This window comes from Sphingobium cupriresistens LL01 (assembly GCF_001046645.1).
GTDB lineage: Bacteria > Pseudomonadota > Alphaproteobacteria > Sphingomonadales > Sphingomonadaceae > Sphingobium > Sphingobium cupriresistens.
Window position 1 is genome coordinate 1 of sequence record NZ_KQ130442.1, and the last position, 45,455, is coordinate 45,455.

The window sequence follows — 45,455 nt, forward strand, 5'->3', positions numbered from 1 at the left end:
TGTCAACGGCGGAGCAAAAGTCGGCCATTCGGCGGCGTAAAACCAGGCCATCGTGTTACATGCCGGGGGGAGTGGCGTGAGGGCGTAGCCCGAGGGCCACTCCCCCCGGCATTGGTGTAATTTTCAGGGTCTGGTTTTGGCCTTGCGGGCCCGGCTGTGCGCGAGGCGATAGCTTTCGCCGTTCATCTCGAGGATGCTGACGTGATGGGTCAGGCGATCGAGGAGCGCGCCTGTGAGACGCTCAGATCCGAAGGTTTCGGTCCATTCGTCGAAGGGCAGGTTGCTGGTGATGAAGGTGGAGCCGCGTTCGTAACGCTGGGAGATCAGCTCGAACAACAGTTCGGCGCCGGTCTTGGAGAGCGGCACAAAGCCCAGTTCGTCGATGATGAGCAGCTTGTATCCGGCCATCTGCTTCTGGAAGCGCAGAAGACGGCGCTCGTCGCGGGCCTCCATCATTTCGCTGACCAGCGCTGCCGCGGTGGTGAAGCCCACCGACAGTCCTTTCTGGCATGCTGCCAGTCCGAGCCCCAACGCTACGTGCGTCTTTCCGGTGCCTGATGGCCCCAGAGCGATGGCGTTCTCACGCCGCTCGATCCACTCGCAGCGCGCCATCTCGAGCACCTGCATCTTGTTGAGCCTGGGGATGGCGGCGAAGTCGAAGCTGTCGAGGCTTTTGACGGCGGGGAAGCGCGCGGCCTTGATGCGCCGCTCGACCATGCGACGCTCCCTGTCGATCATTTCCATCTCGACGAGGCGGGCGAGGAAGCGGATATGATCGACGCCTTCAGCGGCACATTGCCGCGCGAGCTTGTGATGCTCACGCAGGCACGTAGGCAGCTTGAGCGCCTTGAGATGGTGAGCGAGAAGGATCTCCGGGGCCTGATCGCTCATGCGGCCTCCTGCCGGTCGGAGAGCAGGCTCAGATAGGCTCTGGCAAAGGTCTTCTCGACCGTGGTGCGTGGCAGGAAGGGATAGACGTCCAGGTCCAGCCTGGGCGGTACGCGTTCGATCCGGCACAGGACGAGGTGCTTGACGGCATCGAAGCCGATGGCGCCAAGATCGATGGCCTGTTCGACCGCCGCCTGGAGATCGGCGAGGGTGAACGTTTCCAGCAGGCGCAGTACCTGCACATATTCGCGCCTGCCATGTTTGTGCATGCGCCCTTCCATCAACCGCTGCAGTGTCGTGAACGCTTCGGGCAGGTCCCAGCCCTGCAAAGGCGCAGCCTGGTCGAATGCGTTGATCTTCTGCTCGATCAGCGGGAGATAATGGAGCGGGTCGAAGACAACCTCCTCGCGGGCATAGCAACGAGGATGACGGGCGATGACTTCGCTGCGGCAGCCGATCACCACCTCATCGACATAGGCCCTGATCCAGACCTCCTGATGGCCCCAGGCCACCGGAACCGAATAATCGTTGGTCCTGTAGCGCACCAGGGATTGCGAGGAGACCCGCCCGCCTTTCTGATCGCAGGCCTCGAAGGGTGTAGCGGGCAGAGGCTGCATGGCCGCGAGATCGCGCTGCAGCCGCTCACCGATCGTCTCGCTCTGCCCGCGCACCTTGTCCTGCTGGCGCTTGCGGCATTGCTCCTCCAGCCACAGGTTGAACGCCTCCCAGGTCGGGAACTTCGGGATCGGCACCATGAAGTTGCGCCGGCAATAGCCTACCAGCCCCTCCACATTGCCTTTCTCGTTCCCCTTGCCCGGGCGAGCATAGCGGTCGCGGATCACGTAATGTGACAGGAAAGCGCTGAACAGCGTGGCACGCTGCCGCGTGCCGTCGGGCAGGATCAACCGCCTGCGCTTTATTCGTCGTGCGCGCGATCTCGGGTTTACGCTCGATCAGGTGCGGGCGTTGCTCGATCTGGCGAGCCAACCTTCACGCGATTGCGGCTCCGTCGACGAACTCACCAGCGGCCACCTAGCGATGATCGACCGCAAGCTCGCGGACCTCGCCGCGCTTCGGCGCGAATTGGCGGCATTGCTGACGTCATGTCGTGGCGGCACAGTTTCCGAATGCCGCATCCTGGAAGCGTTTGGGCCGGCCCCGACGGAGGCCAAACTGCCAACCGCGGAGCAGGCATAGTCTGCGGTTGATGATAAGCGCTCGGTCTGCGTACCGACCCGCGGGCAACCCTTTCAGCTCACCCGCGCGCTGCGACCGGCAACATCTGAAACCCAGTCCAGTTACCTTACGAGCGGTTGGTTTGCCGTGCCTGCGGTCGGCGGCTCCGACCGCAGGAGTGGCAATTCAGCCGGTACGTTCCGCCGAAGCTCCGCCAGCCACAGCGCCGCATCGGCGTCCGAAGGCGCCCTCCAGTCGCCGCGTGGCGACAGCGATCCGCCGGTGGTGAGCTTGGGACCGTTGGGAAGCGCCGACCGCTTGAACTGATTGGCGAAGAAGCGGCCGAGGAAGAGTTCAAGCCAGTGGCGGACGGTGCCGATATCGTAGGAGCGCTTTTGCGCTTCCGGGAAGCCGGGCGGCCACTGGCCCGCAGCCGCATCCCGCCAGGCGTGGAGCGCCAGAAACGCGATCTTCGACGGGCGCAGCCCGAAGCGCGTCAGATAATAAATCCAGAAATCGTGAAGCTCATAGGGACCGATCTTGTCCTCCGTGCTCTGCAACGCTTCCTTGTCGTCCTGAGGCACGAGTTCGGGCGAGATTTTCATCGCCAGCACGTCAAGCAGCACGTTCGCCACTTGCGGCTCGAACATGCCTCCTTGCGCGGCCCAGCGGATCAGATGCTGGATGAGCGTCTTCGGTACAGCGCCGTTGACATTATAATGGCTCATCTGGTCGCCCACGCCATAGGTGCACCAACCAAGCGCCAGCTCCGACATATTTCCCGTTCCGAGAACGAGCGCACCGCGCTGGTTGGCAGCCCTGAACAGCAAATCGGTGCGAAGGCCCGCCTGAACATTCTCGAACGTCGTGTCGTAGACAGGCTCGCCGGCGGCGAAGGGATGTCCGAGATCCTTCAGCATCTGGATCGCGAGCGGCTTGATGTCGATTTCCTCGGCCGTGATGCCGAGCCCGCTCATCAGCGCATGCGCGTTCGACCTGCTCCGCTCGCCGGTGGCAAACCCGGGCATGGTGAAGCCGAGGATGCCGGAACGGGGTCGCCCGAGCAGATCGAAAGCGCGCGCCGCCACGATGAGGGCATGGGTGGAATCGAGCCCGCCGGACACGCCGATGCAGAGGCGTTCGATGCCGGTCGCCTCCAACCGTTTGACGAGCCCCGTAACCTGTATGTTGAAGGCTTCGTAGCAATCCTCGTCGAGTTTGGCGGCCTCGTCGGGGACGAAAGGGAACCGATCGACGCAGCGCCGAAGACCGACATCCTCTGTCGGCGGATCAAACCGGAACATGACGCGCCGGAAGCGCCGATCGGGCATCTGGTTCGCGATCGCGGCCTCGTTGAACGTGCCCGTGCGCATGCGTTCGAGCTGCAAACGCTCGATATCGACATCGGCCACGGCCATGCCGGAGTCGAGGCGGAAGCGCTCGGTTTCGGCGAGACAGGCACCGAGCTCGTAGACGCAGGCCTGACCGTCCCAGGCGAGATCGGTCGTCGATTCGCCATAGCCCGCTGCGGAATAGACATAGGCGGCCCAGCAGCGACCGGACTGAATTTCGCAAAGCAGCCGCCGGGTCCGGGCCTTGCCGACAACAATATTGCTGGCGGACAGGTTGGTGAGGATGAGGGCCCCAGCCAAAGCCGCGAAGTCGCTTGCTGGCGCGGGCGCCCAGACGTCCTCGCAAATCTCGATATGGAAGATGAAACCGTCGACATCCTCGGCTTCGAAGATCAGGTCGGTCCCGAACGGGACGAGCGCGCCACCGACCTTGATCTCGCCCTTCATGTCGCGTCCGGACGAGAACCATCGCTTTTCATAGAATTCGCGGTAATTGGGCAGATGGCCCTTGGGCACCACCCCGAGGATGCGGCCGCCGTGGATCGCGACCGCACAATTGTAGAGCCGCCCCTCGCGCCGCAGCGGCGCTCCCACAAGCAGGACCGGTCTGAGCTCCCGGCTCTCCTTGACCAGATCGACGATCCTCGCCTCCACATCGTCGAGCAGGGCGCGCTGGAGCAGGAGGTCATCGATCGAGTAGCCGGATAGCCCCAATTCGGGAAAGACCATCAGCGCCACCGCTTGCGCGTCGCCTTCGCGAGCGAGCGCCAGCGTCTGCGCAAGGTTGAAGGTCGGATCGGCGGCGCGGCAGCGCGGCCGACAGGCGGCGACCCGCACGAAGCCCTGGCGGTAGATCGACAGAAAGGCCTCGGCCACCGTGTCCCCTGTCATATGTGCATGCCTTGCCCGAGCAGGACGAGCGCCGCCTCCTTCAGCGACTCCGGCAAGGTGGGATGGGCGTGCGTCGTCAGCGCGATATCTTCGGTCGTGCCGCCATATTCCATGGCCAGCACGGCCTCGTGGATCATCGTCCCGGCGTCGGGGCCGATGATGTGGGCACCAAGCAAGCGATCCGTCTTCGCGTCCGCCAACAGCTTGGTGAGCCCGCGCGTGTCGCCGTTGCAGCGCGCGCGACTGTTCGCCAGGAACGGGAATGTGCCGGACTTGTAGTCGATGCCCGCCGCTTTCAGCTCTTCCTCGGTCTTGCCGACGCTTGCGACTTCAGGGGAGGTGTAGATGACGGCGGGCACGGTGTTGTAGTCGACACCCGGATAGCGGCCGGCGATCCCCTCCACGCAGCGCACGCCATCCAGCGTCGTCTTGTGCGCGAGCATCGGTCCCGCGATGACATCCCCGATCGCATAAATGCCAGAAACGGCGGTCTTGAAACCGAGTTCGACCGGGATGCGCCCCTTGGGGTCGAGCGTGATCCCCATGCGATCCAGCCCGAGGCCTTCCGTATAGGGTTTGCGCCCTACCGCGACGAGCACGACATCGGCATCGAGCGTCTCGGTTGCGCCGCCTTTTGCCGGCTCAACCGAGATAAGCAGGTCGGCGTCGCGCTTCTCGACGCCGGTCACCTTGGTCTCGAAGCGGAAGTCGAGACCCTGCTGCTTCAGCAGCTTGAGCAAGTGTCGCGCTATTTCGCGGTCCATGCTGGGCACGATGTTTTCGAGGAACTCGATCACCGTGACCTTGGCCCCCAGGCGGCGCCAGACGCAGCCCAGTTCGAGGCCGATATAGCCGCCGCCGATGACGACAAGATGTTCGGGCACCTTGTTCAACGAAAGCGCCCCGGTATTGGAGACAATCCTTTCCTCGTCAATATCGATGCCGGGCAGCCGAGCGACGTCCGACCCCGTTGCGACGAGGATGCCCTTGCTCGCGGTCAGGGTGCGGGTGCCGCCCTCCACAAGATCGATGGCCAGGCGGTCTGAGGCTTCGAAGCGGGCGCTTCCCTTCACCCACTCGACCGTATTCTTCTTCAGCAGATGCTCGACACCTTTGGTGAGGCCGTCGACCACCTCGTCCTTGCGGCCGATCATCTGGCGAAGGTTAAGGGCGACTCCTCCGATGCCGATGCCATGCTCCTCAAGCCCCTCGCTCACCTCTGCAAAGATCTCCGTCGAATGGAGGAGAGCCTTAGACGGAATGCAGCCGACATTGAGGCAGGTGCCTCCCAGTGTCGGTCGCCGCTCGATGCAGGCGACGCTCATCCCGAGCTGCGACGCACGGATGGCGGCGGGATAGCCCGCCGTGCCGCCGCCGATCACGATGATGTCGAAGCTGTCGCTCATTCGCTCGTCCCTTGGTGTACGATCATCGGTATTGAACGCCGTTCAGGACGAACCGGTCCGCCGCGTCGTGCGCCGCTCACCCGGATTTGCCGGTGACGGCGGGCTGCGTGTCGCGCTGGCGCGCTAGCCGCCGATTGTACCAGAACCCGAAGAGGACCGCCGCGAGCATGACGATCTGGGCGAACACCGACTGGGCGGTGGGAAAGAGGCCGAGAAGATCGATCCGAGGCACAAGCGCCACAGGCCTCACGTCAATCATCCCGGCTTCCTGAAGGGCTGCGACCCCCTTGCCAGCGAGGATCACGGCGAGGACGGCGATAAGGACCGAACTGTAGTTGAAGAACGTCGAAATCGGGAGCTTCCGGCTGTAACGAAGCATAGCAACGGCGATCACGGCAAGGAGAACGATGGCTGCGAGCGCTCCCGCTGCAACGGCTCCGCCATTTCCTTGGCTCCAGAGGGTGGCGTAAAAAAGGATGGTCTCGAACACTTCCCGGTAAACGACCAGGAAGGTCAGTCCGAAGAGGAACCAGGCAGACCTCTTCGAAAGCGCTTTGGAGAGCCGCTCATTAATGTAGCGTTGCCAAGCCCCGGCCTGCGCTTTCCCGTGCATCCAGATGCCCACGGACAACAGAACCACTGCGGCGAAAATCGAGCCGAAGCCCTCCGTCAGCTCGCGGCTCGCGCCGCTTACGCCGATCAGATAGGTCGCCGCAGCCCAGGTCGCGGTGCCGGCCAAAAGGGCTGCAATCCACCCGCCATGAACATAGCCCAGCACGTCCTGACGATCGGCCTTCTTCAAAAAGGCAATCATCGCGATGACGAGGAGGAGCGCTTCCAACCCTTCGCGAAGGAGAATCGTGAACGCACCCAGGAAGCTCGACGCGGTGCTGGCGCTCTCCGGGCTAAGCTGAGCTTCGGCGTCCGTGAAGAGCGTCTGCACCACCGCGACTTGCGCTCGGACCTGATCGACGGGCGCGCCCCGGTCGATGCGGGCGCGCAGCTCGGCCATTCCCCCTTCGATCCGCCTCATCAGCGAAGCGTCGCGGGCCATCAAAAGCGGCTCCACGGGCTCGAAACCATCGAGGTAGGCCGAGAGCGCGAGGTCGGTCGCGTCGGACCGTTTGCCTGCTTCGTAAGCCACCAACGCTTCTTGCAGCCGCTCCTTGGCCAGGCCGAGTGAACCCGCCGCGCCGGAAAGCGCGTCAGGATGACCGCGCAAGTAAGCCGTGACGGCCCGCGCCTTGTCTGCTCCCAGCGTCTGCTCCAACTGCGCCGGGGTCATTGCCGCCAAGGTGGTCATGTTGGGGATCAGGCGGCGCGGCGTAGCTTCATTGGACCAAGCGTTTTTTCCTGATGACGCAAGCTGCTCCGGATACGCATAGCGACCGACATGGAATGCGAGCGCCCAACGGTCATCGGGGCTGAGATGAGCAAAAGAAGGCATCGCGGTGCCCTCAAGTCCCTGCTCGATGACTTGATACAGGCCGAAGAGGCTCCGTTCACGAGCGCGAGCTTGGTCGGTGAAATCGATCGGCGCCGGATCCATGCCTCTCGCCGCCGCGCCTCGACCGTCGCCCGTCGCTCCGTGGCAGCTCGCGCAGTTCTGAGCATAGAGTGCAGCGCCTCGGTTCAGATCAGGCACGCTGGAGGGCGCAAGGGGCACCGGATAAGCCGCCAAAAGAACGCGTCCCAATTGTCGGGCCGACGTCGCAATGCTCGCGGGAGCAGCCTTTGCCGTGATGGCGGCTTCAAGTCGCGCCGCTCCTTGCAGGAGGTTCGCGCGCGCTGCGGTTGGCGGAAGATCGGCGAGCCGCTGACGGGCGCTCGCGGAGAACTCCACCATTTCGACATATTCGGCCTCGTTCACCACGCGACCGTTGGATACCGCACCGGCGTAATCGACGGCGATATAGTCCAGGAGGCGCCATATGGTTTGCGCCGGCGCGGTCTGAGCGCGAGCCGGCACCGTCAAGGTGCAGCCGATTAGAAGCGCTAGAAGAAGCGCCCGGAGGCAGGCAAACGGCGTCATGCGCTCTCTCGCAACTCGCCGCAAGCCTCGCGAATGATCTCCCAGGCTGATTGAAGGAAGATTATAGCGATCACCACAGCCACGATGATGTCGGGCCACGCACTATCGAGCCAGAAGACGAGCGCAGCGGCGCAGATCACCGCCACATTGTTGATGGCGTCGTTGCGCGAGAACAGCCAGATCGCTCGCGCCTGAGCATCGCCGCCCTCGCGGAAACGAGCTAGGATCAAAGCCGCGGTCACGTTTACGATTAGCGCGGCAATGCCGATGCCGCCCATCAGCTCCGGCTCCGGCGGAATGGCGTTCAGCGCTCGCCAGACTGCCATACCGAGCACCCAGAGCCCGAGGGCACCAAGGAAAAGTCCCTGCGTCATCGCGACGCGTGCGCGCGTGGACGCCGCCCAGCCGAGAGCCAGGAGACCAACGAACGTAATCGAGCCGTCGCCAAGAAAATCGAGCGCGTCGGCCTTCAGTGCCTGGCTGTTCGCAAGAAATCCGCCGACGATCTCGACCAGGCCGAAGCCGCCGTTGAGGACGACCACCCACCACAGTGCACGCCGGTAAGCCGGGTCCACTTCTGCGCGTTTGGTGTCCCCGGTGCAGCCGCAACCGTCTGATTCGTTCTCGCTCATGCTTGGCCCCTACCACCTCCAGCTACTGGAGGATCAAGACCTTTCGCGAATGTCTCGCAAATCAGTCCTGTGGTCTCGCTGCCTGAAACAGACTGATTGCGCCGGTAGCTGTGGGCACAACGCGGCGAGGTTCGACGACCACTCCGGCGCGATCGGAGAGGATGCGTTCAAGCGCGCCGTCCGCGTTGGGCTGAGTATCCGCCAGCCCGTCCAACGACTGAACGGTCAGGCGGAACAGCAAGCGCATGACAACGCTCCTCTGACGGGCATAATCGGCGATGTGGACCTCGCCGCCCGGACGAACGCTGGCGAACATCGCCGCCACGCCCTCGCGTTTGCCGGGAAGCGGCACCTGATGAAAAACGAGGCTCGAGATCGCCTTCGCCAACTCACCCTTAAAATCGGCGACGTCGCGCGCGAAGCCTTGTCGCCACTCGATCTCCAAACCAGCCCGTTCCGCCTTCCGGGCTGCTATTTCGAGCACCGCCGGGTCAGGATCGAGCCCGATAATTCGTGCACCGGGCGCCGCTTGCTTCAACATCATGGCGAACGTCCCTGTGCCACAGCCCACGTCGACGATTGTCTCGCAATCGCGGGGAGCGACCTGTCGCAGGAGTTCGCCCCGCCAGACCGCCTCACGCGTCAGAAGCCGGATCGCTAAATCATAGCCTCTCGTGAAACCCGGAAGCCCGAGCGCGGGAGTGAAATCAGTCGTCCGCATAAACAGGCCTCCCCCCTGCCTTGGCGACAGGGTAGTGTCGTCGTACATCCTCCAGAGACTGGAGGATCAAGCTGAATGTCGAAGATGTTGATGATAGGTGATCTTGCAGCCGCGACAGGCACGAAGGTCAACACGATCCGCTTCTACGAAGAGATCGGACTCATGCGGCGGGCCGCTCGAACTGCATCAGGCCGGCGGACTTACGGTGCTGGTGACCTGGAGCGACTACGCTTCATCCGGCACGCGAGGAAGCTGGGGTTCGAGACCGACGAGATCCGATCGCTGCTCGCGTTGGGTGACGATCCCGAGAGACAGTGCGACGAGGTGACGGAAATCGCGCTACGCCACCTGGCCGATGTGAACCAAAAAATCACAAGGCTAATGCTTCTGCGCGATGAGCTCGGACAAATCGCTGGCTCCTGCGAGGGCGGAAGCGTTTCGGAATGCCGTATAATGGAAAGCCTAAGCGCGGAATACACGTCCGGCAGTAGCGTTAAACCGGCCAGCGCTCCGTAGAAGACCACTGCCTTCACCCCACGAGCAACCAATGGCAAAGTCGCAGACATAAACGCTAGGCTCAGGACCCATTGATTCGAGAGGCATGATCTGATTCAGGCTCCGCAAGGAGACTGAGCATGAGCGATCTGTACTGGCTGACGGACGAGCAGATGGCGCGGCTCCGACCATACTTCCCCAAGAGCCACGGCAGGCCGCGGGTTGATGACCGGCGGGTGCTGAGCGGGATCATCTTCGTCAATCGCAACGGGTCGCGCTGGTGCGATGCGCCCAAGGAGTATGGTCCGCACAAGACGCTCTACAACCGATGGAAGCGATGGGGCGAAATAGGTGTCTTCCTCCGCATGATGGAAGGGCTGGCCGCCGAGGGCGCCGATCCGAAGACGGTCATGATCGACGCAACTTACCTGAAGGCGCACCGCACGGCATCGAGCCTGCGGGTAAAAAAGGGGATCTCGGGCGGCTGATCGGTCGCACCAAAGGGGGCATGAACACCAAGCTTCATGCCGTCACCGATGCCAACGGCCGTCCACTCAGCTTCTTCATGACCGCTGGCCAGATCAGCGATTATACCGGTGCTGCGGCGCTTCTCGACGATCTTCCCAAGGCGCAATGGCTGCTGGGCGACCGCGGCTACGACGCCGACTGGTTCAGGGATGCCCTTCAGCAAAAGGGGATCAAGCCCTGCATTCCTGGGCGGAAATCCCGTCTCGATCCCATCAAATACGACAAGCGTCGCTACAAACGCCGCAACCGCATCGAGATCATGTTCGGTCGCCTCAAGGACTGGCGCCGCGTCGCCACCCGATACGATCGGTGCCCTACGGTCTTCTTCTCCGCCATCGCTCTCGCCGCCACCGTCATCTTCTGGCTCTGATTAATGAGTCCTGAGCCTAGACAACCGCAAGAGCCCTTGCAGAATTATTAGCGGCAATCGGGGATCAGCCCTTAGGTTGCGGTGTAACGCGCAAATAAGGCTTCACCGCCTCCCAGCCTTGGGGGAATTTCTCACGCGCTTCTTCATCGCTGAGCGAAGGCACGATGATGACGTCCTCGCCCTGCTGCCAGTTCACAGGTGTGGCCACGCTGTGGTCCGCCGTCAGTTGCAGCGAATCGATAATCCGCAAGATCTCTTCGAAATTTCGTCCCGTGCTCGCGGGATAAGTGAGCGTAAGTTTCACTTTCTTATCGGGACCGATGACGAACACCGAGCGGACGGTGAATGAATCATCAGCCTGCGGATGGATCATTCCATAGAGATCAGCGATTTCACGATCCGGGTCCGCGACCAGCGGAAAGTTGAGAGCATGACCCTGGGTTTCGGCAATGTCGCCCGCCCAAGCTCGATGATCTTCGAGCGGATCGACGCTGAGACCGATCACTTTGACGCCGCGTTTGTCGAATTCAGGCTTGAGGCGGGCAACCTCACCAAGTTCCGTCGTGCAAACAGGAGTGAAATCCGCAGGGTGCGAGAACAGCACCGCCCAGTCGTCACCCATCCATTCATGGAATTTGAGCGTGCCATCGGTTGTGTCGGCCTCGAAATCGGGTGCGGTGTCGCCAAGTTGAAGTGTCATTGAAAATCTCCTGTGGTGAGCGCTAGGCTCAGGACTCATTAATCAGAGCCAGAAGATGACGGTGGCGGCGAGAGCGATGGCGGAGAAGAAGACCGTAGGGCACCGATCGTATCGGGTGGCGACGCGGCGCCAGTCCTTGAGGCGACCGAACATGATCTCGATGCGGTTGCGGCGTTTGTAGCGACGCTTGTCGTATTTGATGGGATCGAGACGGGATTTCCGCCCAGGAATGCAGGGCTTGATCCCCTTTTGCTGAAGGGCATCCCTGAACCAGTCGGCGTCGTAGCCGCGGTCGCCCAGCAGCCATTGCGCCTTGGGAAGATCGTCGAGAAGCGCCGCAGCACCGGTATAATCGCTGATCTGGCCAGCGGTCATGAAGAAGCTGAGTGGACGGCCGTTGGCATCGGTGACGGCATGAAGCTTGGTGTTCATGCCCCCTTTGGTGCGACCGATCAGCCGCCCGAGATCCCCTTTTTTACCCGCAGGCTCGATGCCGTGCGGTGCGCCTTCAGGTAAGTTGCGTCGATCATGACCGTCTTCGGATCGGCGCCCTCGGCGGCCAGCCCTTCCATCATGCGGAGGAAGACACCTATTTCGCCCCATCGCTTCCATCGGTTGTAGAGCGTCTTGTGCGGACCATACTCCTTGGGCGCATCGCACCAGCGCGACCCGTTGCGATTGACGAAGATGATCCCGCTCAGCACCCGCCGGTCATCAACCCGCGGCCTGCCGTGGCTCTTGGGGAAGTATGGTCGGAGCCGCGCCATCTGCTCGTCCGTCAGCCAGTACAGATCGCTCATGCTCAGTCTCCTTGCGGAGCCTGAATCAGATCATGCCTCTCGAATCAATGGGTCCTGAGCCTAAAGCAACGCAGCTACACGTACAGATGGGTGCTACAGTTGCTGTAGGTGCAACCGAGATCGCGACCAAGCGGCGTTCAGACGCGATAGACGGCATCGCCAGCCTGCTGGTGTGCCGACCTTCCGCGCTATGCGGAAGCGTTCGTCTTTTCTCATTGCGTCCGGTCTTAATCAGCTCGTATTCGCGCTGGTTTCAGGCTGGTCTTCGCCCACCAGGATCAAAAGCCCCAGTCCCGCTACGATCGCGACGTCGGCCAGATTGAATGATGGCCAATGAAAATTGTCCCAGTACAAATCGATAAAGTCCCTGACGGCGCCAAACATCAGCCTGTCTGCAACGTTGCCGAGCGCTCCGCCAATCGCCAAGCTCAAGCCGAGCGCATGGATGGGGGATCGGGTTCTCATCAGCCAAATCCCGAGCATGCCCGAAAGCAGAACGCCGATCGCGATAAGGATCACGGGGGCTGCTCCACCCGCCAGTCCGAATGCCACGCCGCTATTGGCGATGGCGACTAGATTGAAGCCCGGGAACACTGCGATCACGTTACCCGAACCAACGAAAGAATGCGCCCAGGTTTTCGACAATTGGTCGAGGCCGAAGCTGGCCAGAATCAAAACGGGCGCAAGCCGTTTCGCCGCGCTCAAGGTCATCGGACGCTGGATGGTGAATTCACGACCACCATCTTTTCTTCGCTCATATCGGCCATCGTGTAACCGATACCGCCTGTTCCGAGACCCGACTGACGGCGTCCTGCGAACGGCATCCAGTCGACGCGAAATGCGGTATGATCGTTGACCATTACGGCTGACGCGGCCAGCGCTTCGACGCAGTAATCGGCCCAGGACATTCGGTCGGTAAACACAGCCGCCTGGAAGGCGTAGGGAAGCGCGTTCGCCTGCGTGATCGCAGCATCGACGTCGTCGTATCCGTAAATGCAGACCACAGGGCCGAACACTTCCTTCCGCGATACATCGGCGTCGTCGGGCGGATCGACAAGGACCGTGGGCTGGTAAAGGGTGGAACCCGTGCGCTTACCCCCTGCGGCGAGCCTGCCGCCGCCCTGAACGGCTGCATCGACCCAGGATTCGACGCGGTCGACTTCGGCAGGACGAATGAGCGGACCGCATTGGGTTTCCGCATTGGTCGGATCGCCCACCGTCAGCGCTTCTGCTCCCGCAGCGAGCTCGGCAGCGAAGTCCGGCAATTCGGCGCGCGGAACGAACACGCGCTGCACCGAGACGCAGACCTGACCAGAATGATAAAAGCCCCCTTTCAGGAGCGGAGGAATTACCTTGGCGTGCGCAACGCTGTCATCGACGATGACCGGGGCCGCGCCCCCATGTTCCAGCGCCAAGCGGGTGCCAGGGGCCAGTTTGGAGCGGAGCATCCAGCCAACTCTGGCCGAACCGATGAAGGAGAAGAACGCAGTTCGTGGATCGGTGACCATTTTTTCGGCGACCTCGTCCGAGCACGGCACGAAACGGCACCAATTTTCATTGAGTCCGGCTTCATAAAGGATTTCGACGAAGCTCTTGCAGGAAAGGGGCGTGTCCTTGGCCGGTTTCACCAGAACAGGGCATCCGCTTGCAACTGCCGGTCCCACCTGATGGGCGATCAGGTTCAGAGGATGATTGAAAGCGGAGATCGCCACGACCGGCCCAATCGGCTCACGGAAGGTATAGGCTTTGCGTCCTGCCCCCGCCTGCGTCAGGTCCATCGGGATTTCGCGCCCGCCGCTGGCGAACAATTCGTGTATGCACAATTCGACGCTCTGAATGGCGCGACTGGTTTCCACGCGCGCGTCGACGATGGGTTTACCGCCCTCGAGCGCAATCTGCATTGCCAGTGTCTCCGCGCGCTCGCGCATCAGCCCGATGGCGCGCTGCAGGATGGCGATGCGTTCATGCGCGGGGAGCCGCGCTTGTCGGTCTTCGTGCAGCGCGCGCGCCTCGTCGAGCCAACGATCGACTTGCGGCCAGTCGACCAGCTCAACGCTGCCAATGCATTCCTGGTCGTAGGGATTGAGGACCTGCCACGTCATTGGGGACACTCCATCGCCTTGAGTTCATCGATCAGAACCTTGCGGTTCTCGGAGTAATCCACCGGCAAGTCGACAAGGTGAACGCCGCCGCTTTCAAACCCTTCATTCAAGGTCGGTACCAGTGCTTCGCTGCTTTCGATCCGGTGGCCCGTCGCACCATAACTCTTCGCATAGGTAACGAAGTCGGGGTTGGCGAAGCTCAGACCGTAATCGGGAAAGCCAAGTTCTTCCTGCTTCCACCGGATCATACCGTAAGCGGAATCATTGAGGATGAGTACGACGAGGTTGAGGCCGAGCCTGACCGCGGTTTCCACCTCCTGCGAATTCATCATGAACCCGCCATCGCCGCATACGGCGAGCACGCGGCGCTCGGGCGACAGCATCGCTGCCATCATCGCCGAGGGGAGACCCGCTCCCATCGTCGCCAGCGCGTTGTCGAGCAGAATCGTGTTCGGCTCATGCGCGATATAGTTGCGGGCGAACCAGATCTTGTAGATGCCGTTGTCGAGTGCGACGATGTCGTCGCGGCCCATGACCGCCCGTACATCTGCAACGATGCGCTGGGGCACCATCGGAAAGCGGCCATCGTCGCTGCCTTGGCGGATGTGCGCCGCGATGTCCTCATGGACTTTGGCGTAGGCTGCCGGGTCACTAGGGTGTTTGCCGCGCAGCCGGTTTCCCAGTCGCTCGACAGATCCGGCAATATCGCCGATGACTTCCAGCTGCGGGAAATAGACCTGGTCGACCTCTGCGGCCTTGTAATTCACATGGATAACAGTGCGTCCGTCAGGCTCCATGAAAAAGGGCGGTTTCTCGACCACGTCATGGCCGATATTGACGATCAGGTCTGCGCGATCGATGGCGCAATGAACATAGTCATCCGATGATAGAGCCGCCGTTCCAAGATACAGAGGGCTTGCCTCATCAAGCACTCCCTTGCCCATTTGCGTATTGAAAAACGGAAATTGTGTATCGTCGACGAACTTTCGGAGCGCCTTACAAGCGCTACGTCGGTTGGCCCCGGCACCAACCAGTAGCAGCGGGCGATCGGCGGCCAGAATACGCTCGGCGGCTTCGTCTAGCGCGGCATCTCCGGCCACCGCATATTGGCGGGGGTGGGGCGCAACGACCGGTTCGGAGGTTTCTTCCTCGGCAATGTCTTCGGGCAGCTCCAGCAGAACTGCACCGGGTCGCTCTTCCTGAGCTCTCCTGAAACCTTCGCGCACGAGCGAAGGAATGCGCTCCCCATTCACGATCTGCTTCGCCATCTTACATAATGGGGTGAAAAGCGAGACGACATCGACGATCTGGAACTGCGCCTGCTTCGAGACCTTGATGGGTTTTTGGCCGGTTATCATGACCAGAGGGAAAGCGCCCAGAGCGGCATAAGCTGCCGGCGTCGTGAGGTTTGTCGCCCCCGGCCCCAGCGTGGCAAGGCATACGCCGGCTTTACCGGTTAGGCGTCCATAGGTTGCCGCCATGAACCCCGCTCCTTGCTCGTGCCGGGTAACGATCAGGCGGATCGACGAGGTGCGTAGCGATTCAAGCAAATCCAAATTCTCCTCGCCCGGAACCGCAAAAATATATTCGACGCCTTCGGCTTCCAACGCGGCGACAAGAAGATCGGATGCTTTCATGAAATGGTGCTCGCATTGGTGAGGGCCTGGAGGCCGTCGGTGGCAGGTCTTCTGCCCGGTTACTGATTCAGGCTGTGACGGTGAATTGCCCCATCATGCCGGCGTCTTCGTGCTCGAGGATGTGGCAGTGATACATGTAAGGCAAATCCGGGTCGGTATAGTCCTCGAACCGCAAAAGGAGCCGCACGGCTTCGCCCGGATAGACGACAACCGTGTCCTTTAGCCCCTGTTCCGTCGCATCAGGGGCCCTGCCGTTCCGGTCGAGGATACGGAACTGCACATCGTGGATGTGGAACGGATGCGCCATCATCGAGGCATTCTCGACCTGCCAGATTTCGGTGGTATTGACCCGTACTGTCTCGTCGACACGCTGCGTATCCATCGATTTGCCGTTGATGGTGAAACCACCTCCACGCATCATGCGCATTCCCATGCCCATATCGAGAACAAAACGGCGCGTGCGAACGGCATTGCCCGGATCGACCTGAGGCAAAGTAGCGAGCTGGCGAGGCATAGCGATCGCCCGCCTGCGGCTCGCGGCCGGCTGGATATCCAGCACGGTAAAGCGACGCCTTTCATCCATCATGCCGCCCATCATCCCATCGCGACGCTCCTCTTCGCCCATCATACCGCCACGGCCGCCTCGGTCGCCCATCATCCAATTGTCCGTCGGCCGGTCGGAATCGCCCATGGATCCGGACCCTCTCATTCCCCGGCCCATATTTCCCATACCCATGATTTCGAGCCCGTCCGCAAGCAGCGAAACCGGCCTTCCATCGCTGACATCGACGATTACCTGCGCGCGTTCGCCGGGAGCGAGAACAACATTGTCGGTTGGCAGCGGCGCAGTGAGCAAACCGCCGTCGGTTCCGATCTGATGGAAGCTGCGGCCATCGTCGAACCCGAAACGGTAAAAGCGTGCGTTCGAGCTATTGACTAGTCGCAGCCTCAAACGATCGGACTTTGCCTCGAAGACGGGCTCGACGACGCCGTTGACCAGCATCGTGTCACCCATCATTCCCATCATGATATTATGCATGCGTGTGGAATAAACGAGGCTTCCATCGCGCGCGAAAGCGCGATCCTGTACGACCAGCGGTATATCATCGATGCCATAGTCGTTTGGAAGGTCGAGCGCCTCGCTCGCGCTGTCGCGGACGTAGATCATTCCGGCCAGACCCTGATAGACCTGTGGCCCCGAGCGGCGGTGCGCATGCGAATGATACCAGAACATCGCTGCGCGCTGTCGGACATCGAAACGCGCGGTCCAGCTCCCTCCTGGCTCGATCGGCTGATGCGGTCCGCCATCGGCTCGCGCCGGAAGATGAAAACCGTGCCAGTGGACGGTCGCCGTTTCGGACAGATCGCTCGTGACATTCATCCGCACCGTATCGCCGGCGTGCATCTCAAGTGTGGGGCCTAGATAGGGTTGGTTGATGCCGATGGTCGGCGTTTCGATCCCTTCAAAAAAATGTGAGACGCCGTGGCGCAGATTGAGATCGAAAACCCTCTCGCCGCCTTCTCGTTCCCCTGAATAAAGAGGAGGAACGAGAAGTTGCGAGCGCGCTGTTGCCGAAGCAAGCGTCGCTTTCTTGCCTATCAACAGGTCGCGCCCGGCATATGCGGCTATTCCCAATACACCTGCGCCAAGCACCGCACCGCCGAGAATGGAACGTCTGTCGATCATATCGTGTCCGTCGTCAGAACATTTGGCACAACTCGCGGCGTAGATCAGCGGAGTGTGGGCCTCGTCTTGGTTTGATGTTTAGGCGGCGAGCTTGCGGTGTTGCAAGCGCCGATGTTCGAGTGTCTTTCGCTTGATCCTTTCTCTTCGTTCGATGATGGCGGCAGCCCTGCCGAAGTAGGCATCGGCGGGCGTGACGTTGTCGAGGCTCTCGTGGTAGCGCTGGTGTATGTGAACACCCGCATGCTTCAGACCGTACTGGTTGAGCCGAAGTGGGCGGGGCGGATGACGCCGGAAGATTATCGTGGTCTCACGCCGTTGATCTACAGTCATGTGAACCCTTATGGCCGCTTCGACCTCGACCTGAACGACCGGATTGATTTTGGACGGCTTGCAGCGTGAGGCGGCTGATCGGCCTATAACATTTGGGTACACCCCAGAGTGATAGGGCCGAGTGACACCATTCGTCTGTCACAAAAGGGTGGGTTTGCGCTCAATGTGACGATACACTGCAAGAGCCACCCTAATGTGACGGATTTTGCACTTGGCTCGTATCGGATATGCCCGCGTCAGCACCACGGACCAGGATCTGGATATCCAGATTGGCCGCCTCAAGAATGCAGGTTGCGAAATTATCCGTTCCGAGACCGGATCGGGGGCCTCGCGGAGCGGGCGCACGGAACTGGAAACGATCATGCAGTTTATGCACACCGGCGACGAGCTGGTCGTGCTGCGGCTCGACCGGCTCGGCCGCTCCACGCGCGATGTCCTGAACCTGGTGCATGAGCTTGATGAAAAGGGAGCTTCGCTGCGCATCCTTGAGCCAGAGGTGACGACGGCGGGCGACATGGGGCGAATGGTCATCACCATACTCGGCATGGTCGCCGATATGGAGCTGAAGTTCATCAAGGATCGTCAGCGCGCCGGGATCGAAGCGGCGCGCGCCGAAGGCGTTTACAAAGGCCGGAAGAAGAACGTCGATGACGATGAAATCCGCCGTCGCCTTGCCGCCGGCGCCAGCAAGGCCCGCGTTGCCCGCGACCTGAAGGTCTCACGAATGACCGTCTATCGGGCGCTCGACATTATTCCGTCACAGACCAAACTGCCGGAAAAGCCGCCCACTGCCAGCATCGCCCTGCATCTGATTATCGAGAACTTCAACAAGCGTGGAAGAGGTAGAAAACCCGCTCGGGAGCGGATTGAGGCGATGCTGGAACGCGACTACGCCATGGTAAAAAACGGCAATTGTGATTACAAACTGACCGTCGCCTATGACCCCGATCCGGATGGCATTTCCCTTGATGAGGAAATCCAAAGCCTCCTCTCCGAGATGTTCAACATCGCAGAGAGCTACAATTGCTCCATGGAAGCCGATATCTACGAGGTCGGTGGTCAGCAACGGTCCTGGTAGAATCAATCAAGCGTTCAGTGTTCGTTCTTCAACCTGGCCAAAATCGCAGCTTCGGGCCGACTGGGCCTAATAACTACCATGGCGTGATTGCTTCGCCGAAAATCGTGGCGGCAATAGGACAGTGTCGTGGCGTTAACTGCCATGTTTGCATGTGAACATGACGACATTGAGTTTAACTTCGGCCCAGGCTCCTTCCGATCAACCAAAGGTGGAAAACATGGGCCGCCACGAACGCGCCTCCAATAAAGATCAGGGACGGTAACAGCATCCCCTCCTGCCCCGGCCTCGGCGTTAGGGTCATCGCGGCGTTAGGGTCATCGCTGCAACATTGAACAGCCCCAGCACACAGATCGCAAGGAAGGGCGTGAAGCTGAGAGCTAGAACGCGAGGTGCGGACCAATTCACCAAATTGGAAAGCGGCTCTGATCGTGAAAGCCGCTATTGCATCGGCAGTTCCTTTCCTGCCGGAAACGGGCGTTTGCCCGGATGGACAATCCGATCATCACCAGTGCGAAGATGGCGGACACGATTAGCACGGCATGAGTTTTCCCCTAAGCTATATGTTTGCATGTGAACATGCTCACTTGCCTACAGGACTTTCCCCCATCTTTCGGAGCCAGTCGTTGAACGCCTCGGCCATCGCGTCCTGCAAGCTCATGCCGTGCTTGCGGGCGGTCATGTGCATGGCGAACGACATTTCCGGGCTGAAATAGCCCGTCATCGCCTTCTTGCCCTGACGGCTCGGCGCAACCGGGCTGCTGCTCGAACTGCTGCCGGTGCCTACGCCAGTGCTGCGGGCGGTCAGCGCGGCCGCCCTTCCCTCCGGCTCGGTCGACGCCGGCGTTGGTGCGGGATCGCGATCCCGCAATGCAAGCAATGATCCCTTCCGGCTCATGCGCTGGCCCTCCGCTTCGTTGATGCTTGCATGTTTACATGCTCGCATGTCCACTTGTAAAGCTGGCGCACCTCGTCTGCCGCCTTGCCGTCCGGCTCGATCTCCATCGCGGTTTTCCCCTCGGCCGCCGCGTGACGGAACGCGGCACGATCCGCAACACGGTGCGGGCAGGCGTCCAGCCCATAATCCTGCACAAGCTGCGTCGCTTCCTCATACATGCGCGGCGCGGTCGGGCTTCCCGCCGTGAAGATCACGAAAGCGGGCTTGCCGCGCATCTTCACAAGGCTGGCGGTCGTCTTGATCGCGGCCAGGTCGAACGCGCTCGGCCGACATGGGATCAGCACCAGGTCGGCCGCCTCGACGGCGGCGCTGGCGGCGCTGTCGGCATGGGGCGGGGTGTCGATCACGATGAACGCTGCGCCTTGCGCCCTCGCCTGCTCGATCTTGGCGGCAAGGCGAGGGGGGGCGCTGTCGATCACGACCGGGGGCGCATCCTTGCGCCACGCCGCCCACTGGCTCGCTGTCGCCTGCGGGTCGAGGTCGATCACCAGCGCGGTATGGCCAGCATCCTCGGCGGCGGCGGCCAGATGCAGGGCGAGGGTGGTTTTCCCCGCACCACCCTTCTGGCTGATAATGGCGATTGTTGGCATGTGAATATCCTTACATGACCGCATGTTTGCATGTGGGCATAGTGCAAGCCGTGCCTGAATGAAAGGGGCAGGGGGAGGACGCTTAACCACCCTCGTCATCGTCGGCGTCCAGCGGCTCATGCTGCATGATCCCGTGCCCTTCAATCGGGCAAAGCGGCGCTCCGGCCAATTCCAGCCACTTGCGCGCGGTCCTCACAGTATAGCCGCACGTCGCGCACTCGCATTTCAGCATCCGGGTTTTCTGCTTCTTGGGCGCGGTCGACTCCCCGCCGGTGTCGAGATGGGCATGGGGGAGGGAGCCAGCGGCCTCAAGGATCGGTGCGATGGCCGCAAGTAAGGCGTCGCCGGGAGTGGTGGCGCGCATCGGCCCGACAAGGCCCAGCCCAAGCGCGACCCGTTTAAACGCCTTCCCATGCCCTGCCGGGATGCCGACAGCGGCATGGACCAGCTCGTGGGCGAGGATGGCGGCGATCTGCGCGGGCATGGCGTCAGGCGCATGCGCTAGGTCCGGGCGGATGAAGATTTCAAAATGCCCGTCCGCGCTGAGCCGGTTGTCCCAGCACTCACCGATCGCCTTGCCCTTCGCGCCTCTACTGGTGAAGCCGATCGCCACGCGCACGCGGTCGGGCAGGGGGGCGTCCAGCGCCTCGAACAGCGGAGCCATGCCCTGCGCCACGGCATTGAGCCAGCTTTCGCGGGTTTCGTGGGTCATCGTCTTTACTCCCTTCAAATCGCCTGTCCGGCGATGGCCATGCCATCGGCCGGAACACGGACGCCCAAGAACGCCGGCGGGAGAGGGGGGCAGCGGGAATCGACGGGGTGGAGCGGCCGCAGCGTAGCGAGGCACGGCCCGTCTATCCCGTTGCGGGGGAGAGGCGGCCGGGACCGCCTTTCCCCCTTCAAACAGGATCGGCGCCGGCGCACGCCGGCATTGCTGCGCGAGATCCGCGCAGCGATCTCGCTTCCGCCATGTGGATCGTCACCTTGGGCCAAGACCGCTTGCGGGCTTGGGGAGCGTGAGCGACTAGAGCCACGATGCCGCGTCAGCGGCAGGCGCATAATCACCGCACCCATTGCCAAAATCAGATTTTGTGACTACGTTGGGACTACGTTTTCAGAAGGAAATCCCAATGGCTGTTTCCGACACCTATGTCCGCGCCAGGATCGACAATACGACGAAGGAACGCGCCACCGCCGCGCTGGGCGCGATGGGCCTTTCGATCTCCGACGCTATCCGACTGTTGATGCTGCGTATCGCCGACGAACGGCGCTTGCCTTTCGAGGTCAAGGTTCCGAACGCCGCGACACGCGAGGCAATGGCAGAGCTGGCGGCGGGGAAGGGGACCAAGTTCGCCAGCGTCGATGCGCTGATGGCGGACCTCCGTGCGGACGATTGATCGTTCGACCCGGTTCAAGCGCGACTACAAGCGGGAATCAAAGGGCCGGCATCGAGCGACCCTCGATGCCGATCTTCTGCCTGTCCTGGCCGCGCTCGCGACCGACACGCCGCTTGATCCCAAATACCGCGACCATGATCTGAGCGGCGATTGGGCGGGCTACCGCGATTGCCACGTCAAGCCCGATCTGGTGCTGATCTACGCCAAGCCCGACGACGAAACGCTGCGCCTCGCGCGCCTTGGCTCGCATAGCGAGGTATTCGGATAGATGACGCACATGCGGGCGATCTTCATCCGCCACGGCGAATCCACCGGCAACGCCGGCGTGCCGTGCCATGATCTCGCGGCGATCGAGCTGACGGAGCGCGGCCACGAACAAGCGCGCCAGGTCGCGGCGAGCTGGACGCAAGCGCCCGCGCTCATCGTCACGTCGCCCTATACCCGCACCCGGCAGACGGCCGCGCCGACGATAGCGCGCTTTCCTGGCGTGCCGGTCGAAGTGTGGCCGATCGAAGAATTTACCTATCTGCAACCGGCGCGCTGGAACGGCACGCGCAGCGCCGAACGGATGCCGCACCTCGAACGCTATTGGAGCGCGGCCGATCCGGACTATTGCGACGGGGAAGGGGCGGAGAGTTTCCGCGCCTTGCTCGGGCGCTGCGAGGCGGCGCTGGCCCGCCTCGCGGCCATGCCGCCCGCTTCGCTCGTCTATGTGTTCGGACATGGGCAGTTCATCCAGGCCGCGCGCGCGATCGTCGCCGACGCCGATCTGGACGAGCGCGCCAAGATGCGCGCCTTCTGGCGCAAGGGCGAGCCGCCCGCGATCAGCAACGCGCAGCGGCTAGGGTTTCATTGGGATGGCGACCGCTGGGCGTGTGCGCCGGCGATCGCCGCCTAGATCAACACCCGCTCCACCTCGTCCAGCGTCACGTCATCGGGTCTCCGGTCGTAAAGCTGGGTGGTGCGCGTCGAGCTGTGGTTTGCCATCGTCGCGGCCGTCTCCAACGTGCCGCCGTTTTTCAGATAGGTGGTGATCCCGGTCGCGCGGAACGAATGGTTGCCGATCGCCGTCCCGATCTCGGCCGCGCCCGCGCGCCGGCGCACCATCGCGAACGCATTGGCTTGGGGCAGGGGGGTATCGCTGAGGCGCTTAGTGCCGCGCGCGATCGTGCGGAACAGCGGCCCTTTGCGGTCTTCGCGCAACTCGCACCCGTCGAGATATTCAGCGAGATAATGCTCAAGGTTGTGGTGGCAGGGCATTTCATGGCGCTTGCCGCCCTTCTCGTGCAGGCGCACCCAAAGCCTGCGATTCTGCACGAACACGTCCTCCACCCGCATCGCGAGCGCCGCGCCGATCCGTGCGAATGAATAGACCATCAATCCAATCAGGGCGCGGTCGCGCAGGCCCGCCGGCGTCGTCACGTCGATGGTATCGAGCAGCCGCCGCGCCTCGTCGGGGGCGAGCACCGGCGTCTTGCCGCGCCGCTGGCTATGCGCCGGCCCGCGCACCGATCCGGCAGGATTCACCGGCACGATATGGCCCGTTACCAGCCAGTCGAACAGGTGGCGCACGCCGGCGAGCTGCTGCTTGACGCTGGGCGCGGCCAGCTCGCGCCCCAGCGCCTCGACCCAGGCCGCGACGTGGAGCGGTTGCACGCCAGCGAGAGAGGCAACGCCGCGCGCCTCGCACCAGGCCAGGAAGTCGCCCGCCGCGCGCGCATAGGCACGGCGCGTATGCGGATTGCGGATGGTGACGGCGAAGAACTCAAGGAAGCGCAGCCGCGTGGCGTCGTCGGCCGCCGCGATCAAGGCCGGCAACGCCAGCGCGGGCGAGGGTAGGAGGGCGAGCTGGTTCATCGTGCGATCTTCTGCCAGCGGGCCGGCTCGCGGCGGGGCTTCGCCAGCTCCCGGCGCAATTCGTCAAACACCTCATCGGCGGGACGAACGCGGCCCGCCTTCACGTCCTCAAGCCCGCGTCCAACCGACTCGTCCAATATCCGGCGCAACAGCTCGTCGCGCAAATCGCGGTGCGGCTCCATCTCGATGAAGTTCTGGACGATCGCGAACACCGCCTCGGACGGATCAACGAAATGGCCCCGCTCGACCTGCGCCAACAGCCAATCGGCCATGTCGCCGGGTAGATACACCTCGAAACGCAGCCCGCCCCCGCGCGCCTGCTCGCGCAGCGCCTTGGCCTGGTCGCGCTCGGCGCAGTTGTCGGCAAAAGCCTCGTCGTCATTTTCGATCATGCCGGCATCCCTTTTTACGGTGGATCTTCGGAGACGTTTAAACGCTCTCGGCGGGGTCGCCGCGATAGCGCACCCAAAGGTCGTGCATCGCGTCGCGGTAACCCCAGGCATCGGCATAGGTGGTCGACTCCTGCGCCAGATAGGCCATGACCGTCAGCATATCCTCGGCAATGACGGCATCGACGTTGCAAAGATGCAGGATCGGGAAATGCCCGCACTCGTCGCCATTCCACCAGGCCAACAGAAAATCCGCGACCTTGGCCGACGCGCCGGTCTCGGCCGCGCGCGTGGGCGGCAGCGCGATCGGCAGCAAGCGGCCGATCGCCGCGCCGGCCTCATCGAAGCTTACGGTCCGGATGACAGGGCGGCGCTGCGGCGGTGTCGAGGCCGTCTCGGGCATGGCGATCATGGTCCCCTGAATGTGTGATAATGTCCTTTATCATACACTCTTCCCCTTAGGCGCGCTGCATGGTAGAAAGGTGGCTAATTTTCTAGAAAGGCGGACCATGAGCCTCAATGTTAAAGACCCTGAAGCCCATCGGCTTGCGCAGGCCATCGCCCAAGCGACCGGCCAGAGCATGACCCGCGTGGTGACGGAGGCGCTGCGCGAGCGCTTCGCCAGGATCGAGCGTCAGAAAAGCAAGGCGAGCGTCGCGGAACTGCTAACGATCGCCGATCGCGCCGCCACGCATGTGAAGCGCCCCTATGTCGATCATGCCGAACTGTTTTATGACGATAATGGCCTGCCGAAATGATCCTCGACACCTCGGCCCTGGTCGCGATCCTCTATCGCGAACCCGAAGCGGCGACCTTCGCACAAGCCATCCATGATGCCGATGCCTGCCGCATCAGCGTCGCCAGCTATGTCGAGCTGTCGATGGTCATCGAACGCCAGCTCGGTCCCGAAGGGATGCGCCAGACCGAAGCCTTCTTTCGCCGCGCCGGCATCACGATCGAACCGGTGACGCTCGATCATGGCGAACTGGCGCGACAGGCGTTTCTCGATTTCGGCAAGGGCCGCCACAAAGCGGGCCTGAACTTTGGCGACTGCTTTTCCTATGCGCTGGCCAAGGCGACCGACGAGCCGCTGTTGTTCAAGGGCAATGATTTTGCCCTGACGGACATAGAGGCGGCGGCATAATGCGCGCGGTGCACGACAAGATCGAAGGCCCCTTCGCCATCGAGGAGAATATCGCCCTCTATGGCATGGTCGCTGGCGATGCGACGCTGCATCGGGGCATCCGTTTCATCCTCCACGGCACAATTACGGGCAACCTGACGATCGAGACCGGCGCGCGCGCAATCATCCATGGCACGGTGGCGGGACGCATCTACAACGAAGGCGGTCGCGTCGAGATCTTCGGGATCGCCGATGCCGTCGCCAACGGCTCGCGCGACGCCATCACGATCATCGATCCCGCCGCCCATGTCCGGGGCCGGCCATGACCCAGATCGGCGGTGTCCCCGACATGCACGACGAGGATGATTACCCGTATGACAATCCCGTGTCCCGCGCCCAGGCCGAGAGCTTGCGGGAGCAGGCCCGCGCGGGCGGGTTGCGGTTTGAGGCCTATCTGCCCCCGGCGCTGGCCGACTGGCTGTTGGAACCGATCGAGCGCGGCATGTTCGCCGATCCTTCGGAGGCGGTGTTCGCGATCGTCGGCAACTTCCGCGATCTGGAGCCGCATCGTGATCTGCGCGACGCGTTGCTGCGCCGGTTGTTGCAGGCGGCGGTCGATGATCCGAGGCCGGGCACTCCCCATGAACAGGTGCAAGCGGAGATGGCGCGCCGTCGCGTCGAACCGCGCGCCGCGCCCGCACGCTGGCGGAGAGAGGGGTAATGGCTCAGCTCGCCCCCCTTCCCTCGCCCACGCTGGCCTTGCCGGCGCTGATCGCGTCGGCCGACGACCGCGCGCGGTTGCGGTTCCTGGAGTTTTTCGCCGTCACCATCCGCAACGCGCATACGCGCCGCGCCTATGCGCGCGCGGCTGGCGACTTCCTGACCTGGGTAGCGGCGCGCGGGGTCACGTCCCTTGGGGCCGTGCAGCCGCTCCACGTCGGCGCGTGGATCGAGGCGCTGGGAGGCGAGATGAGCGCGCCCAGCGTCAAGCAGCAGCTCGCCGGCGTGCGTCGGCTGTTCGACTGGCTGGTGATAGGCCAGGTCATGCCGGTGAACCCCGCCGCATCGGTGCGCGGGCCGGCGCATAGTCAGCGGCGCGGCAAGACGCCGGTGCTGGCCCCCGACGAGGCGCGGCGGCTGCTTGATACGATCGACGTGGGTGGGCCGGCGGGTCTGCGCGACCGCGCGCTAATCGGGCTGATGGTCTATTCGTTCGCGCGGATCGGCGCGGCGCTCTCCATGCGTGTCGAGGACGTTTTCATGCAGAACCGCCGTCTCTGGGTGCGGCTGCACGAAAAGGGCGGCAAGCAGCACGAAATGCCCTGCCACCATAATCTTGAGGACTATCTGACCGCCTATATCGACGGGTGTGAGCTGCGCGCGCAAGCCAAGGGGCCGTTGTTCCGCACGATCGCGCGCGGGACCAAGCGGCTAAGCGACACTCCCCTGCCCCAGGCCAATGCGTTCGCGATGGTGCGCCGACGCGCGGTGGCGGCCGAGATCGGCACGGCGATCGGCAACCATTCGTTCCGCGCGACCGGGATTACCACTTACCTGAAGAACGGCGGCACGCTGGAGACGGCCGCGACGATGGCGAACCATAGCTCCACGCGCACGACCCAGCTCTACGATCGGAGGCCCGATGACGTGACGCTCGATGAGGTGGAACGGGTGTTGATCTAGTCACCTGGAACTGAAGTAAGCTTCATTGTATAAGCCCTTGTAGATCAGACGGAGGTTAATGTGATGGCGGGCAGACGGGCGGATTTGGTTGTCTTGAGCGGAGATGACCGGCGTTTTCTCGAAGCTCAGGTCCGCCGGCCTGCAAAGTCCCAGCCGACGATATTAAGGGACGTGACGGTGTCCCCTCTTCCCTTCGGCGCCCATGCCAGGCGCACGTCAATCGAACTTGAAGCCAAGCGTGACTCCATAGGTCGCTGGCCGAGCAGCAAATCGCGAAATCGAGTCGTCGAAAGTGATCACGCTGGTGAAGTAATATTTGTTGAAGATATTCTTGCCCCAGAGGGACACGGTCCAGCGTCCATCCGGCGCCTCATATCCCACCCGCGCGTCGAACGTGGCGTAGCCCTTCATCTCGAAGGGATGGATTAAGCCTGGAAGTACCTTGTTCACCGGCGATGGTGGGATGACGATGCGGTCGCCGCCGATTACCGCGTCCTGCGAGGATCGCGCATTCATCGTAATTCCGATGAAGGGCGCTCCGCCATTGTCGAGTCGAGCCTTGTAGTCGGCATTGAGGCCGACATTCCACTTCGACGTGAAGGGCAGCCGGTCGCCCGCGAAATTGTTGACCTCTCCGATCGCGTTGTAACCCGAATAGCGTTGGACCTTGCTATCGAGATAGGTGAGGGATCCTGTGAGACTAAGGCCCGGCAACGGGTTGATCGTCACATCTCCGTCGAAACCAAGGACGCGCGATTTCGGAACATTGACCAGGAGGTCGAGCACGGAAAACAACGGATCGTTGATCTTTCCGCGCACCTGCTTGTTACGATAATCATAATAGAAGCCGGCCAGGTTGAGCTGCACCTTTCGATCCCAGAGACCCAGCTTCGCGCCCGCCTCGTAGGCAGTGAGTTGCTCCTGTGTCACCGGGTTCAGCGAGGACTGGCTTGCGGTAGCGAGTACCGGGAAGCTGCCCGCCTTATACCCGCGAGACACGTTCGCATAGAGCAACGAGGTCGGCCCGACATGATAGTCCGCACCGGCCCGCCAGGACACGTTGTGCTGGTTGAGCTGGCCGATATAGGGCGTCCCCGGGACGTTGTTCTGGTTGAGCGCGTAGCAGTCATTGATGCCGATCGGCGTGAACGGCACGGTCCCGAGAAGGCTTCCCAGCAGGTTGAGGAGTTGCGCCACCCGTCCGTCGCCGCCGTCATAGGTACATGTCAGCGCGTGATTGTGGCTGTTGGTATACCGAACTGCGCCTTTCAGCGTCAGTCTGGAGGTCAGGTCATATTCGGCGTTCCCAAAGATCGCATAGTTCCTGATCTGTTGGCGATTGTATACGCCCCCCGCATCGATGAAATTAGCACCGGCATTGTTCTGGGACGAATCTGCGAAGTTGAGGAACTGGTTCTCGTAAGTGCGGCTGCGCTCGTAGTTGGCGCCGAGGACCCATCGGAACGCCGACTTGCTCGAGTTGGCAAGGCGCACTTCCTGGTTGAAGGTGGTGATCCGGCCATCATCCCTGACCAGATCGCCTTGTGCAAGCGCCATGCCATCACCATCGGTCGTCTGCCGCTGGGTGTAGTGGCCGTAAGAGGTGAGCGACGTCAGGGTGATCGCGTCGGTGAGATCGATGTCCGCGCGGAGCGCGGGCTGGTAGAATTTGCGGTCGCTGCGCGGCGTACTGATACCCGTCGACCAGTCGGCCGCCCGAGGATTTTGTGGCGAGAACGGATAATCGATCGACGATTGCTGCACGAACGGGTTCTGGCCGCGAAGTGCGATGTATTGGGAGGCTTGCGGATCCGATGTATCGCGCCACGCATTCAGGCTGAGCGAGAACCGCACGCTGTCCGACGCATCCCAATCGACGATGGCGCGCCCGGTGATGTAGGAGACCTTTCCGTTTGTGTCGTAGGGGCGACTGCTGCTGCGCTGCCAGTCATCGGTGTGCGTGCCGCTAACAGCTATGCGAGCGCGCAGGTTCTCCGTGATCGGGCCGCTCAGATAGGCATCGCCGTCAATTTCGTTGAAGCGGCCGTAGCTGATGTCGCCGCCCGCGGTGAAGGTGCGGGTCGGTTTGGCTGCGATATAGTGGATCGCACCGCCGGTCGAGTTCTGGCCGAACAAGGTTCCCTGCGGGCCTTTCAGGACCTCGATCCGCTGAAGATCGAACGCCGAATGGCTTGCCAGGACCGGAAACGGAAGAGGTGCCTGGTCGACGTAGACGCTGACCGCCGGGTAGACGCCGAGCGAGCTTTCGTTGAAGCCTACGCCACGCAACGTGAGGATCGGCGTGTTGGTGGCGCTTTGCGCGTAGGCAAGACCAGGAATGGCGGACGCGACGTCCTGAAGCGAGGTTATCTTACGCTCCGCCAGCGCATCACCGGACAGCGCTGTGATCGACAGGCCGACATTGTTGAGTTTTTCCTCGCGCTTATTCGCCGTAACCACGATCTCGTTCGCGCCCTGCGCAGTCGCAGCGTTCGGCCCGGGCGCCGATGCCGGTGCGCCTTGCGCCAAAGCGGGACCTTCGCCCGCGAGCAGGAGGCCAGCGACGCCACAGTAAAGATAAGCCTTCATGAATCATCCCCTCGTTTGTCTTTTATCTGCTGGAAGCACCGTCCGTATTCGGATCACCAACGGCGAAGCACAGCTCCGGCGGCAAACACGCTAGCCAACCAGGTTGTGTGCGTCAAGTTCTGCAAATTGGCGGTCATGGTGCTGGTCATGCGGCTTTGCGTAGTTCGGTTTTCTTCTGCTCGCGCAGTTCGTCCATATTGAGGTAGCGGTTGGCTTCGAGCCAGTTTTCGTGGGTTTCGACGGCGAGTGCGCGGACCAGGCGCAGGCAGCTGGGGGCGTTGGGGAATATCCGCACGACATAGGTTCGCCGCCGGATTTCCTCATTGAAGCGTTCGAGCATGTTGGTGCTTTTCATGTGCTTGTGATGCCTGCGTGGCAGCCGGTAGAAGGAGAAGGTCTCCTCGATCGTCTCCTCGGCCCAGTCGGTGAGCCTGGGATATTTGGCGCTCCATCGGGCGAGCCACTGGGCGAGATCGGCGCGGGCCTCGGCGAGGTTGCGCCGGTCGTAGAGCCAGCGCAGTTCCTGCAGGCAGTCGTCGTCGGCCTTCCTTGGCAAGTGATCGAGCGCGTTCCTCAGGAAGTGCACGTAGCAGCGCTGGTATGCGGCGCCGGTCAGCACCTCGCGGATCGCCGCGCGCAGGCCGGCATGATCGTCGGCGACGACGAACTCGGTGCCATGCAGGCCCCGGTCACGCAGGCGCAGCAGGAAGTCCTTCCATGACGTGGCGCTCTCGCGATTGGCCATCTCCACGGCCAGTATCTGCCGCCTGCCGTCCCAGTCGATGCCGATCGCGATCAGCACCGCCTGGCTTCCAACCACGCCGCCTTCGCGCACTTTCTCGTAGCGGGCATCAAGGATCAGATAAGGGAACGGCTCGTCGAGGCGGCGCTGGGCAAAGGCCGCCAGGCTGCCATCGAGCTTCTTGTTGATCGCCGAGATCGTCGAGGCCGAGAAGGCATGGCCGCACAGCTCTTCGGTGATCGCCTTGACCTTGCGCGTCGAAACGCCCTGGACATACATCTCGGCCAGCGTCGCCACCAGCGCCTGCTCCGACCGCTGGTAGCGCTCGAACAGCTCGGTCGAGAAGCGCCCGGCACGGTCCTGCGGCACCCGCAGCTCCAGCTTGCCGACCCGCGTCACCAGCGTGCGCGGGTAATGCCCCGAACGGTAGCCGAGCCGCGCATCGCTGCGCTCGCTCTTGCCCGCGCCCAGCGCCTCGTCCATCTCGGCTTCCAGCATCGCCTGCATCACGCTGCGCACAATCTCGCGAAGCGCATCCGGCTCCTGCGCCAGCAACTCTTTGACAGCGGATACAGCAGGCTTAATCTCGGTCCTGGTCATGGCGGGTCTCCTCGGTGACGTTGAACATCACCAGCCTGCCATGACCGCCTCGCTCCTCAAGCGATTTTGCAGAACTTCACGCACACTACCCATTCGTTCCGATCAATCCACTAGCCTCTCTTATTCACGACGCTCGGTTTCGGGTCCGCTCTGGGCATTTGCTGCGGCTGGCTGTATTGCGCGGACGACCGGCATCGCTGGCGTTTGTTTCACCGCATTCGGATTGATGGGCTTTTCGGGTTGAAGGGCTGGGCTCGGAGTTCTGCGGCGCTGCCGCATGGGCTACGTCGGCGCAGGCTTCAGCCGGAGAACGAGGGCGCGGAACAGGTCGGCATCCGGACAGGCGGAAGCGAAGGCAATGCGGATGCGGCTAGCACTTTCTACGACGCGCGCAGCGACCTTGAGCAGCCGCAGGCGCAAGGTGGTAAACTCCGCGCTTGCCAGAGCAGCGGTCCTGGGCATCGCCTGCTGGATGCGCCATAGCAGCCAGTATGCGGCAGTGTGCAGTATCAGGCGCATCTGATTGGCATTGGCCGAGCGGCACGAGGTTCGGTCGCTGGCGAGCTGGGACTTGTGGCGCTTGATCAGGTTCTCGGCCTGACCACGCGCGCAGTAGAGCGTGTCGTAGATGTGCTCGGCCGATCCTGTTGCCAACGAGGTGACGACATAGCGGATGTCCATGCCCAGCGTGCTGGCCTCGATCCGTGCAACGACGCGACGCTGGCACTTCCAGGTCTTTGCCCCATAGCGGGTCTCGGCATAGTTGCGCAGGACGGGACACTGACGCTGGGCGCGCTTGACCGCGCAGGCATCGGCGACCGCAACAATGGCGGGATCGGCGCGCAGCGCTGAATTGGTGGGCAGGCCGAACACGTAATCGACGCGGGCCGCATCGCAGTAGGCCATGACCTCGGGTCGACCATAGTGCCCGTCGCCGCGGATAGTGATGTGGGTATCGGGCCAATTACGGCGCAGGTGACGCACCAGGCGTCGGATGTGCCCCGCCGCCTCCTTTCCAGAAGGCGTCTTGCCTGTGCGCAGCAGCATGGCCACCGGCCTGCCGGTCGCGGTGTCGTAGATATGGATCGGTAGGAAGCAGCGCTCCCCATGATGCCCGTTCCAGAACGAGAGCTGTTGATAGCCATGCACGACGTCGCACGTGTCGTCGATATCCAGCGTGACCGCTGTCGGAGGGGCGGGATAGCTGGCGCAGTAGATGTCGATCATCGCGGCCATCATGCTGGCCAGTTCGCGCGTAGTCGGTGCATTTTCCCACCGGCTCATCGTCGGTTGGCTGGCCAGCCCCGCGCCCGATTCCGGCAGCTTGCCGAGCGCCAGGCGGAAGCCTGGATCGTCGCGCAGAGCATCGAGATCATCGGCATCCTCATAGCCGCACGCAATCGCGAACACACGGGCACGCAGAATGTCATCCAGGCGATGGATCACCCGCGCTGGATCGCGCGGATCGGCAATACAAGCCGCCAGGCGCTGGCAAATCCCCATCGCGCGCTCGGCCTGTGCAAGCAGTAGAACACCGCCATCCGAGGTAAGCCGGCCACCGTCGAACGCAGCTGTGATTTTCTTGCGGCCGACTGCTGGGAATCCAAATGAGCTTGCGATATCATCGTTCATGGCGGGTGTGGCCCGTGGCATTTTCTGCCCTGCGGCAGGTTCGGCTTAGACACCCAGTTCCTAATTCAGATCAGAGGCTTACGCCACTCCCGCCAACCCTTCAGGACACTTTTGGTGAATAAGGCGGGCTAGGGAGGTATGGTGGCAAAAAACAATTCGGTCGCAAGAGTGCGGGGACCCCGCTCTGCGGCGCGGCGGCAGCATATATTGGCCACGACCCGCGATCTCTTCGTCAAACGCGGATTCCATCAGACCGGGATGGCCCAAATCGCCAGTTCATCCGGCATCGCGGTGGGGCAGATCTATCGGGACTTTGCCAACAAGGAGGCGATCATTGCCGCCATCTGCGAAGCCGACCTTGCTGAATGGCTCGAGGAAGAGACGCTGGAGACGGCGGTCGCGGTGGGGGATCGCGAAGGTATCCTCGCCTGGATCGAGCGAATCGCCATCGATGAGCCATCGCATGAAAATCGCCGCATGATGTGCGAATTCGTGGCCACAGTGGGGTGTAACCCGATCATCGCCGAGATCAATCGCAAGGCGGATGTCCGGCTGCGCACCAGCCTGGGAGCGGCGCTGGCCTCTTTGGCGCCGGGCGCATCTCCACAGGACAGATCAACGGTGGTGGACTTCATCATCACCATGTCCTGGGGAATGGTAGCGGGGGCCGAGCTGTTTCCTTACCGAGACCACAAAATCTTGCGCCACTACATGGCGTCGCTGTTCCGCCGGGAACTCGCCGCAATGTGCAATTGAGGACCTGCTCAGTGCGCGCGGACCAAGGCTGGCGCAGCTCGATTGGCATTTTGGTGAGCTGAAGGTCCCCGGGCACTGGACAATTGTTCAGCATCATATCATCTTCTCATTACAGGCCGAGGAATACGGTCGCTCCAGAGGATACCGGAAAGATGATGAACAACGATAATGTGGCCCCCGGCGACAAGGCAATGATCCTGTTGCAAAGCCTGATCTGCTATTTGCGAGAAAAGAACGTCCTGTCGCGCGCCGACATCGAGGAACTGCGAAATCGCGTGGAGGCCCGGATGGCTACACCGGACAGCGGTCTGTCCTGCGCCACCGCGCTGGTCGCCGCCGCCGTGAACGAGATGCGGGAACTGGATGACTATTGCGGCAAGAAGTATGGTGGCAAGCACCGGCGTCAGGTGAACTGAGGCGTCCATCGCTGCATCGCAGGATTGTTTTAAAGCTCTCTCCTATGGGCCACGTCTCGACCCGCACGGCGGGGAAACGCGATCAGCAGCGCGGCGCTCTGCCGGGTGCGGGTATAGGTGACGTGATACTGCGGGGTCGGCTTCGGGCAAGCTCGCGGTAACCTGGCGCGTCTGTTCGTGGCCTCGATCGTCGCCAGATCGTGACAGGGCATGCCGGCATTGCCGGTGCTTTCGCCGTGGCGGATGAATATGGCCTTCATGGCTTCCCCTTCATTGCTGGCGAGCGCTATCCAAGCGATATACAAAAGATAGCCAAACAGTAGCGCTTCGCTTGCTTTTCTTGTGTTCGCCAGGAAGCGGCAGGCTATTCGAACAGTTCCGAATGCGTGCCGGCGCGCACGAAGTTCACCAGATTTCCCTCGATCGTGTAGATGAGCAGGAAGTCGCCGCCGATATGGCACTCGCGATGATCGCTCCAATCGCCTTTGAGGGCGTGGTCCAGCCATTCCGGGCCAAGCGGCGCGTCGTTGGCGATGAGGAGCATCATCGCTTCCTTGAGCTGCTTCATGTTGTAGCGCCCGCTGCGCGACAACCGCTCCCAATCCTTCGCGAACCGCTTTTCATAAGACGCCTCTCGGGGGAGCGAGGCGCGCTTACTGCTGGCGGGCTTCTTGGTCGAGGGCATCAAAGACTTCCTGAGGATCGGTGAAACGGGCGCGGCGGGCCTTCATCGTGGCGCGAGAGGCTTCGATGGCTGCCCGTGTTTCGGCGTTCGGCACTTTCAGCTCGAACGGCAAGGCATGATCCTTCGCGACCCGGGTGAGCGTCATGCGGACCACATCGGATACGGTCAGCCCCAGTTCGGCCAGGACGGCGGCGGCTTCATCCTTCAATGTTTCGTCGATGCGCGCACGCACGAAAGCGGTAGCGGCCATAAGAACCTCCTGTGATCCGTGTTCGATGTAGCTCAACTGAGCTACAATTACAACCATTGTGCGCCTGCCGCTTGCGCGGCACCGTGGCTCTAGTCGCTGCGCTCCCCAAGCCCGCACGCGGTCTTGGCCATTCGGTGACGATCCACATGGCGGGCGAGATCGCGTGCGCGGATCTCGGGGACAAGGTGCCGGCGCTGGCCGGCATGTCGTTTGTTCAGTGGGGAGAGGACGTTCCGCCCCCCCTCTCCCCAGCAACGGGAATAGACGGGCCGTGGCTCGCTCGGCTGGGCCTCGCTGCGCCCGCTCCACCCCGTCGATTCCCGCTGCCCCCCTCTCTCGCCGGCGTTCTTGGGCGTCCGTGTTCCGGCCGATGGCATGGCCATCGCCGGACAGGCGATCTGAAGGGAATAGAGACGATGACCCACGACAACCGGGAAAGCTGGCTCAATCGGGTGGCGGCGGGCATGGCCCCGCTCTTTGAGGCGCTGGAAGCTCCCCTGCCCGACCGGGTGCGCGTGGCGATCGGCTTCACCAGCGCGGGAGCCAAGGGCAAGGCGATCGGCGAGTGCTGGGATAACCGGCTGAGCGCGGACGGCCATTTTGAAATCTTCATCCGTCCGGACCTTGCCCATGCGCCCGACGCCATGCCGGCACAGATCGCGGCCATCCTCGCGCATGAACTGGTCCATGCCGCTGTCGGCATCCCGGCAGGGGGCTCTGTTGCAAAGATTGGCGGCAGTCAGAGGTAGGCTGTCGCTCTGCGCCGATCAGGCGGCTGCTGCGAAATGGTGGTTGAGCATGCCCATGGCCTCCGTCAGCGCCGAGGGCCCAATGCCAAAAGCTCTCTCCACAAGGCGCACCTCGCCCCTGATGCCGGGCTGCAGGCACCAGGGGCGAGCCTGTCCTTTGCGCAGGGCTCGCATGACTTCGAATCCCTTGATCGTGGCATAGGCCGTGGGGATCGATTTGAAACCGCGCACCGGCTTGATCAGTATCTTGAGCTTTCCGTGATCGGCCTCGATCACGTTATTGAGATACTTCACCTGCCGGTGGGCCGTCTCCCGGTCCAGCTTTCCTTCGCGCTTCAATTCGGTGATCGCTGCACCATAGCTCGGCGCTTTGTCGGTATTGAGCGTGGCAGGCTTTTCCCAGTGCTTCAGGCCTCGCAGGGCCTTGCCCAGGAACCGCTTCGCTGCCTTGGCGCTGCGGGTCGGCGACAGGTAGAAATCGATCGTGTCGCCCCGCTTGTCGACTGCCCGGTACAGGTAGGTCCACTTGCCCCGCACCTTGACGTAGGTTTCATCCAGGCGCCAGCTCGGATCAAAGCCACGCCGCCAGAACCAGCGCAGCCGCTTCTCCATCTCCGGGGCGTAGCACTGGACCCAGCGATAGATCGTCGTATGGTCGACCGAAATGCCGCGTTCCGCCAGCATTTCCTCAAGGTCGCGATAGCTGATCGGATAGCGACAATACCAGCGCACCGCCCACAGGATCACATCACCCTGGAAATGGCGCCACTTGAAATCCGTCATCGTTCCGTCCGTCCAATCTCCGCCAAGCATGCTCAAGCTTCACGATTTTTGCAACAGAGCCCCCATAGGTGCCTTCAGGAACGCCGAGTTTGGACCGTAGCGTGGCGACGTCCCCCCGCCAGATCGGCACGTCGCGGCGATAGAGCAACGCTCCGAGCTGGTAGAGTTCGAGGGCATATTTGCTATCGAACGCTAGCACTGTTGCCCGGTGCAGCAGGGCATAGGCTTCGCTGTCTTTCAGAAGATCGCGGGCGCGGCGAGTGAATCGGTAGATCAGCCACCCCTGCTCTCCCCCCTCAAATGTCTCCTCGATCATCTGGAACGTGCGCCGCCCTTGGTCGCCCTCGACCTGATCGGGCATCGCAAAAAAGATACCCATTAGCTCGTCGATCGTATCGGTAAGGCGATCATTGGAATTGTGGGAGCCGCGCAGCATGCGCTTGGCGATCCGATGTTCTTGGTCGCGCCATGCGTCGCCAGCGGCCTGGTGCATCATCAGGGCGAGAATCTTGCGAGCCGAGAGGGTAAGCGAAGCACCGCGAGCATAGCGGACCTCGACCAGTTCGCGCGGTTGCACGATCGTGTCGGAACCCCGCTCCTTCTCGATCCGCGCAACTTCCATCGTGCGCCCAGGCTTATCGTCGGCTGCCTCGCTCATGGCAGCACAATCGTTCGATGCGACAACACGGTCAAGTATCATGAGATGAGCGCGGCTAGCTCCTCACTTCACGCACCCCATTTCTCACGATACCCCACCCCATTTCTCACGATACCCCACCCCATTTCTCACGATACCCCACCCCAAAACTCATGATACCCCACCCCATTCCTCATAATAGGCTGGAATCGGCCTTTAAAATCAGTGGGATGCGACCCCCCTGAATCATAGAATCTAGAATCATGAATCACCGCGCGCGGAACGGAGGAGATTTAGATGGAATCGGCCAAAGGCCGATACGCCGATGGTGCGTGCCGGCTACGCCGTCACAGAGGCGGCCTATCGGCCGCTAGCTTGGCGAGGAAGGAGTTGGGAGCGAGGACGGTCCGCGATCATTCGGCGGTCGTCACGCGGCGAGGGGGTTTGCCGTTGCCATCGTGGACAACGACCGCGGACACGCCCGAGGCGGCAATGCGATCGATCAGGCGATCGGCATCCTCGTACTGGTCGCTTGGCCAGTCGCGGGCGACGTGGACGCGACCGTCGCCGATTTCGAGCGTCAGGTGCGAAATCGAAGGATCGAGGTCGAGCAGCCGCGCCATGTCGGCTTGGGTTTCGAGCGTGATGTGCCGGAGATCATCGCCGGTCATGATGAGCTGCCAGGTGCGGGTGCGATCATCGAAGCTCAAGGCCTGTACCATCCTGTGGTCGGCGCGGCGTAGCAAACGCGCTGACCGTCCTGTTTGGTTTTACTCCATCCCTTGCCCGAGCAGTTCGCGATGAGGGGGATGGTGGAAGTGCTGGTCTGGTCGAGCTGCCGGGCGAGCTTGCCGTTGACGGTGTTCGCCCAGCTGGCCGCAGCTACCTCGTCGCGGGCGCGGGCATAGCCCGATGCTTCACCGGCCCCGTTCCCGAGGTGATAGCCGTAACCCAGCGCAACAGGCACCAGCAGGGCGAAGCCGGCGAGCGCGCCGTTCCACCACCTGTCCCACCGGCGCCGGCGCAGTTCATGTGCGCGGCGATCGGCGGCATCGGCGGCAAGACGATCGTTCAGGGCGGCGTGCGCGGCCGTGTCAGCATCGATCCGACGCCGCAGGGTCTCTCCCGCCCCGGCAAGGCCATCTGCGGCCCCATGACGCGCTCCGGCCTCCGCACGGGCTGCCAGAACCGCAGGATCGACCAGGCGGGCCGCTATGGCCGTGTCGCGGGCTTCCTCATCTTCGGCGCGCTGGGCGTCCCTGGCGGCGGCATCGGCGAGGCTGGCGCGCACGTCGGTCCCCAGGTCGCGCAGGGTGCCGAAACCGGCAAGGATGCGCTGGATGTTGGTATCGAGGTGGGAGAAGAAGCTGTGCGCCTGGGCGGCGTCGGCGGCACCGCGAGCGCGACCGGCAGCAGAGGGCGGAGGGTCGGTGGGCATGTCGAACTCGGCCGGGTCGAACTTGCCGGCCGGGGGATCGTGGCGATCGGACCCGAGCAGATCACGCCCCCTTCCGCGCTCTACCGGGCGGCGGGGATCGTCGTCACGATCGCGGTCCATCAGCGGTCCTCCCCGGGCAGTGTCCACCCCTCGAACGGTTTCCTGTCCTGATCGCGGCTGATGCGGTGGGTCAGCTCGGAGACGATGCCGGCGAACCGCTGATCCTTGGTGGCGGCATCGAGGAGCAGGCCACCCAGGATGATCTTGCGGCGGGTATCGAGGCGACGGCCTTCGGTGGCGATCCGGGCGTTGAGCGCATCGAGGCGAGCCTTGGCCTGGGCAAGACGTTTTTTCGCCAGTTCGACAGATTCGGGAGTGGGGGCAGTCATACCTTCTCCGCGTCAAAGCACGATCACGAACCGAGCATAGCGCAAACCGACAAACGAAGCCACCCGAGACGACAGTAGGAGACAAGGGCGCACTTTAGCATTACTGCGTAATGCGTGCGGCAGGGACACCCTGACCCATGTCGCCGAGCGACAGCGGGGCCTCCGCCCCACACCCCGACCAGCGTCATGCCGCTGGACTACGTTCGAGGAAGGCGCGCGACCGATGGCGATCTACCATCTGGCGGTAAAATCGGTGTCGCGTTCGACCGGGCGCAGCGCCGTCGCGGCGGTCGCGTATCGTGCCGGCGTGGCCCTCGAAAACGAGCGCGACGGCCTGGTGCACGACTACACGCGACGGAGCGGGGTTGAGGATGCGTTCATCGTCGTGCCGGAAGGCGCGGAGTGGGCGCAGGACCGATCGGCGCTGTGGAACGCGGCCGAGGCAGCGGAGAAGCGTAAGGACGCCAAGGTAGCGCGGGAGTATGAGCTGGGACTGCCGGCCGAGCTGGACGCCGGCCAGCGCCGCGACCTGGTTCGTGCTTTCGCAGAGGATATCCGCGACCGTTACGGGGTGGCGGTCGATGCGGCGATCCATGCCCCGCACGACTATGGCGACGATCGCAACCACCACGCGCACGTCATGACGACGACGCGGGTGGTGGACGCGGACGGGCTGGGGGCGAAGACGCGCCAGCTCGACGTGCGATCGTCGGCGTCAGTCGAGGTGGAGGCGATCCGGGAGCGGTGGGCCGAACAGGTCAACGACGCGCTGGAACTGGCGCAGGTGGCCGAGCGGGTCGATCATCGTAGCTACGCCCGCCAAGGCGTAGAGATGGAGCCGACCGTGAAGATGGGCCATGCCTCGGCCGCGATCGAGCGGCGCGCGTATGCCGAGCAGATCGCGGCAGGCGAAGAGCCGCACGCCGTCACGCCGCGCGGGCAGATGAACGAGGCGATCGAGGAGAAGCGCGGGTTGGGGGCGTATCTCGAGCGCGGCCGGGAGTGGCTGCAGGAGATGGGGCAGCGGGTGCGCGACCAGGCCGAGCTGGCGGCGCATGGCATGGCGAGCCTGGTGCAGGGCGCGGCGCGGACGATGCGGGCGGGGTTGCAGACTAGTGCCGGCGACGGGTTCGATGCGCTACCGGCGCTCGACCAGTCACCCCGGCGAGAACAGACGCCGGCGCTCGATCATGGTCAGGACGAGCGCGATCGACAGCGACAACGCCAGCGCGGGCATGACCGCGATGGGCCGGCTATCGGGTTCGGGCGGTAGCAGCTTTGAAAGCATCATAGCGTATGCTAAAACGCACCAATAGTATGATTCATGGAGGCTAATATGGCGACCGTGCGCAAGACCATTACCCTAACCGAACAGCAAAATTCATGGATTGCCGCCCAGATCGACGCAGGCAGCTACACCAACGACAGCGAGGCGATCCGCGACCTCATCCGGCGTGAGCAGGAGCGCGGACTCGAGATCGAGAGTATTCGTCAGGCGCTGATCGAGGGTGAGCAGAGTGGGGAGCCGGAGCTGTTCGATTTCGCTGCGTTCAAGCGGCGCAAAGCCGAGCAGCATGGCTGAATACCGGCTTAGTCCGAGAGCGCAGCGCGACCTCGACACGATATTCGACTACACCGTGGCGCATTGGGATTTGTCCCAGGCGATGCGCTACACCGACCTCATCGAAGCCGCTTGCGCCAATCTGGCCGAAGCGCCGCAGCAGGCGCAGGGCTGCGCCAATATCCGGCCCGGTTATCGGCGGCGGGGCGTCGAGCAGCATGTCATCTATTTTCGGCTGACCAGCTACGGCATCGCCGTTATCCGTATCCTGCATCAGCGCATGGATGCGGCCCGCCACCTGTAAATGTTCAGGGTTCCTCCTTACGTCCCTCCATGTCGTAAAGCATTACATCGTCACGCCCCGTCATCATTCCATATTTGAGGGAAGTCGTGTTGATTGTTGCCAAGCTGTTCTCAACGACCATCGTGGTGACGTGAAGACAATCGAGGTAGCGAAGGGTGGGTTCGACGCTATTTTCTCTCATGTAACGGACTACGAAATCCGGTGACCAAACCACGCCGCCGCCCTGTTGACCGACTAAAACGTCATTGGTCTGGAGGGAGTGAGACGCGCCACCCTGTCCGTTCTGAAAGATGCTTTCTCGGATCATCTTGCCATTGATGGATTGGCAGGAGTAGCCGCCTCGAACGGCATCGTCTCCAATACCGATTGCCGGATCGGTGTAACGGGCTTTGATATACCGGCTCGCGAAGACCGTAGGCGGTTCCATGTCGCCGACCTGGACCAGCGTCGATGCGCTCAAGCAATCCCACCGGCCCTTACTCGGCCAGCACCGCTCGGCCTGTTCGTTCGCGAATTTCTCGCTCGGCGACGCCTCCAACCAACCCCAACTCCCATCGGGGAGCTTCTTCCAAGGATGTTTCGGCGTCTGTTCTACGGCCTGCTTTTGGCCGTTGTCGGAGGCTGCATGACAACCGGCAACGGCTAATTGTAGGCGCTTGCAACCGTAGCAGCTTCTGCTCGCAAACAGCGCCTTTTCCTGCCCAGATTACCTGACAACGAGCCGACTATGCTGCTCACGCTATCCGACAATGTGCTCGCCATCATCCGCGTCTGCTCGCAAACGGCAAAGGGCCGCTCATGGTATCTGCCAACTACAAAGTCGAGATTAGCAGTCATTTGCTGATGCGCGATGCTCACGCAGCTTTGTGGAACCCAAGATCAGAAAGTACACGATGGGGCAAACCACCATCAGCATCACTGCTGGATCGGTAGCCCATCTCGTTGGGCCATCGCTGTCCGGCTCACTTGCTACCGCGAGCATGAGCGCGATTGATCCTCGCACAGCGGCGTAGGTGGCAGGAACAAGCAGGATGTGGAGAAGCCACCCGTAGCGGAACCGCATGGCGCCAAACCAGCAGAGTACAGCTATGGCGGGTGGAGCGAGTGTGGCGGCTACGAAGCCGCAGAACCAAATGGCAAACCCTGCCGGAGTCAGCGTATCGCGATAGTAGCTGGCGATCCCATCCGGTCGCAATCCGAGAGCGACGAAAGAGCCTGCGACGACAACGGCACCCAAAGCCGTCAGTCCGACGCCACGCAATGTCCCGTGTCTCGGCATCAATCTATGCAATCCAGTAAGCCATTGATCAGGCTGCTCGCACTTTGGCTCGGAAGAAGGTCGTTTCCGACCCAATCAGATCGGGGTCGATCCCGCTCTCCTCGGCGGCCAGTTGCTGGATGATCCGCCAAATCTCGGGGGCGGTGAGGCGCGCGCCGTCGCGGGCAAGCCTGCCACGGTTCTGCTCCGTGACCAGTCGGGCGAGATCGCCGATAGTGTCGCACCTCCGAGGTAATCGCCGGCGGTCGAGGTGCCGTAACCATAGCCCCGCGTAGGCGCTCGCTCCAGCAGCGAAGATGCGAAGGGGAGGTGCCAGCGTCGTGAAGGCGAGGATCGCGACCGCGACAGCGAAGCAGAGACCACTGACAATCCCAAGCCATCCGGCTCGCGTCGCCGGCATCTTGAGGTCGGTATCGGCTTCCAGGTCGCTGAACGCTTGGCGCAGCTTCCCACCGATCAGCGGCGCCAACGGCGCATCCGGCCCGACGTGCCGGCCAAGCCCGAGCGCGCGTCGAAGCCTGTAGAACGTCATCTGCGTGGCGCATGTCGTGCCGCCCCCGCTGTAGGCTGCGACATGCGCGACGACATGGTCACGCACCTCGCCGAACGTTGTCCAAGGCAGGTTCGAGCGCAGGCGCAGATCGAAGGTGCGCTCGATTGCGAGGAAGAAGTCGGTGTCGTCGCCATCACCGACCCAGCCAACCGTATCGAGCACCTGCATGAACCCGGCTCCTCAGCGGTTCTGCAAAACGACCGTTTCTGACGAGCCGATCGCCTTGCTGGGCCGGCAACGTAAATCTGCGGGCCGCACTTTGTCAAAACTGTTCTGGAAACCCGCGTCGCAAAACGGTATGCCCCGCACGAGTTTGGAGAAGATCAGACGCTCATGCGGGTCGGCTATGCCAGGGTCAGCACCAGCGACCAGAACCCCGAGCTCCAGCTCGATGCGCTGCGGCGGGCCGGCTGCGAGCGGGTGTTCACCGAAAAGGCGTCGGGCGCGCGCGATGACCGGCCCGAACTGGCGCGCATTCTGGAAGACGTGCTGCGCGCAGGCGACACGCTGGTTGTTTGGAAGCTCGACCGCCTCGCCCGCTCGCTCAAGAAGTTGATCGCCACGGCCGAGGATCTGGAGCGCGAGAAGATCGGGCTGGTGTCGCTGACCGAGAGCATCGACACGACAACGCCGGGTGGCATGCTCACCTTTCACGTGTTCGGCGCCATCGCGCAGTTCGAGCGTGCCCTGATCCGCGAGCGAACTACCGCGGGGCTAGTGGAGGCGCGCCGGCAGGGTCGCAAGGGTGGCCGCCCATCGGCAATGCGCCCGAGCGACGTCGCCGCGGCACGGGCGATGATGAAGGAGGGCACGTTGCCGGTGCGCGACATCGCCAAGCGCATGGGCGTGTCGGTCGCGACCCTCTATCGCTATGCAGGCAAGCGCGGCAGCGGTGCATCGATCAAGGAGGCTGCAACAGCCCATGGCTGACCGGGCGAAGCGACCGCCTGGAGAGGCGCTGATCGATCTTCGCCGACGGTTGTCGCTGTTGCCCCCACGCGACCCCGGTCGCACCGAGATCATCGCCCGTGCGGCCGAGGCCTATGGCATCTCCATCTGGACCCTTTACCGGGCGTTGCGCGAGCTGAACCGCCCCAAGTCGGTGCGCCGGTCCGACCATGGTGCGACGCGGGTTGCCCCGCAGGCCGAGATGGAGCGCTACGCCGAGATCGTCGCCGCACTGAAGATCAGGACCACCAACAAGAAGGGCCGGCACGTTTCGACCGCCCGCGCCATCGAGTTCCTGGAAACCGATGGCGTCGAGACGCCGGAGGGCCTGGTCAAGGTAGCACCCGGCCTGCTGAAGCGGGCGACCATCGACCGGCTGCTCCGCTCATCAGGGCTGGACTATGCCCGCGTGACCCGCCCCCACGCAGCCGTTCGTTTTCAGGCGCGGCGATCCAACGAGCTGTGGCACTTCGACATGAGCCCGTCCGACCTCAAGCAGGTCGAGGCGCCGCTCTGGATCGAGCAGGGTCGCGGCAAACCCACGCTGATGCTGTTCTCGGCCGTCGATGACTGCTCGGGCGTGGTCTACCAGGAATATCGCAGCGTCTATGGCGAGGATGCCGAGTCCGCGCTGCGCTTTCTATTCAACGCCTTCGCCGCCAAGCCTGAGCCCGAACTGCCGTTCCAGGGCCTGCCGGTCACGATCTACATGGACAACGGCCCGGTCAGCCGGTCGCGCGTGTTCCAGTCGGTGATGGGCAGCCTCGGCGTGCGCGTCCTCACCCATCTGCCGCCGAAGGCCGACGACCGGCACACCGCGGCCCGCGCCAAGGGCAAGGTCGAGCGGCCGTTCCGCACGGTGAAGGAGGTGCACGAGACGTTGTACCACTTCCACAAACCCAAGGACGAGGCGGAAGCCAATCTGTGGATGCGGCGTGCGCTGGTCACCTACAACAACGGCGACCATCGTTCCGAGCCACACGCGCGGATCGAGCACTGGCTGCGGCACCTGCCCGGCGATGGCGTGCGGGCCATGTGTTCATGGGAGCGGTTCTGCGCCTTCGCTCGTGAGCCCGAGCGGCGCACCGTTGCGGGCGACGCGACCGTCTCGGTTGAGGGCGCTTCCTACGAGGTCGAGCCCGAGCTCGCCGGCGAGACGGTGACGCTGCTCTGGGGGCTGTTCGACCAGCAGCTCTTCGTGGAGCATGACGGCAAGCGGCATGGCCCTTACGAGCCGTCGCGCGGCGCCGTGCCGCTCTACCGCTATCGCAAGTATCAGAAGAGCCGCGCCGAGGAGCGGCTCGACAAGGTGGTCCGGCTCGCTGACCAGCTGGGGCTGCCCCGCGCGACCGTGACGGGCGGCGACCGGCCGCTGCCGTCGCTGCCGCCCTCCACCGCAGGGCTCGCGGTGCGGCAAACACCTTTTCCGGAGCCGGCGGTCGAGACGGCATACCCGACCGGGCTCGCGGCGCGCCACGCCATCGTCGACCAGCTCCGGCGACCGCTCGGCTCGCTGCCTGAGGCAGACCGCGCCTTCATCGACGCGCTGCTGGGCGAAACGCTCGACAAGACCATCATCGCTGACCGCATCCGAGAGCGGTTCCAGTCAAGACGGGGGACAAGCTGATGCTCGCCGACGTTCAATCCAGCTACGGGCTCGCCCGCCCGTTCCAAGGCGTCGGCAACTTCGAGACAGAGCATCAGCGCAACCTCGTGCGCGAGGTCTGTGCGGCCGTGCAGACCGGCAGGTTGATCGTCGTCTCCGGCCTGGTCGGATCGGGCAAGACGCACCTGCTGCGCCGCATCGAGGACGAGCTGGCCCGGGCGGGCAAGGTCGCCGTCGCCAAGTCGCTTGCGGTCGACAAGCGCCGCACCTCGTTGCCCTCGCTGATCGAGGCGCTGTTCTACGATCTCTCGCCCGGTGACCGTGCCCAGGTGAAGATTCCCAAGCAGGCCGAGCGCCGCGAGCGCGACCTGCGCGACATCATGCGCAAGGGCAAGCGCCCGGTCGTACTGGTGGTCGACGAGGCGCATGACCTGCACCACAAGACGCTGACCGGCCTCAAGCGGTTGATGGAGGTGGTGGCTGATGCCGGCGTGCTGCTGTCGGTCCTTCTGGTCGGCCATCCTCGGCTACGCAACGACCTGCGCCGCCCGCAAATGGAAGAGATCGGCTACCGCACGACCACCTTCGACTATGAGGGCATCGGCGCCGAACGCCGCGACTATGTTGCCTGGCTGCTCGGCGCCTGTGCGGCCGAGGGGGTCAAGGTTGCCGACTTGATGAACGAGGACGCGATCGACCTCATCGCCGAGCGCCTGCGC

General features: G+C 62.9%; 50 protein-coding genes and 5 pseudogenes. 22 read left to right on the plus strand and 33 right to left on the minus strand.

Going from position 1 to position 45,455, the window contains the following annotated elements:
- Positions 1-123: 123 nt before the first annotated feature.
- Together istB and V473_RS22005 are read right to left on the minus strand one after the other, a co-directional pair.
- Positions 124-891 (minus strand): IS21-like element ISSsp5 family helper ATPase IstB, encoded by a 768-nt coding sequence (istB, locus tag V473_RS22000; RefSeq protein ID WP_007686288.1) that lies wholly within the window; start codon positions 889-891, stop codon positions 124-126.
- Positions 888-1,790 (minus strand): annotated as a pseudogene (locus V473_RS22005) (Mu transposase domain-containing protein); the annotation flags it as partial. The pseudogene V473_RS22005 and the gene istB, both read right to left, overlap by 4 nt.
- Between V473_RS22005 and V473_RS22010 the strand changes: the two are divergent.
- A complete protein-coding gene (locus V473_RS22010; RefSeq protein WP_066609341.1) occupies positions 1,759-2,085 on the plus strand; it encodes a MerR family DNA-binding protein in 327 nt (108 codons plus the stop codon). The pseudogene V473_RS22005 and the gene V473_RS22010 overlap by 32 nt on opposite strands.
- A 101-nt stretch (positions 2,086-2,186) precedes the next feature.
- Here V473_RS22010 and V473_RS22015 read toward each other — a convergent pair whose 3' ends face one another.
- The 5 genes from V473_RS22015 to V473_RS22035 form a co-directional block, all read right to left on the minus strand.
- Complete coding sequence (locus tag V473_RS22015) at positions 2,187-4,307, minus strand: NAD(+) synthase (RefSeq protein WP_066609342.1); 2,121 nt, start codon at positions 4,305-4,307, stop codon at positions 2,187-2,189.
- Positions 4,304-5,713, minus strand: a complete 1,410-nt coding sequence (lpdA, locus tag V473_RS22020) for a dihydrolipoyl dehydrogenase (protein WP_066609343.1) — start codon at positions 5,711-5,713, stop codon at positions 4,304-4,306. Before lpdA ends, V473_RS22015 begins: the two co-directional genes overlap by 4 nt.
- A gap of 76 nt (positions 5,714-5,789) precedes the next feature.
- Positions 5,790-7,745, minus strand: a complete 1,956-nt coding sequence (locus V473_RS22025) for an FTR1 family protein (RefSeq protein ID WP_082679293.1) — start codon at positions 7,743-7,745, stop codon at positions 5,790-5,792.
- Positions 7,742-8,377 carry a cation diffusion facilitator family transporter gene (locus tag V473_RS22030; protein WP_066609345.1) on the minus strand — a complete coding sequence of 212 codons (636 nt, stop codon included), beginning with the start codon at positions 8,375-8,377 and terminating at the stop codon, positions 7,742-7,744. The genes V473_RS22025 and V473_RS22030 overlap by 4 nt, the downstream gene beginning before the upstream one ends.
- Before the next feature lie 61 nt (positions 8,378-8,438).
- Positions 8,439-9,098, minus strand: a complete 660-nt coding sequence (locus tag V473_RS22035) for a class I SAM-dependent methyltransferase (RefSeq protein WP_066609362.1) — start codon at positions 9,096-9,098, stop codon at positions 8,439-8,441.
- Positions 9,099-9,173: 75 nt separating this feature from the next.
- Between V473_RS22035 and V473_RS22040 the strand changes: the two genes are divergently transcribed.
- Together V473_RS22040 and V473_RS23290 are read left to right on the plus strand one after the other, a co-directional pair.
- Positions 9,174-9,614 (plus strand): MerR family transcriptional regulator, encoded by a 441-nt coding sequence (locus tag V473_RS22040; RefSeq protein ID WP_066609346.1) that lies wholly within the window; start codon positions 9,174-9,176, stop codon positions 9,612-9,614.
- Positions 9,615-9,733: 119 nt separating this feature from the next.
- Positions 9,734-10,491, plus strand: a protein-coding gene (locus tag V473_RS23290; protein WP_148648504.1) for an IS5 family transposase whose coding sequence is annotated in 2 segments (ribosomal slippage) — positions 9,734-10,067 and positions 10,067-10,491 — 759 coding nt in all. Because the reading frame shifts where the segments join, the coding sequence is not laid out codon by codon here.
- Positions 10,492-10,555: 64 nt separating this feature from the next.
- Here V473_RS23290 and V473_RS22055 read toward each other — a convergent pair.
- The 7 genes and pseudogenes from V473_RS22055 to V473_RS24670 all read right to left on the minus strand — a co-directional run.
- Entirely contained in the window at positions 10,556-11,191 is a 636-nt protein-coding gene (locus V473_RS22055) for a peroxiredoxin (RefSeq protein WP_066609349.1), read from the minus strand.
- Between the two features lie 42 nt (positions 11,192-11,233).
- Positions 11,234-11,991 (minus strand): IS5 family transposase gene (locus V473_RS23295; RefSeq protein ID WP_148648504.1). Its coding sequence is split into 2 segments (ribosomal slippage): positions 11,234-11,658 and positions 11,658-11,991, totalling 759 coding nucleotides; the frame shifts between segments, so codons are not numbered across the junction.
- 231 nt (positions 11,992-12,222) lie between these two features.
- A complete protein-coding gene (gene lspA / locus V473_RS22070) occupies positions 12,223-12,702 on the minus strand; it encodes a signal peptidase II (RefSeq protein ID WP_066609350.1) in 480 nt (159 codons plus the stop codon).
- Positions 12,699-14,093, minus strand: coding sequence for an aldehyde dehydrogenase family protein (locus V473_RS22075; protein ID WP_066609351.1), 1,395 nt, complete (start codon positions 14,091-14,093; stop codon positions 12,699-12,701). Before V473_RS22075 ends, lspA begins: the two co-directional genes overlap by 4 nt.
- Positions 14,090-15,730: an acetolactate synthase large subunit gene (locus V473_RS22080; protein WP_066609352.1), complete on the minus strand. Its 1,641-nt coding sequence runs from the start codon at positions 15,728-15,730 to the stop codon at positions 14,090-14,092. Before V473_RS22080 ends, V473_RS22075 begins: the two co-directional genes overlap by 4 nt.
- 67 nt (positions 15,731-15,797) lie before the next feature.
- Positions 15,798-17,417: a multicopper oxidase family protein gene (locus V473_RS22085; RefSeq protein ID WP_082679294.1), complete on the minus strand. Its 1,620-nt coding sequence runs from the start codon at positions 17,415-17,417 to the stop codon at positions 15,798-15,800.
- Positions 17,418-17,495: 78 nt separating this feature from the next.
- Positions 17,496-17,642, minus strand: a pseudogene (locus tag V473_RS24670) (IS3 family transposase); the annotation flags it as partial.
- Between V473_RS24670 and V473_RS23300 the strand changes: the two are divergent.
- Positions 17,625-17,816: pseudogene (locus V473_RS23300) on the plus strand (Tn3 family transposase); the annotation flags it as partial. The pseudogenes V473_RS24670 and V473_RS23300 overlap by 18 nt on opposite strands.
- 142 nt (positions 17,817-17,958) lie before the next feature.
- Positions 17,959-18,825, plus strand: a complete 867-nt coding sequence (locus V473_RS22095) for a recombinase family protein (RefSeq protein ID WP_006953933.1) — start codon at positions 17,959-17,961, stop codon at positions 18,823-18,825.
- Between the two features lie 580 nt (positions 18,826-19,405).
- Here V473_RS22095 and V473_RS22100 read toward each other — a convergent pair.
- The 3 genes from V473_RS22100 to V473_RS22110 all read right to left on the minus strand — a co-directional run bounded on the left by V473_RS22100 (position 19,406) and on the right by V473_RS22110 (position 21,082).
- On the minus strand, positions 19,406-19,720 hold the full coding sequence (locus V473_RS22100; RefSeq protein WP_011950393.1) for a ribbon-helix-helix domain-containing protein: 315 nt from the start codon (positions 19,718-19,720) through the stop codon (positions 19,406-19,408).
- Positions 19,717-20,370 carry a ParA family partition ATPase gene (gene parA, locus V473_RS22105; protein ID WP_011950392.1) on the minus strand — a complete coding sequence of 218 codons (654 nt, stop codon included), beginning with the start codon at positions 20,368-20,370 and terminating at the stop codon, positions 19,717-19,719. The genes V473_RS22100 and parA overlap by 4 nt, the downstream gene beginning before the upstream one ends.
- An 82-nt stretch (positions 20,371-20,452) precedes the next feature.
- The gene (locus V473_RS22110) at positions 20,453-21,082 is read right to left on the minus strand and encodes a transcription elongation protein SprT (protein ID WP_011950391.1); all 630 of its coding nucleotides are present in this window, start codon (positions 21,080-21,082) and stop codon (positions 20,453-20,455) included.
- Between the two features lie 418 nt (positions 21,083-21,500).
- On the opposite strand from V473_RS22110, the gene V473_RS22115 reads away from it, so the two are divergent.
- The 3 genes from V473_RS22115 to V473_RS22125 are packed head-to-tail and all read left to right on the plus strand — an operon-like array spanning position 21,501 to position 22,665.
- Entirely contained in the window at positions 21,501-21,767 is a 267-nt protein-coding gene (locus tag V473_RS22115) for a type II toxin-antitoxin system RelB/DinJ family antitoxin (RefSeq protein ID WP_011950390.1), read from the plus strand.
- Positions 21,754-22,035, plus strand: a complete 282-nt coding sequence (locus tag V473_RS22120) for a type II toxin-antitoxin system YafQ family toxin (protein ID WP_004212931.1) — start codon at positions 21,754-21,756, stop codon at positions 22,033-22,035. The genes V473_RS22115 and V473_RS22120 overlap by 14 nt, the downstream gene beginning before the upstream one ends.
- Positions 22,036-22,044: 9 nt before the next feature.
- Positions 22,045-22,665, plus strand: a complete 621-nt coding sequence (locus V473_RS22125; protein ID WP_019086510.1) for a histidine phosphatase family protein — start codon at positions 22,045-22,047, stop codon at positions 22,663-22,665.
- Here the strand turns inward: V473_RS22125 and V473_RS22130 are convergent.
- The 3 genes from V473_RS22130 to V473_RS22140 are packed head-to-tail and all read right to left on the minus strand — an operon-like array spanning position 22,662 to position 24,416.
- Positions 22,662-23,624: a tyrosine-type recombinase/integrase gene (locus V473_RS22130; RefSeq protein WP_041380120.1), complete on the minus strand. Its 963-nt coding sequence runs from the start codon at positions 23,622-23,624 to the stop codon at positions 22,662-22,664. The genes V473_RS22125 and V473_RS22130 overlap by 4 nt on opposite strands.
- Complete coding sequence (locus V473_RS22135; RefSeq protein ID WP_041380118.1) at positions 23,621-24,016, minus strand: CopG family transcriptional regulator; 396 nt, start codon at positions 24,014-24,016, stop codon at positions 23,621-23,623. The genes V473_RS22130 and V473_RS22135 overlap by 4 nt, the downstream gene beginning before the upstream one ends.
- 37 nt (positions 24,017-24,053) lie before the next feature.
- Positions 24,054-24,416 (minus strand): DUF7673 family protein, encoded by a 363-nt coding sequence (locus tag V473_RS22140; RefSeq protein ID WP_041380198.1) that lies wholly within the window; start codon positions 24,414-24,416, stop codon positions 24,054-24,056.
- Between the two features lie 106 nt (positions 24,417-24,522).
- Between V473_RS22140 and V473_RS22145 the strand changes: the two genes are divergently transcribed.
- The 5 genes from V473_RS22145 to V473_RS22165 are packed head-to-tail and all read left to right on the plus strand — an operon-like array spanning position 24,523 to position 26,819.
- The gene (locus V473_RS22145; protein ID WP_007682496.1) at positions 24,523-24,771 is read left to right on the plus strand and encodes a type II toxin-antitoxin system VapB family antitoxin; all 249 of its coding nucleotides are present in this window, start codon (positions 24,523-24,525) and stop codon (positions 24,769-24,771) included.
- Positions 24,768-25,157, plus strand: a complete 390-nt coding sequence (locus V473_RS22150) for a type II toxin-antitoxin system VapC family toxin (protein WP_007682494.1) — start codon at positions 24,768-24,770, stop codon at positions 25,155-25,157. The genes V473_RS22145 and V473_RS22150 overlap by 4 nt, the downstream gene beginning before the upstream one ends.
- The gene (locus V473_RS22155) at positions 25,157-25,462 is read left to right on the plus strand and encodes a hypothetical protein (protein ID WP_007682492.1); all 306 of its coding nucleotides are present in this window, start codon (positions 25,157-25,159) and stop codon (positions 25,460-25,462) included. The genes V473_RS22150 and V473_RS22155 overlap by 1 nt, the downstream gene beginning before the upstream one ends.
- Positions 25,459-25,857, plus strand: a complete 399-nt coding sequence (locus tag V473_RS22160; protein ID WP_007682491.1) for a hypothetical protein — start codon at positions 25,459-25,461, stop codon at positions 25,855-25,857. Before V473_RS22155 ends, V473_RS22160 begins: the two co-directional genes overlap by 4 nt.
- Positions 25,857-26,819 carry a tyrosine-type recombinase/integrase gene (locus tag V473_RS22165; protein WP_007682488.1) on the plus strand — a complete coding sequence of 321 codons (963 nt, stop codon included), beginning with the start codon at positions 25,857-25,859 and terminating at the stop codon, positions 26,817-26,819. Before V473_RS22160 ends, V473_RS22165 begins: the two co-directional genes overlap by 1 nt.
- 216 nt (positions 26,820-27,035) lie before the next feature.
- Here the strand turns inward: V473_RS22165 and V473_RS22170 are convergent, their stop codons facing one another.
- The 3 genes from V473_RS22170 to V473_RS22180 all read right to left on the minus strand — a co-directional run bounded on the left by V473_RS22170 (position 27,036) and on the right by V473_RS22180 (position 32,382).
- The gene (locus V473_RS22170) at positions 27,036-29,408 is read right to left on the minus strand and encodes a TonB-dependent receptor (RefSeq protein WP_066609354.1); all 2,373 of its coding nucleotides are present in this window, start codon (positions 29,406-29,408) and stop codon (positions 27,036-27,038) included.
- Between the two features lie 145 nt (positions 29,409-29,553).
- On the minus strand, positions 29,554-30,750 hold the full coding sequence (locus V473_RS22175; protein ID WP_007684572.1) for an IS256 family transposase: 1,197 nt from the start codon (positions 30,748-30,750) through the stop codon (positions 29,554-29,556).
- A 282-nt stretch (positions 30,751-31,032) separates the two neighbouring features.
- Positions 31,033-32,382 (minus strand): IS1380-like element ISSp1 family transposase, encoded by a 1,350-nt coding sequence (locus V473_RS22180; RefSeq protein WP_013039775.1) that lies wholly within the window; start codon positions 32,380-32,382, stop codon positions 31,033-31,035.
- A gap of 207 nt (positions 32,383-32,589) precedes the next feature.
- Between V473_RS22180 and V473_RS22185 the strand changes: the two genes are divergently transcribed.
- A complete protein-coding gene (locus V473_RS22185) occupies positions 32,590-33,138 on the plus strand; it encodes a TetR/AcrR family transcriptional regulator (protein WP_007684564.1) in 549 nt (182 codons plus the stop codon).
- A 152-nt stretch (positions 33,139-33,290) separates the two neighbouring features.
- On the plus strand, positions 33,291-33,554 hold the full coding sequence (locus V473_RS22190; protein WP_007684562.1) for a hypothetical protein: 264 nt from the start codon (positions 33,291-33,293) through the stop codon (positions 33,552-33,554).
- A 37-nt stretch (positions 33,555-33,591) separates the two neighbouring features.
- Here the strand turns inward: V473_RS22190 and V473_RS22195 are convergent.
- From V473_RS22195 to V473_RS22205, 3 genes and pseudogenes are all read right to left on the minus strand, one after another.
- Positions 33,592-33,814: pseudogene (locus V473_RS22195) on the minus strand (histidine phosphatase family protein); the annotation flags it as partial.
- A 104-nt stretch (positions 33,815-33,918) separates the two neighbouring features.
- Positions 33,919-34,239 carry a type II toxin-antitoxin system YafQ family toxin gene (locus V473_RS22200; protein ID WP_021246202.1) on the minus strand — a complete coding sequence of 107 codons (321 nt, stop codon included), beginning with the start codon at positions 34,237-34,239 and terminating at the stop codon, positions 33,919-33,921.
- Positions 34,208-34,489 (minus strand): type II toxin-antitoxin system RelB/DinJ family antitoxin, encoded by a 282-nt coding sequence (locus V473_RS22205; protein WP_007684554.1) that lies wholly within the window; start codon positions 34,487-34,489, stop codon positions 34,208-34,210. Before V473_RS22205 ends, V473_RS22200 begins: the two co-directional genes overlap by 32 nt.
- Before the next feature lie 416 nt (positions 34,490-34,905).
- Here V473_RS22205 and V473_RS22210 point away from each other — a divergent pair.
- Positions 34,906-35,202: pseudogene (locus V473_RS22210) on the plus strand (transcription elongation protein SprT); the annotation flags it as partial.
- 54 nt (positions 35,203-35,256) lie between these two features.
- Here V473_RS22210 and V473_RS22215 read toward each other — a convergent pair.
- The 5 genes from V473_RS22215 to V473_RS22235 form a co-directional block, all read right to left on the minus strand.
- The gene (locus V473_RS22215; protein WP_001389365.1) at positions 35,257-36,021 is read right to left on the minus strand and encodes an IS6-like element IS6100 family transposase; all 765 of its coding nucleotides are present in this window, start codon (positions 36,019-36,021) and stop codon (positions 35,257-35,259) included.
- The gene (locus V473_RS24230) at positions 35,987-36,679 is read right to left on the minus strand and encodes a replication initiation protein (protein ID WP_066609355.1); all 693 of its coding nucleotides are present in this window, start codon (positions 36,677-36,679) and stop codon (positions 35,987-35,989) included. The genes V473_RS22215 and V473_RS24230 overlap by 35 nt, the downstream gene beginning before the upstream one ends.
- A 392-nt stretch (positions 36,680-37,071) precedes the next feature.
- Positions 37,072-37,329, minus strand: a complete 258-nt coding sequence (locus V473_RS22225) for a hypothetical protein (protein ID WP_066771034.1) — start codon at positions 37,327-37,329, stop codon at positions 37,072-37,074.
- A 35-nt stretch (positions 37,330-37,364) separates the two neighbouring features.
- Positions 37,365-38,243, minus strand: a complete 879-nt coding sequence (locus V473_RS23850; RefSeq protein WP_148648505.1) for a hypothetical protein — start codon at positions 38,241-38,243, stop codon at positions 37,365-37,367.
- Complete coding sequence (locus V473_RS22235; protein WP_066609358.1) at positions 38,216-38,485, minus strand: mobilization protein; 270 nt, start codon at positions 38,483-38,485, stop codon at positions 38,216-38,218. Before V473_RS22235 ends, V473_RS23850 begins: the two co-directional genes overlap by 28 nt.
- Before the next feature lie 223 nt (positions 38,486-38,708).
- Between V473_RS22235 and mobQ the strand changes: the two genes are divergently transcribed.
- The 3 genes from mobQ to V473_RS22250 all read left to right on the plus strand — a co-directional run bounded on the left by mobQ (position 38,709) and on the right by V473_RS22250 (position 40,350).
- Positions 38,709-39,758: a MobQ family relaxase gene (gene mobQ / locus V473_RS22240; protein ID WP_082679295.1), complete on the plus strand. Its 1,050-nt coding sequence runs from the start codon at positions 38,709-38,711 to the stop codon at positions 39,756-39,758.
- Positions 39,759-39,821: 63 nt separating this feature from the next.
- Positions 39,822-40,067, plus strand: coding sequence for a type II toxin-antitoxin system ParD family antitoxin (locus V473_RS22245; RefSeq protein WP_066609365.1), 246 nt, complete (start codon positions 39,822-39,824; stop codon positions 40,065-40,067).
- Positions 40,060-40,350 carry a type II toxin-antitoxin system RelE/ParE family toxin gene (locus V473_RS22250; protein ID WP_066609359.1) on the plus strand — a complete coding sequence of 97 codons (291 nt, stop codon included), beginning with the start codon at positions 40,060-40,062 and terminating at the stop codon, positions 40,348-40,350. Before V473_RS22245 ends, V473_RS22250 begins: the two co-directional genes overlap by 8 nt.
- Before the next feature lie 4 nt (positions 40,351-40,354).
- On the opposite strand, the gene V473_RS22255 is transcribed toward V473_RS22250, so the two are convergent.
- Positions 40,355-40,810 (minus strand): hypothetical protein, encoded by a 456-nt coding sequence (locus V473_RS22255; protein ID WP_148648506.1) that lies wholly within the window; start codon positions 40,808-40,810, stop codon positions 40,355-40,357.
- A gap of 847 nt (positions 40,811-41,657) precedes the next feature.
- A complete protein-coding gene (locus V473_RS22265) occupies positions 41,658-42,350 on the minus strand; it encodes a hypothetical protein (RefSeq protein ID WP_007685994.1) in 693 nt (230 codons plus the stop codon).
- Between the two features lie 165 nt (positions 42,351-42,515).
- Between V473_RS22265 and V473_RS22270 the strand changes: the two genes are divergently transcribed.
- The 3 genes from V473_RS22270 to V473_RS22280 all read left to right on the plus strand — a co-directional run.
- Positions 42,516-43,112 (plus strand): recombinase family protein, encoded by a 597-nt coding sequence (locus tag V473_RS22270; protein WP_007685993.1) that lies wholly within the window; start codon positions 42,516-42,518, stop codon positions 43,110-43,112.
- Complete coding sequence (locus V473_RS22275) at positions 43,105-44,757, plus strand: IS481 family transposase (RefSeq protein WP_007685992.1); 1,653 nt, start codon at positions 43,105-43,107, stop codon at positions 44,755-44,757. The genes V473_RS22270 and V473_RS22275 overlap by 8 nt, the downstream gene beginning before the upstream one ends.
- Positions 44,757-45,455, plus strand: a 699-nt coding sequence (locus tag V473_RS22280; protein ID WP_066609361.1) for an ExeA family protein, incomplete at its 3' end; no start/stop codon positions are given. The genes V473_RS22275 and V473_RS22280, both read left to right, overlap by 1 nt.

Bases quoted from the DNA above. Each gene is read 5' to 3' on its own strand.
- V473_RS22245 (WP_066609365.1), top strand. From the start codon at position 39,822: ATGGCGACCGTGCGCAAGACCATTACCCTAACCGAACAGCAAAATTCA.
- V473_RS22200 (WP_021246202.1), bottom strand. From the start codon at position 34,239: ATGCCCTCGACCAAGAAGCCCGCCAGCAGTAAGCGCGCCTCGCTCCCC.
- V473_RS22130 (WP_041380120.1), bottom strand. From the start codon at position 23,624: ATGAACCAGCTCGCCCTCCTACCCTCGCCCGCGCTGGCGTTGCCGGCC.
- V473_RS22015 (WP_066609342.1), bottom strand. From the start codon at position 4,307: ATGACAGGGGACACGGTGGCCGAGGCCTTTCTGTCGATCTACCGCCAG.
- V473_RS22075 (WP_066609351.1), bottom strand. From the start codon at position 14,093: ATGACGTGGCAGGTCCTCAATCCCTACGACCAGGAATGCATTGGCAGC.
- V473_RS22165 (WP_007682488.1), top strand. From the start codon at position 25,857: ATGGCTCAGCTCGCCCCCCTTCCCTCGCCCACGCTGGCCTTGCCGGCG.
- V473_RS22250 (WP_066609359.1), top strand. From the start codon at position 40,060: ATGGCTGAATACCGGCTTAGTCCGAGAGCGCAGCGCGACCTCGACACG.
- V473_RS22155 (WP_007682492.1), top strand. From the start codon at position 25,157: ATGCGCGCGGTGCACGACAAGATCGAAGGCCCCTTCGCCATCGAGGAG.
- V473_RS22025 (WP_082679293.1), bottom strand. From the start codon at position 7,745: ATGACGCCGTTTGCCTGCCTCCGGGCGCTTCTTCTAGCGCTTCTAATC.
- V473_RS22100 (WP_011950393.1), bottom strand. From the start codon at position 19,720: ATGAGCCGGAAGGGATCATTGCTTGCATTGCGGGATCGCGATCCCGCA.
- V473_RS22180 (WP_013039775.1), bottom strand. From the start codon at position 32,382: ATGAACGATGATATCGCAAGCTCATTTGGATTCCCAGCAGTCGGCCGC.
- V473_RS22035 (WP_066609362.1), bottom strand. From the start codon at position 9,098: ATGCGGACGACTGATTTCACTCCCGCGCTCGGGCTTCCGGGTTTCACG.
- lpdA (WP_066609343.1), bottom strand. From the start codon at position 5,713: ATGAGCGACAGCTTCGACATCATCGTGATCGGCGGCGGCACGGCGGGC.
- V473_RS22125 (WP_019086510.1), top strand. From the start codon at position 22,045: ATGCGGGCGATCTTCATCCGCCACGGCGAATCCACCGGCAACGCCGGC.
- V473_RS22135 (WP_041380118.1), bottom strand. From the start codon at position 24,016: ATGATCGAAAATGACGACGAGGCTTTTGCCGACAACTGCGCCGAGCGC.
- mobQ (WP_082679295.1), top strand. From the start codon at position 38,709: ATGGCGATCTACCATCTGGCGGTAAAATCGGTGTCGCGTTCGACCGGG.
- V473_RS22190 (WP_007684562.1), top strand. From the start codon at position 33,291: ATGATGAACAACGATAATGTGGCCCCCGGCGACAAGGCAATGATCCTG.
- V473_RS22160 (WP_007682491.1), top strand. From the start codon at position 25,459: ATGACCCAGATCGGCGGTGTCCCCGACATGCACGACGAGGATGATTAC.
- V473_RS22275 (WP_007685992.1), top strand. From the start codon at position 43,105: ATGGCTGACCGGGCGAAGCGACCGCCTGGAGAGGCGCTGATCGATCTT.
- V473_RS22175 (WP_007684572.1), bottom strand. From the start codon at position 30,750: ATGACCAGGACCGAGATTAAGCCTGCTGTATCCGCTGTCAAAGAGTTG.
- V473_RS22040 (WP_066609346.1), top strand. From the start codon at position 9,174: ATGTCGAAGATGTTGATGATAGGTGATCTTGCAGCCGCGACAGGCACG.
- V473_RS22265 (WP_007685994.1), bottom strand. From the start codon at position 42,350: ATGCAGGTGCTCGATACGGTTGGCTGGGTCGGTGATGGCGACGACACC.
- V473_RS22085 (WP_082679294.1), bottom strand. From the start codon at position 17,417: ATGATCGACAGACGTTCCATTCTCGGCGGTGCGGTGCTTGGCGCAGGT.
- V473_RS22170 (WP_066609354.1), bottom strand. From the start codon at position 29,408: ATGAAGGCTTATCTTTACTGTGGCGTCGCTGGCCTCCTGCTCGCGGGC.
- V473_RS22055 (WP_066609349.1), bottom strand. From the start codon at position 11,191: ATGACACTTCAACTTGGCGACACCGCACCCGATTTCGAGGCCGACACA.
- V473_RS22225 (WP_066771034.1), bottom strand. From the start codon at position 37,329: ATGACCGGCGATGATCTCCGGCACATCACGCTCGAAACCCAAGCCGAC.
- V473_RS22205 (WP_007684554.1), bottom strand. From the start codon at position 34,489: ATGGCCGCTACCGCTTTCGTGCGTGCGCGCATCGACGAAACATTGAAG.
- istB (WP_007686288.1), bottom strand. From the start codon at position 891: ATGAGCGATCAGGCCCCGGAGATCCTTCTCGCTCACCATCTCAAGGCG.
- lspA (WP_066609350.1), bottom strand. From the start codon at position 12,702: ATGACCTTGAGCGCGGCGAAACGGCTTGCGCCCGTTTTGATTCTGGCC.
- V473_RS24230 (WP_066609355.1), bottom strand. From the start codon at position 36,679: ATGAGCGAGGCAGCCGACGATAAGCCTGGGCGCACGATGGAAGTTGCG.
- V473_RS22235 (WP_066609358.1), bottom strand. From the start codon at position 38,485: ATGACTGCCCCCACTCCCGAATCTGTCGAACTGGCGAAAAAACGTCTT.
- V473_RS22145 (WP_007682496.1), top strand. From the start codon at position 24,523: ATGAGCCTCAATGTTAAAGACCCTGAAGCCCATCGGCTTGCGCAGGCC.
- V473_RS22140 (WP_041380198.1), bottom strand. From the start codon at position 24,416: ATGCCCGAGACGGCCTCGACACCGCCGCAGCGCCGCCCTGTCATCCGG.
- V473_RS22110 (WP_011950391.1), bottom strand. From the start codon at position 21,082: ATGACCCACGAAACCCGCGAAAGCTGGCTCAATGCCGTGGCGCAGGGC.
- parA (WP_011950392.1), bottom strand. From the start codon at position 20,370: ATGCCAACAATCGCCATTATCAGCCAGAAGGGTGGTGCGGGGAAAACC.
- V473_RS22270 (WP_007685993.1), top strand. From the start codon at position 42,516: ATGCGGGTCGGCTATGCCAGGGTCAGCACCAGCGACCAGAACCCCGAG.
- V473_RS22030 (WP_066609345.1), bottom strand. From the start codon at position 8,377: ATGAGCGAGAACGAATCAGACGGTTGCGGCTGCACCGGGGACACCAAA.
- V473_RS22080 (WP_066609352.1), bottom strand. From the start codon at position 15,730: ATGAAAGCATCCGATCTTCTTGTCGCCGCGTTGGAAGCCGAAGGCGTC.
- V473_RS22150 (WP_007682494.1), top strand. From the start codon at position 24,768: ATGATCCTCGACACCTCGGCCCTGGTCGCGATCCTCTATCGCGAACCC.
- V473_RS22215 (WP_001389365.1), bottom strand. From the start codon at position 36,021: ATGACGGATTTCAAGTGGCGCCATTTCCAGGGTGATGTGATCCTGTGG.
- V473_RS22115 (WP_011950390.1), top strand. From the start codon at position 21,501: ATGGCTGTTTCCGACACCTATGTCCGCGCCAGGATCGACAATACGACG.